Here is a 56259-nt window from a genome sequence, read left to right as displayed (position 1 = left end):
GCTTCTGATGTGATTGACCCGCGCGGCGACATGATAAACCACATCCACCTCCGCACAGATTTCCTCATAATGCATGGCATTGATTCCGAGTCGTGGCTGGCAGATATCACCACCAACCATGCGTAATTTCTCTGAAGAAAATGTACGATCAAGCGCAAATTTACGCATTGCGTCACGTAAAGGGGCATACTCATCATCCCCGGAAGGCGCACGTATCAGTACATAGATTGCTGTCACCTCCGGTGTTTCAATCAAGTCAGTAAGAAGATGAATTCCGACGAATCCGGTGGCGCCTGTAATTAATACTTTTTTCTGCGATTGTGAAAGTGCCATTTCTAGAGTTCCTTTTTTTCTGTGGTGTTGTGCTCTTCCATGAATCGCTTTTTTTATTCTTGAAATGGCGACCTCCTTTTTATCGTGGAAGTGAGGGGAAATTTAATATGTAACTAAATATTTAGGAATCCAGTGGCCACGCCAAAGCGTTTTGCATAAAATGCAAAGATGAATAGCATCCAATACTCAGAGCACTTGGCAATTTTCGTCGAGGTGGTCCGCGCCGAAAGCTTTTCGGCGGTCGCGAGGCAGCGAGGTGTCGTGCCTTCTTCGGTCGTACGGCAGATCGATGCCCTTGAACAGAACCTCGACGTCCGACTTTTCGTACGCTCTACACGGGGGCTCAGGCTTACCGATGCCGGAGAGATGTTTTATGAGCGGTCGTTGGCCATCCTCAATGCACTGATCGATGCCCGGGCAGAATTAGCGAACCTGGTACAGACACCTCGTGGCCTGTTGCGTGTTAGTTGTCTTCCTACATTCGGCCGACTGTATATCTTGCCGTTGCTGCCGGCTTTCATGCGCGACTATCCTGATGTGCAGGTTGAATTGGACTTGACCGAGCGGGCAACCGATCCAACTGTCGAGCGGCTAGACGCCACGATACGAATGGGCGAGTTGAAGGACAGCTCCCTGATCGCAACACGTCTAGGCACTCAGCGCTGGCTGGTTTGCGCCAGCCCCAGCTATCTTGATGGTCGTGACCGACCCGGCTCGATCGTCGACCTGGAAGGACATCTTTTGCTCGATAAACGACACGATCCAAATGGGATAGGCTGGCGGAAGATTCTCCCGCCGCAATCAACCTGTTTCGAGAAGACTGTTTTTCGTTGTGACGACTATGAGGCGCTACGGGAAGCTGCAGTAGGTGGTATGGGCATTGCTTTTCTACCCAACTGGGTCGTAGCCAACGATATTGTGAGGGGACGTCTAGAAATTCTTTTCGAAGATCCATCCGAGCAGAAAATGGACATCCATTTATTGCGCGCTTTTCCAAAAATGCCTGCAAAGCTTCGGGTTTTCGTCGAAGCGCTAAAAGGAATGATCGAAGTCCGCAACTTTTGATCCCCCCCAGCGCAAGCGTAGGGCAATCTGGCACTCACAGAGCCGGCTCCGAATGAACTGCGGATGCAGCTCAAGGTCCTTGAGCTGTTTGGCCCGGATCTGGGGCGCCCCTAGGGAAACTCCGATCAACTCGCGGATCGCGATATTTGAAGCAATCCGTCTATTCTCGCCCGACACGACGATTATTTCTCAGCACCTAAACAAGTCAGCGGTAAAGCAGGCTTTCGACCCAGACTCTCGCCAAAGCCACGGATCATCTGCAACAACGACTTCACCCGCAGCGGCAGATTTCCGGCCGGGTACACCGCGTGCATCTGCGGGCTTTCGCCGCTGCTGGAGGTGAGCATGTATTCGGGGCAGACCCGGAGCAGGCGCCCCGCTTCCACTTCGGGCTCTGCGATCCAGTCCGCCAGACGGGCGATGCCGACGCCCGCCAGGGCCGCCTGGAACACCGCCGAACCGGAGTTGAAGCGAAACTTGGGATCGGCCCGAAAGCTGATGGCCTGCGTCTCACTGCGAAAATTCCAGTCTTTTAGAATCCGCGGCGCCGTGTGCAGGATCAGCGAATGCGTCTCCAGCGCTTCGATGGAGTCGGGCGTCCCGCGCCGCTCCAGGTACCCGGGGCTGGCGTACAGGTAACGTGAATAACTCCAGAGCGCAAAGCCGATCAGGTCACTGGATTGCGGATACCCGCCACGAATCGAGAAGTCCAGTTTGCTCTTGGCCGGGTCGATGGTGTCATCGGTGAAAATCCCATCGACGTTCACGTCTGGATAACGCTCACCGTACTGCGCGATCAGCCGGGGCAATACCCCGTGGCCGAGAAACTCGGGGGCGGAAAAGCGGACCCAGCCGTAGGCCTGGCCGCTGATTCCGGCCAGGTCTTCATCCGCCTCACGTTGCAGATCCAGCATTTTGTAGGCGTGGGGCAACAAGCGCTCACCCGCCTCGGTCAAGCTCACGGCATTGGAGGAGCGATTGAACAACTTGACCCCGACACTTTCCTCCAGGGCTTGAACGGCGCGGGTCAGCGAACTGGGGGAGCGCCCCAGAGAACGTGCCGCCGCGACAAAACTGCGCTTGCGAGCCACCGTCGCAAAAGCTTCGAGCTCCCCCAACATATCCAGTGCCATTCACCACCTCGTTGCACTTTTCACAATGTGGCATTGCAACACAAAAAAAGCCGTTCCGTTAACCTTCCCGCTCAATCCACACCGCTGGACCTTCGCCACTCCTTCATCCTCAGGGCCTGATTTCATGATCGATATTGTCATCCTTTGCATGTTCGCCTTTGCTGCCGGCCTGATTGATGCGGCGGTCGGCGGCGGCGGACTGATCCAGATACCTGCGCTGTTCAACGTACTGCCCACGGCGCAACCCGCGGCACTGCTGGGTACCAACAAGGTCGCGGCAGCCTGCGGCACCGCATTCGCGGCCCGGTCTTTCGTGCGCAAGGTGGTGATCGACTGGGGGCTGGTGATCCCCGCGGCCTGTGCGGCCTTTGTCATGTCCTTCTTCGGCGCGGCCACGGTGTCGTCCGTCCCGCAGTCGGTGATCCGGCCAGCGGTGCTGGTGTTGATCGTGCTGATGGCGATCTACACCTTCTGGAAAAAGGACTTCGGCGCCCTGCACAAACCCATGCACATCGGCACCCGGGAGAAATTGCTGGCGATCGTCATCGGCGGTGCCATCGGCTTCTACGACGGACTGTTTGGTCCCGGCACCGGCAGCTTCCTGATCTTCCTGTTTATCCGCTGCTTCGCCTTCGACTTCCTGCATGCCTCGGCGTCGGCCAAACTGGTGAACATCGCGACCAACGTCGCGGCGCTGATATTCTTCATTCCCACGGGTAACGTGCTCTACCTGATCGCCCTCCCCATGGCCGCATTCAACATCCTCGGCGCGCTGACCGGCACCTGGCTGGCGGTGCGTAAAGGCGTGCCCTTTGTCCGGGGCCTGTTCCTGGTGTTGCTGGTGATCCTGATCAGCAAACTGTCTTACGACCTGTTCGTGTGAACCTGAGCCGTGGTTCTGACGGTCCCCGTAGCATTCTATTCATGCGAAATCCGACAACAGTGTTTGTCCAATAGGCCGCTGTCTGGGAAAGGGATAACCATCTAGCATCGTTTCTACCCGGTGAGCGAATTGAATAAACATCAACTAGCTCACGAGGTAAAAACGACGCAGGTCAACCCCTTGAGCGATACGGTGAATATGATGAATATGATGAACATGATGAATATTTCAAAAGTTGCGATCTTCCTTGCGCTTGGCAGTTTAGGTGCACAAGCATTTGCAGACGAGAGCCATTCAACAGTCGCCACCCGTCAGACACCGGTAGAAAGTTACACTTACGCAACCAAGCTCGACATTAAAAAAGTCATTGCAATGACAGACGTTGCGGACCAGTGCGGACCGGTTCCTGTTCAAATGACCTATGAAGACTCTCACGGTCAACAGCACGTCCTTCAGTATCAAATCATGGGAACAGGCTGTTCAAACGGTTGAGCACTGTGCGGACGATGGAGGGTCGACACTCCATACCTGCCGCGCTAGCGAGCTCGAACGCTGTTATCTTTTCTGGCTGAGCCGACGATTTCTTCATCGGATGCCAACAAACCCGGAATGTAATCTTTAAGAAACTCCACCCATGTCTTTATTTTTGCATCCACGAACTTTCGTGATGGATAAATGGCAAACAAGTTGAACTCTTCAAAATGATACTCCGGCAGTACGCGCACTAGCGTGCCGGCCCTGAGTCCGTCGACTGCCGACGCAATCGGCTGAATACCAATCCCCATCCCATTCGTTATGGCAACCGTCATGGCGTCAGCCGTGTTGACGTGAAACGGCGACAATGGAACGTTGACGGTCTCCACGCCTTCGGGCCCCTCAAATACCCAGTTTTCAACCGGCATTACCGTATTCACAATTCTCAAACAATCATGTTCGCCAAGCGATCTCGTGGAATCGGGAATCCCGCGTTTCTTCAGGTACGCGGGTGAGGCGCAGAGAATGCTGTAAGTGATGCCGAGCCGTTGAGCGACAAACCCTGAATCGGGTAGATCCCGCGCTAAAACAATCGAGATGTCATAGCCCTCCTCCAGCAAGTCAGGTAGTCGATTGGTCAGTGTCAAATCAAACATTACCAAGGGATAAGTCTCTCTATACCTGGCAATGGCTTTGATCACGTAATGATTACCGACGGCTCCCATCGCGTGAATTTTGAGCCTGCCAACAGGCATGACCTGCGCGGTACCCGCTTCCTCTTCAGCCTCACGTACCTCCTCAAGAATTTTCTCGCAGCGCTGCAAATAGCGTGCACCTGCTTCGGTCAACGCCAGGCGTCGGGTCGTGCGGTTAATCAGGCGTGTTTGAAGCCTGGCCTCCAGACTGGAAACCGCTTTGGAAACGTTAGTTGTGGTGGTGTCCAACAGCTCAGCCGCCGCCGTAAAGCTGCCGCTCTGAGCGACAGCCACGAAAAAGCGCATGGTCTGGAAAACGTCCATCGTCACCACCTCCGCAGATAAGTAAAAAACCAGCATGCTCTACAGGCATGTCTCGCGTGAAGAACTATTCAAAGAGGCGGCCTTGCAGAAGACCGCCCCCTTGTCGTGTATTACTTCTTGCCCGGAATAAATCCAGGCACACCGGTTTCCACCACCGAGTTGAATCGTACCCGGGTCGTAATATCGTCCTTGATTTCAAACATGGCCCTGTGAGGCAGGGTAGAAATCGCAAAGTTTTCCTGGATATGGCTCAACGTTGCAGACGTGGTCAGGAACGCGACGCCACGTTGCACAGACCAGGCCAATGCAACTTGAGCCGGGGTCTGTTGCAAGCGCCGGGCGACGCCTGTGATCACCGCATCTTCCAGTACGTTCGGCTGCATGCCATGCCCCAGTGGAGCAAACGCAAGGACGATAATTCCATGCTGCCGACAAAACTCGAGCAGTTCCCATTCAGGCAGATAAGGATGCGATTCAACCTGCACGACGGCAGGTTTTATCCGAGCCGCTGCCACAATTTCTTTTAATGCCTGCAGTGTAATGTCGGATAACCCGATGGACTTGCACCGGCCTTCATCCACCAGACGCTCAAGTGCTCGCCAAGTCTCGATTAATGTCACGCCCGAGTCGTAAATGATTCCCCCCTGCTCGTCTCTTGGTTCCTGGTCTTCGCCCGGCTGAAAGGCAAAGGGCGTGTGGATGAGGTAGCAATCGATGTAATCCACTTGAAGTCGCCGGCAGCTGGCTTCAAAAGCCGGCAGAACCCGCTCGGGGCGATGGTTGGTGTTCCAGAGCTTTGTGGTAATAAACAAGTCTTCGCGCCGGACCTTACCAGTCTCCAGGAATTCCTTTATGGCCACTCCGACCTTGTCTTCGTTTCGATAGCGCTCTGCACAATCGAAATGGCGAAAGCCTGTTTCCAGCGCGTGCTTGATGGCTTGTGTTGTCACGCTCAGATCCCGGAACAGCGTGCCAAATCCAACGGCTGGCATCRCACCCGATCCGTGGACAAGAGGGAATTTTGTATCGCGAAGTTCATCGTGAAACGCTTCGTATGACATGTCTTTACTCCGATGTCTGGGGCTACAGCCGCAATGGCGATAGTGGTCTCTGGTAAAACGCAGCTGCTATTGATAAACAGTTTTCGGCGCTTCGCGGCTGGCAACGCGTTGCTCGGACACACCCACCGAATTACCGCCGAGTGCCACATACAAGCGCACCGTGTCGAGATACTGCGCCGTCTTCACTCTGATTTGACCCAGTAACGCCTGCTCATAGGCACGTTCCGCCTCCAGCACCTGGAGAATGCTGTTCTCGCCTTGCGCATAGGCTTGCTGGTTCAAGCGAAAACTCGTCTCGGCCGCGCGTAATGCGTCCTCCTGCGCCAGGTTTTCCTCCGAGTCATGGTTGATTGCCTGCAGCGTGTCTGCGACCTGGCCAAATGACTGAATGACTGTTTGCTGGTAGCCAGCGAGTGTCGCCTTGTAGCCGTCGACGGCTGCCTGACGTTCAGCCTTGAGCGTGCCGCCATCGAAGATCGGCCCCGCCAGTCCCGCAGCAAGACTCCAGAGCGCGGCGCCGCCATTACCCGAAGCGGCCTGCGCAAGAGACGCGGACAGCGTTACGTGGGGATAGAGATTGGCTGTCGCGACCCCGACGGCGGCGCTCGCCATGTGCAGTTCAGCTTCTGCTTGCAGTACATCCGGCCGGTCGTGGGCCATTTCCGAGGGCAAGCTGACTGGCACGCTTGACGGCAAGGCAAACTCGGCGAGGTTGAAGTCGGGAGCGGTCCAGTCCCCTGGGCCTTTTCCCGTCAGGACCGACAGCGCATGCCGTGCCGAATCACGCTGTTGAGCGAGGGGCGGCAACAGCGTGCGGTCCTGAGCGAGCCGCGTCTCGGCCAGCGAAACGTCGATCTGCGTGGTGGTGCCATTGGTGTGCGCCATGCGCACGAGCTCGAGGTTCTTCGCGTCATTGGCAAGCAGTTTATCGACGGCTTCCATCTGCGCGTTTGCCGAAGCAACCAACAACGCCTGGCTCGCAACATCGCCCGTCAGGGTCAGGTACGCCGCTTCGTAGCGATGTTTCTGCAGACTCGTAAACGCTTCCTTCTGCTCGACCAGCCGTTTGGTACCGCCAAAAGCATCAAGGTCGAAGCCAACCCGTGGCCCAATCGAATAGAAATTGGAGACGGTTGGCTCGGGGCCGTTGTGGGTCCGTTGGCGGCCGGCCTGAGCGCCAAAATCGACCTGCGGATACAGTGCCCCCTCCGCCGCGGCAACAGAAGATGCCGCTTGCCGGATCGTCGCATCTGCCGCCACGAGTTCAAGATTGCCGTCGATTGCCCGACGTACAACCTTGTCGAGCTTCGGCGAATGGAAAGCAGACCACCAGTCACCGTTGACCTTCTTGCCAAGCTCAATGTGCTGCTCAGCCACCTTGTTGCCGCCCTCGCCGAGACGCTGCTCGGCCTGTTGATCATAGTGCTGCGACAGGCTCTGCGCGGGCTCTTTATAGTCAGGGCCGACAGTACAGGCGGACAGGAACATCAACGCCGACACCGCACCGACCGTTGTTTGGAACTGCTGTCTGTTGAGTACGAACGTATTGGATTTCATTGGGCAGACTCCACGAAAACTAGTTGGTCGGAACGGGTTTGCGAAGAAAGACAACCAGTGGGCTCACCACCAGCATCGCCAGCATCAAAATCTTGAACTGGCCGATAACCGCGATAAAAGCCGCCTGGCCGGTCATCATTTCGTTAAGCCCCCCGAGTGCTTGCAAGGACGTCGACGCCGTCATGGAATGTGCAGCGGCGCGATAAGGCGTCAGATGGCTTGCCAGCGCCACGTGCATCGTTTGCGTGTTGTTGAAGAAAAATACTTGCACGATGGCAACGCCGAGGGTGCTTCCGTAGACACGGGCCAGATTGAAAAAGCCGGTACCTTCCGGGCGGAACCTGGGATCGAGTGTGCTGAAAGCCACCTTACTGATCGCCGGCATCAAGACACCGAGGCCGATGCCCTGGAGTGCACCGGCGACCGCCACGGGCCACCAGTCCATCAACGGCGAATAGCCAAGCATCAGCCAGTTGGCATAGGCCACCAGCGCCACGCCTGCAGCAACGAAGAGTCGCGAGTCGATCCGAGCAGGAACCCGGCCCATCAGCAGAAATGCACCTACCAGCCCGACACCTCGCGGTATCGTCAGGTAGCCGGTCGTGTCAGGCGGGTATCCGAGAATTTCATCCAGCATCGGCGATGTCAGGGCCATCGTCGGCAACAGCACAAAACCCAGTGCGAAAAAGATGATCGTCGACAGCACGAAATTGCGGTCTTTGAACAAACTCTTATTGAGGAAATGCACCTTCGCGGTCAGCACATGAACAACGAACAGATAGAGCCCCAGTGCACCTGCCAGTGCCTCCAGCCAGATCTCGGGCGAAGCAAACCAGTCCAGACGCTCACCGCGGTCCAGTAGCATTTGCAATCCGATCATTCCCAGCGTGAAGGTGCCGACGCCGAAGAAGTCGAAAGGCGGACTTTTCTCGGCCTTTTTTTCGGCCAGCAACAACGTCACCACCACGAAGATAAACGCCGTTAGCGGAAGGCTGATGGAGAAAATCGAGCGCCAATCGTAATGTTCGCAAACCCAACCACCGATACTCGGGCCGCTGACGATGCCCAAGAGCACAATGGCCGTGAACATCGAACCGAATTTCGCGCGCCGCGCAGGTGGCAGTGTCTCCATTGCAATGGCCATCGAAAGCGGCGCCAGCAAGCCACTCGCGGCGCCTTGAATAATGCGCGCACCGACGAACTCCAACGGGGTCGTTGCCTGCATGGCGAGCAACAAGCCAAGGACGAACAAGGCTATCGCGGCTTGATACACAACCTTCAGGCCGTAGCGTCCGGCGAGCCACTGCGCAATCGGCAGCGTTATGGCGCTCGCCGCGAGGTATGAAGTGAATACCCAGCCAGCCTCGTCATCGGTCATCGATATGGCGCCCTGAATAAACCTCAGTGCCGCATTCGGCAAAGGCAGGTTCGCAGACTGCATATAGGTCGCGAGCAATGCTGCGAACCTGAGCGTGCGCGAACCCTCTCCCGCCGGGTTTCCAGCAAGACTGGCGTTCATCGGTCGGTACCTGCGGTCAACAGAGCCTTGAGTGGGTGCCACCAGGGCGTGCGATAGCCGGTGTCGACTTTGACCGTGGCGCTGGTACCCGAGAAAAGCGGCAGAGCAGGATCCACTTCATCGAGTTCGAGTCGAACCGGTACCCGCTGGACAACCTTGACCCAGTTGCCGGTCGCATTTTCCGGTGGCAGCAGCGCGAAGTCCGACCCGGCACCCGGACTCATACTGGTCACGTGGGCTTTGAATACGTGATCAGGGTACGTATCGACACTGATGGTTGCTTCCTGGCCCTGACGCATATGGGTCACTTCCGTTTCGCGGAAGTTGGCCTCAACCCAGATCTGGCGATCGGACAGCAAAGCAAAGGCCGGCGCACCGCTGTTGACGTAGTTGCCCACCTGCAAATCGTCGACCTTGGCCACGATGCCATCCTGCGGCGCATACACCGTCGCGTACGAGAGATAAAGCTGCGTTTCGTCGAGCTGAGCCTTGGCCTCGCGAACCATCGGGTGTTTATCGGCTTCGATGTCCGGATTGCCGTTCAAGGCAACGACCGTGCTGGCGATCTGCTGTTCGATCGACGCTATTCGTTGCCGGGCAACTTTAAGGTCGGTGTCTGCACGTTCGTAAATGGCGCGCGAGACGAACTCGGTGGCGACCAGCGCTTTTTTGCGGACAAATTCCCGCTGGTCGAAATCCGCCGACTCTTTGGCCGATTGCAGTTCCGCCTGCTGCTGGCGGTAGCTTGCCTTGAGCCCATCGATGCGAAGCCGAGCGACGCTCAGCTGCGCTTCTGCACGGTTAATGGCGATCTGGAACGGCTCCGGGTTGATCCGAAACAGCACCTGGCCCTTGCGAACAGGTTGATTGTCCTCGACCGCGATTTCGACGACTTGTCCGGAAACGCGAGCGTTGATCGATGCCTTCGCTACTCGGGCGTAGGCGTTATCGGTCGAAACGTAGGGCTCGCCCGTCACATAGTGTGAGTACCCAACCGCAGCGACGAGAGCAGGAACGCCCACCATAAGGAGTGGCCGCAACTTCTCTTTAAACGGTTTCTTGATGGGCCTGTCGGCCTGGTTCGGCCCTGGGTGCTCAAAGGTTTGCGAAGCTGGAATGTCGAACTGTCTGGTCATGATCGAATACACCTTTAACCGGGAAATCGGGCTAACACGGGCAACGATCGCCTGCGGCCCTGAAGTCAATAATTGCTGTGAGAAAGCAAGCTCATGCACGGTCAGGAGGATCGCTCTGCCGCACCTGTTTCATCGCCGCAATACCCAGTTCGAGCTCCGCTGCAACAAACCTGAAATTCAGGAACTTCTGGTTCCTTAATTTTGTGCGATGGTGTAAGAATATGCCGTGACTCACCCTCATTCAAGGATTTTGTACAGCATGGAACAAAATAAAATTGCAGAGGGCAAAGGCCGCGGCCGCCCTCGCGCGTATGACCCGCAGACAGCGCTGCAGCAGGCGCTTGGGGTTTTCTGGAGCACCGGATATTCCGGTGCGTCTCTGGATAGCATCGCAACGGCGGCCGGCATGAATCGCCCAAGCCTCTATGCGGCATTCGGTGACAAGCACGCGCTCTATATCAAAGCGCTTGAGCAATATTGGGAGTTTGCTGCGGCGGCCATGCATGAGGCGCTGACAGACAACGCGCTGACGCTGGAGCAGGCGTTGATGCGTTTCTATGAGGGGCAGTTGTCGATCTACTTCTCGGGCGAAGGCCAACCGCGTGGCTGTTTCGCGATTGGTACGGCGACTACCGAAGCCGTCGAGGATGCTGAAATACGCGACGTGCTTTCGGATCGGCTGAGCAGGCTCGATGCCGAACTCGAAACGCGTCTGCGGGCAGCGATCGATTCCGGCGAGCTGAAAAGCGATGCCGACCCTGCAGCCCTTGCCGTACTCGCGTCATCCTTGCTGCACAGCATTTCGATACGTGCCCGGGCGGGCAAATCCCGCGAAGAGTTGACGGAACTTGCACGCAATGCGGTCAGCGTGATCTGCGGTGAGAGGCTTTAGGGTGGGTGAAAGACTCGAAGATATTCTTGCCGAGCAGCTTGCCGTGATTTTCTGTGGCATCAATCCGGGCATGACGGCCGCCGCCCAGGGCCATCATTTTGCGGGTGGGGGCAACCGCTTCTGGCGCACCCTTCATCTCGCCGGTTTTACGCCGGAGGAAGTACGCCCGGAACACGATCGGACGATCTTGCAATACCAGTGTGGATTAACCGCCGTGGTCGAACGGCCAACGGCGCGGGCGGATCAGCTGTCTGCACATGAGTTCATCGCTGCCGCTGCCGATTTTGAACAAAAGATCGCGCGCTATGCACCCCGCTTTGTGGCGTTTCTCGGCAAAGCCGCGTACAGCGCATTATCCGGTCAACGAGAAATTGCATGGGGGCTTCAGTCAAAGACCTTTGGTAATGCCTCGGTCTGGGTCCTGCCCAATCCCAGTGGACGAAATCGCGCGTTCACGCAGGATCAACTGGTCGGTGCGTACCGCCAACTCTGCCTGGCAGCAGGTTCGGATCGATTTTCCAGTTGATCAGGGGATCACTTTACTTTTTCGTCAGACCGGGATAGATAGCGTGTTACACCCCCTACTTGATACCTGATGTAATTAATCGAGAGATGCGATGCCCCGGCATTTTGACGATGTGCAACTCGGCAGCATTGAGCTGTTCTGTCTGGCAGTCGAGTTTGAGAGTTTCACTGCCGCTGCGCAGGCCGCCGGTGTGACGCCTGCTGCCGTGAGCCGGTCGGTGTCACGCCTGGAAGAGCGTCTGGCGGTGCGCTTGTTTGTACGCACCACCCGGCAGATCCGCCTGACCGAGGCAGGTCGGGTCTATTACGAACAATGCCGGCAAGCGTTGACTCAACTGGTTGACGCGGAACGTGAAGTGACGGGCCAGCAGCAGGCGCCCTCAGGGGAATTGCGCATCAGCGCACCGACACCCTATGCGCATTTTCGACTGTTACCGCGCCTTGCCGAGTTTCGTCGACGCTATCCACTGGTCAAGGTAGTCGTACACGTCAGCACCCGGAACATAGATTTCGCCGAGGAAGGTTACGATCTGGCCATCCGTGGTCGAGCGCCCGATGACTCGGCGCTGATTGCGCGCACACTCGAGAATGCGGAGCTGGTGGTCGTAGCCTCTCCCGAGTACCTTCGCCAGCATGGCGCTCCGCAGGCACTGTCGGACCTGGAATCACACGATTGCATTCAGTTTGAATTGCCCAGCAGCGGAAGGAATGTGCCGTGGACCTTCATCGTCGATCAACGGTCGGTGAGCGTGAACACCTCTGGAAATACCACCTGCCTTGAGGATTATCTGGCAACGATCACGATGGCCAGACACGGCGCCGGGATCGTGCAGGCGTACCGGTTTACCGTTCAGGCGCAAATTGAAAGCGGTGAATTGGTCGAGGTACTCGGGGAGTTTGGTGGTGCTACCCGCCCCTTCATGCTGCTGTATCCCCATGCCCGCTACCTGCCGATGAAAGTCAGAGCGCTGATTGATTTCTTGACGGTCCCAGAGTCAGTTCATTGATTGCCAGGTCAGGCGCTCTTTCTCTGGGGGCTGAACACAAACCGATTCGGAAGGCTGCCGCTTACCCCAATGCCTGTCAGTTAAGGCGCAAACCTGTGGGAGCGAGCCGGCTCCGGGCGGCGTTCCGACGATGACGGCATAACATTCAACATCAATGTTGACTGACCCACCGCTATCGCGAGCAGGCTCGCTCCCACATGGATTGCGCTTAACTGACTGGCATTAGCCGCTTACCCCTTCTAGTTCGGGTCCAACAATCCGCCGCTCCAGTTGCGCGACACCCGGGTTCCGGTGAACTTCGCCACCACCATGCCCTGTTGCACAAGGCGATCCCGATAACGTGTCACCATCCGCCCCGCTTGCTCGGCAACTAGCACCACTTCGGAAGATGGATCACCCGGGCGCCCCAGAATCCGCGCAAACCGCTGCCCTTCTTCGACGAAATCGCCCAGCTCCTTTTCAAAGATCAGTACCCCGGGCTGCGGTGCGAGAATGGTCTCCATGTGGCTCATTTCTATCGCCTCGACAGGCCAATCGCCTGGCGACAGCGGCTCATCGATCACCCCACACGCGCAAAGCCAGGCGTACAACCCCGCAGCATCCTGCTCGGCAAACCGGTCGCTGACATCGCCCTGCCCGCGCAATTCCAGGGTCGCCGCCAGGTGCTGGTCCGTGACGCCATCGCGCAGCCAGGGCGCAATGATGGTTTCCTCGAAGGAGCCATCGCCACCGTCATCCCAGATGATCGCCACCTCCATCTTCATCGCCGCCGCCAGTTCACGGCCACGTGGCCAGAAACTGCGATGAACGTAGAGGTATGGCATTGCCTCGTCATCGGTGTGCAGATCGAGCATTACATCCGCCGTAGCCGCCAGTTGTACCAGGCTTTTTTGCCAGGCCTGGACAGGAGTCGAAGGTCGGGTCATTGCTGTCGACTGGTCGAATGAACGGTTGAAATTATGGCCCGTGGCGTCGTGAAACCGACCGAGTATTCGCCCTTGGCGAAACTGCCCGATGCCTAGGGGATTGGCCTGTGGCACCACGGTCACACTGCCCTTGAGGCGGCCCTCGACCTCGGCGACCTGGAGTCGCTGCATCAACAGATGCAGGACCAGCATCCCGGCGATTTCATCGGCATGCACCCCCGCCTGCAGGTGCACCTTCGGCCCGCTACCATCGCCGTCGAAACGCCACACGCCGACCCGCACCGCGTCGCCGTTATTGTTCCGGACAGCGAACGAAATGTCCTGCGCCATATGCCTGTCCTCTCGTCATGACTGTTAACCCCGATGCTCGACGGACTCTGGATCGAAGGGGGCCTGAACCCCGAAAGCTTCAGTCCCGCCAACGCCCTCCCTGTCTGTTGTTGCGGGATAAAGCGGTTGCGTCACGGAGCATTCGGCGCCGACGATGTCCTGTGACGGGTGACGGCCAACGATCATGGCCAGGGTGCCGCTGACCGCGATCAGCCCGGCGCCGATCATCAGCGACTCATCCATCAGCGTGCCCCAGACCAGGTTCGACAGCAGGAACGCCCAGACCAACCCGGTGTACTCGAACGGCGCCAGCAAAATCGCCGTGGCCCGCTGGAAACTGGCGAACAGCAGAAACTGCCCGATACCGCCCACCAGCCCGGCACCCAGCATCCCCAGCCAGGCCGGGGTCGGCGACGGGGTGTGGGTCCAGGGCAACGCCAGCATCATGCAAATGACAAACACCCCATTGGTGATCAGCATCTGCTCCAGCACTGACGTCTGGTCATCCACCTGCCGCAACTGGATGTAGGTGAAGGCCCAGCACATTGCTGCCAACAGCGTCAGCACGATCGGCAAGGGCTCGGCCATGTTGCTGGGGCGACAGGCAATGATTACGCCGACAAAGCCGATGATCAGGGTGAACCACTGCCAGCCGCTGGCACGTTCCTTGAGGATGACGACCGCCAGCACCGTGACCATGATCGGCGCCGAAAAATACAGCGTGGTCATCTCTGCCAGGGTCAGGTCCCGGGCTGCCGTGTAATACAGCAGCCAGGCAACAAGCGACAGCAACCCGCGCACCACCAGCAAGCGCCGGCTCGGTGAGCGCCAGGCCCGTTGAACCAGCCGCAGGCGTCCGGCCAGCAGACAGGCGAGCACCACCACAAGGCTGCGCCAGAACAGGATACTGACCACCGAATAGTCGGCCACCAGCCACTTGATGCTCGCATCCTGCAAGGCCAGGAACGCGTAACCCAAGGTGCACAGGCCGATGCCCTGCAACGACCGGTCAACCCGTGGCGCGCTCATTACACCGCCCTGCGCAGTGGCGTCCCGCGCCGCTCGGCAAAGGCGAACAGCGCCTCGATCAGGAACGTCAGGCAGACATACACCCCGGCCACCAGCAGCAACGGTTGATAGACTTGCAGGGTCTGGGCACGGACCACGTTGGCGGCGCCCAGCAGATCGATTACCGCGATGGTCGAGGCCAGTGCCGTGGACTTCAGCAACATCACGGTCTCCCCGGCCAATGTCGGCAACAGCAACCGCATGGCCCGCGGCAAGCGCACCCGCAACAGGGACTGGTGCGGGGTCATGCCAAATGCCGAGGCAGCTTCCATTTCACCCTTTGGCACCGCCAGCAGGCCGCCGCGAATCACTTCGCCCACATAGGCCCCCACCGACAGCACCAGGGCGAACACGATGTACCAGTAGCCGTCACGCAGATAAGGCCAGAGAAAACTGCCCCGAATCAGCGGAAACTGCGCAAACAGACTGCCAAGCCCGTAATAGAAGATGTAGATCTGGATCAGCAACGGTGTCCCGCGAAACACGCTGGTGTAGAACAGGCTGGCCTTGGCGATGACTTTATTCTTCGAGATCCGGGCCAGCGCCACCAGCACCGCGAGCACAAAACCGAACGCACTGGCAAACAACAGAAGGGTGATGCTCGTTTGCAGCCCTCGGCCCAACAGCGCCGCGTATTCAACTATCCACGCTGGAATCATTTCATTCACTCAGCCAAAGGCATCCAGCGACGAGTACGTCGCTCAAGCCGTCCCGACAGGTAGTTGGACACCAACGTCACCACGTAGTACATCGCGGCGGCCGTGAGGTAGAACAACAGGTAATGACGCGTCGAACCCGCCCCTTGCTTGGCGGTGTACAACAGCTCGTTGGTGCCGACCACGCTGATCAATGCGCTGTCCTTGATCAGGTTGATCCACAGGTTGGCCATCCCGGCCATCGCATAAGGCGCCATGATCGGCAGCGTTACGCGCCGGAACAGTCCGAACCCGCTCTGGCCGAACGCCCTCGCCGCCTCGATCTGACCAAAGGGAATCGCCTGGATCGCTGCCCGAAAAATCTCCGAGGCATAGGCGCCTTGCACCAGGCCCAGCACCAGGATTGCCGCCAGAGGGCCACTGACATCCATCGCGCCATACCCCATCCGGGCCATCAGCGAATTGAGGAGCATGGAGCCGACGTAGTACAGCAACAGGATCAGCAACAATTCCGGAACTGCCCGGAACAATGTGGTGTAGCCACGCATCAGTGCCGCAATCGGTTTGGGCGCATTCAACTTGAGACAGGCCACCACCAGGCCAATGAACAGCCCGACCACAAAGGCCCCGGCCGATATTTGCAGGGTCATCCAGAGCCCCTTCAACAGCGCACTGCCCCATCCTTGTTCGCTGAAATCGATCAACTCGAACATTGCTGGCATTTCACTCTCCGGTTAGCAGGCGTAAKGACACCGCTGGACCTTGTGGGAGCGGGCCCGCTCGCGATGGCGGTGGTTCAGTCACCGTAGATGTTGACTGTTGTGCCCTCATCGCGAGCAGGCTCGCACCCACAGGATCTGTATTCAGGTCAGAACGCGGGCTTCACGCTGGTCCCGAAGTAGCTTTGGGAGAGGTCGTCATAGTCCTTGCTCGCCAGCAGGGTCTTGATCGCCTTGTCGAGATTGGCCTTGAGCTCGGTGTCATCCTTGCGCAGACCGGCGCCCACGCCTTTGCCGAAGATCGGGTCATAAGGCACCGTGCCCAGGTAGGCCAGGTCCTTGGCGTCGGGCGTCTTGACGAATGCCGCCATGGCCGTGCCGTCCGCCATCATCAGGTCGACGCGCCCGGCAATCAGGTCGGCGTTGGCCGAGTCCTGGGTGTCGTAATACTTCACGTCGGCAATTTTCTCGTAGTAAGCCTTCAGGTAACTGGCGCTCACCGTCGAGTTCTGTACCGCGATGATCTTGCCCTTGAGGTCATCCGGGTACTTGTTCACCGCAGTGCCCTTGGGTCCGACAAGCGCAATCGCCGAGTCGTAGTAAGCCTTGCTGAATGCGATCTGTTTTTCGCGCTCTTCGGTCACCGACATCGAGGAGAAAATCACGTCGATTTTCTTCGCCAGCAGCGACGGAATGATCCCGTCCCACGCCACTTCCTTGATCTCACACTCAGCCTTCATTTCGCTGCACAGCTTGTGGATCAGGTCGACTTCAAAGCCTTTCCATTCACCGTTGGCCTGCTTCTCGGTGTACGGCGGATACGGTTCGGCGGCGACCGCGAACCTGATCGGCTGCGCCTGTGCCGCGCTCATGCCGGCCAGCATTACGCAGGCCACGCCGGTCAACCAGTTTGCCAAACGTCGATTTCCCATGATTGTTCCCCGTTTTTTTATGTTATTAGCGAGTCTGATGAGCGTTGACGAATTGTCGGCAACGTTCGCTGCGTGGGTGTACGAACACTTCGTCCGGCGAACCGGCTTCCTCGATCAACCCTTGATGCAAGTAGGCGACTTTGGAAGAAACATCGCGTGCAAAGGCCATCTCATGGGTCACCAGGATCATGGTCCGGCCTTCTTCGGCGAGAGAGCGGATCACCCGCAGCACTTCGCCGACCAGTTCCGGGTCGAGTGCCGAGGTGGGTTCATCGAATAGCATGACCTTGGGCCGCATGGCCAGGGCCCGGGCGATGGCCACCCGTTGTTGCTGTCCCCCGGAGAGAAACGCCGGGTACTCGTTGCGCTTGGCCGCAAGCCCGACGCGTTCAAGCAAGGCTTCGGCCCGTTCAGTGGCCTCCGCACGGCTTTCACGCAGGACCTGAGTCGGCGCTTCGATGAGGTTTTCCAGCACCGTGCGATGGGGCCAGAGGTTGAAGTTCTGGAACACCATGCCCAGGCTCGAACGGATCCGTACCAGCTGTTTGGCGTCGGACACCAGCGGCGCGCCGGGACGGTCGAAGTTCAACTGAATGCTTTCGCCGTCCACCAGAATGCGACCCTGGTCCGGCACTTCGAGCATATTGATGCAGCGCAGCAAAGTACTTTTGCCCGAGCCGCTCGCGCCGATCAGCGAGATCACATCACCTTCGCGGGCCGTCAGGGAGACGCCTTTGAGGACTTCGATATTGCCGAAGCGTTTATGCAGGCCATCGACCTCGATCATGGTCTTGGCCGCGACCGGCTCGGCAGTCGCTTCGCTCGTCACACGGGTGATCGCCGGTCGCGGCACTTCGCCTTTCAACACCCGGACAAAATCGCGAATACGCTGGCAGGCCTGGGCCAGTCGTTCTTCACCGAGCGTGAACGAGAGCCGCACAAAGCCTTGTGCCGGTTCGCCGAAAGCCGCCGCATCGAGGACCGATACCCGAGCCTCGCGCAACAGACGCCAGGCGAACTCCAGAGAGCTCAGGCCAGTGCCCCGCACGTCCACCAGCACGAACATGCCGGCATCGGGCGTAAGCACTGAAATCCCCGGGCAATCGGACAAGCCTTTCACCACCAGATCACGACGACGGCGATAGATTTCGCGCATGCCGTGGGTCACCTCCTCGTGGGCCTGCACAGCCTTGAGCGCGGCCTCCATGACAAACCCCGGCAAGCCGTAGAGCATGCTCAGCATCAGGGTTTCGGCATGCGCCACCAGGGTTTCATCGGCGACGATCCAGCCGATCCGCCAGCCGGTCATGGCATGGGATTTCGACAGGCTGCCGATGCCCACGCAACGCTCGGCCATGCCCGGCAAGGCCGCCAGACTGAAGTGCTCGCGTTCGAACGCCAGGCTCTCATAGACCTCATCCACCACGACCCACAGGTCATGGGTGATGGCGAGGTCGGCGATGGCTTGCAGCTCTTCGCGGTTGAGCACCACGCCAGTGGGATTGTTCGGATTGGAGAGGAAAATCGCCCGGGTGCGCGGTGTGATGGCCTTGGCCAGCACCGCGGCATCGAGCCGGAAACCCGAATCCGCCGCGCAAGGCACCCGCACCAGCGTCGCGCCGGAGGCCTTGAGCGTCGCCTCGTAGGTCACGTACATCGGGTCCAGGGCAAGCACTTCGTCGCCGGCAGTCAGCAAGCACAGCGAGGTGATGAACAGTGCGTTCTGCGCTCCCGCCACGTTGATGACGTTTGACGCTTGCAGCTCACGGCCAAACAGTTGGCTGTACCGCGCGGCGATGGCTTCGCGCAGGGCCAGGCGGCCGGCGATTTCGGTGTAGTGCGTGTCACCCTCACGCAGCGCATCAACCGCGGCATCGGTGATGAAGTCTGGCGTGGGGAAATCCGGGTCCCCGACGCTGAGGATGATGACATCCTCGCCACGGCGCTGGGCGTCGAACGCCGCATGGTGAATATCCCAGGCGGCAACGCCCTGGCCCGAGATCCGCTCAACAAAGGGTGAAAACCGCATGCCAGTGCCTCGTTCGGGAAGAAGAAACGCAAGCCCGCAACCAGCCGGGGAGAAGGTGGGACGAACATAGTCCAAGCTGAACAGTCGTTCAACAGAAAAGTCACGAGGGTTCGCGTTCAGCGTCAACAGGTCGTTTTTACGACAGTCGAGGCACTTTCCAGTACTCGAATGACAGGCAGAAGTGAGGTTTGCGATGGCGCTGCTGGTGCGTTGGGCAATGCTGCGATAGCTTGGCCCCTTTCCCAAGGAACGGCGTCAGGCATCCTGGAGTTGCTCACGCAGGAACTCGATAAACCGTTGGGTATTCGCTGACAACAGCCGTGTTTCGATCAGGCGACCGCTGAGGCCTTCGCCGCGAAGGTCACGGCTGCGCAGCCACCGGCATTCGACACGCCGGAAAAGCCAAGGGAGAGAGTGTGGATGTCGGTAAAGACGCTCATCCTGAACTCGCGCAAAACCTGACGGTTGAGGGAATACCTGGATGAACTTGGGAAAATGGCAGGGGCGGCTGGATTTGAACCAACGCATGGCAGGATCAAAACCTGCTGCCTTACCGCTTGGCGACGCCCCTGTAGCTGTTGCTGAAAACCCCGTAAGGGCCTCTGCAAGAACGCGCGGAAATTTATCAACTTTCGCTTCGTCTGGGAAGCCCCCAAGCCACATAAATTGTTTTTAAAACAGCCACTTGCTATTGATCGAATTAAGCAACCCTCCCCTGCCGAGCCTGAGGCAATCGATGCAAGGGAGGGACCCGAGTGAATTACTTCGGTTGCGCCACAGTGCGCAAATAGGGTTTCAACGTCTTGAAGCCCTGCGGGTACTTCTTCCTGGCCTCTTCGTCGGACACCGATGTGGGAATAATGACGTCCTCGCCCGGACGCCAGTTCACCGGGGTGGCGACCGTGTGCTTGGCGTTTAATTGCAGCGAGTCGAGCAGGCGCAACACTTCATCGAAATTGCGTCCGGCACTCATTGGGTAGATCAGCATCGCCTTGACTTTCTTGTCCGGGCCGACAATGAACACGGAGCGTACCGTGGCGTTGTCCGCGGCAGTGCGTGAGCCGCCGCTGGCATTCGGGTGAATCATGTCGTAGAGCTTCGCCACGACCAGATTCTCGTCGCCGATCATCGGATAGTTGACCGCATGCCCCTGGGTTTCTGCGATGTCACCGAGCCAGGCCCGGTGGTCACTGACCGGGTCGACGCTGAGCCCGACTATCTTGGTGTTGCGCTTGTCGAACTCGGGCTTGAGTCTGGCCATATAACCGAGTTCAGTGGTACAGACAGGCGTGAAGTCCTTCGGATGCGAGAACAGGATCGCCCACTTGTCGCCAATCCACTGGTGGAAGTGGATCGGGCCTTCAGTACTTTCGGCAGTGAAGTCCGGTGCTTCATCGCCAATGCGAATTGCCATGTTCTATCTCCTTACAGTGACTGATAGGGAAGCTGTCAGAACCCTGACGGCGGGCCCGACGGCGTTGGGTGCCAGCGCTGAGCCTGGCAACGCGAATCAGTATAGGAGACGTATCAAGACAGCCGTGACAATCGCTTGGCCCGGCGTTGCGGTGGTGTCGTTTTCATTTGACCAGTCGCGTTTCCTTGGAGGGTCTGTATCCAAAGTACGAGCTATAGCATTTGCTGAAATGACTGGGTGAAACAAAACCGCAGGCCACCAGCACATCAACCTGGGACAGCTCGGTGTGCTGCAGCAGTCGCCGCGCCTCGGTAATCCGCAGCTCCATGTAATACCGTTGCGGTGTCGTGCCCAGTTGCTCCTTGAACAAGCGTTCGAGCTGTCGACGAGAACGGCCGGCATAAACCGCCAGTTGCTCCAGCTCCAGGGGCTCTTCGAGGTTGGCATCCATCAGCTTGACCACCTCGCGCAATGGCGCGCTCACACAGATATTTTCAGCCGGTTTGATGCGCCGATAACGAGACTCCTCGAACGCCAGAATGTCCTCGATACCCTCGACCAGCGCTTTATCGTGCAGTTCCTTGATCCAGTCCAGCGCCATATGGAATGCCCCCGCGGGACTGGAGGCGGTGAGCCGGTCTCGATCGATGACAAAAGCTTCGCTGGTGACATGCGTCGCCTTGGAGATTTCCGCGAGTGCGGGGCGATGTTCCGGGTGAATGGCGCAACGATATCCATCCAGCAAGCCAGCACTGCCGAGGAACCAGGCGCCATTCCACAACCCGGCCAGACTCACGCCACGGTCTGCCGCTGCTCGCAACAGGCTGATCAACTCATCCGTCGCCTTCAGCTCTGTCCTGTAGCCGCCACAAATGACCAACAGGTCCAGGTCTTGAATGGCTGAAGAATCAAAACGTGCATCCGGACGAATCACCAGGCCGAGATCACTGATGACCTCCCCGTCATTCAAGCCGAACGTTCGGGAAGCGAACAACCCGGGGCGTAGCAGATTCGCCGTAACAATCGTATCCAGCGCCTGGGTAAACGCGGGCAGCGAGAAATGCTCGAGCAGCAGAAATCCTGCCCGAGTCATTTGAGCCGTCTCGCTGGGATTCTCATTCAGATAGCGAAGGTTTTTCCCCTTCATGCCTCCGCTAAATTGGCGTCGTTCGATCAATGTTCGACCTACTCGGTTGCGTTAACCCACCTGTCATTTGGTGCGTCGGTAAAGCGCAATGCTAACCGCATAAGTTTCAACACCACCAGCACCATTATGCAACTGCTCAGGCCAGCTCAAAGCCGTGCAAAAACGGCTGACATGATCCACTTTCAGCGCCACGACCGCCCGTAACCCTGAACAGGCGTCAGCTCATGCTTCGCTATGCTTAACCACACACCGCTGGAGCGGTCGAATACGAGCTTCGTTGCGTGAGCGCGAGGAGCAAAGGCAGGGAGATGAGGCAGCTAGCTGACAAGAGAATCGAATAATGAAAATGCTAATGATGGTCGAGTGCCCGAATGAACCCTTCAACGCGCTCGTCAGGGCCGGGAAGGTCGGCGAAGTCATCGGGCGAATCCTGGAAAGCATCAAACCGGAGGCTGCCTACTTTACCGAGCAGGATGGAATGCGCGGCGGGATTTTCCTGGTCGACGTACAAGACTCCTCCCAGATCCCCAGCTTTGCAGAACCGTTCTTTCTCAACTTCAATGCCACCTGCAAGTTCCGTCTGGTCATGAGCCCACAGGACCTGCAAAGAGCCGGTCTGGAAGCGCTCGGCAACACATGGGGTTGAGGGCGATCAGTGCGGGGTGGTTTTGTCCGCCCCTCACCCTCATCGGGTCGCGACGAACCCGCTGGGCAATAGCGGTTGCCGATAGCTATGATTGGAGACCATGACAGCCTCTCTCCAGATTCGACAACCCTGTCCGCCCGGCGCCTGCGATTGCAGGCGCGAACAGTTGCTGGACATACCCAGCGCGGATTTGCGCATCCTGCACCTGACCCGCCAGGAGGAAAATCGCCTGCTCGACCGGCTGGAGAATCTGCAGAGCCTGGCCGACCTCGAGCACATGCAGCGGCGGATGTATGAGCAGCTAGGCATTCGCGTGCACATCACCCCCAGCGTGCACGAAGTGCGAAGCATGCGCGGCATCGGTATTCAGCTTCTGGAGCTGCCAGGGCTGTGCCGCAAAACCCGCCAGTCGATTCCGGCCGCCATTCGTCGCGGTCTGGAAAAACACCCCGAGATTGCCTACGAGCTGCTTAACACTCACGACCTGTTGCGCGATGCCTGAGGCGCCGCCCGGCGTGTGTCTCTTGCAAAGACACGGCGGGCGACAAGCGGTTATCGAGAACGTCTCAATGGCGCAGCAATTTGCGCAGCGGCACGCCGTCCTTGAGCACGGGCGACTTGATGACGATGTAACTGAAGTACTTGGAAATCCCGATGTTCTTGTCCAGCAGGCTTTCGATCACTTCCTGATAGTGCTGGATGCTGCGGGTCATGAAGCGCACCAGATAATCGTAGCCACCGCTGATCAGATGGCATTCGAGCACCTCATCCACCAGGCGGATATTGGACTCGAACTTGGCGAAGTCTTCGCGTTTGTGATCGCTCAGGGTGATCTCGGTGAACACCGTGACCGAGTCAGTGATCTTGGCCAGGTTCAAATGCGCCTTGTAACTCGAGATGTACCCGGCCGACTCCAGTCGCTTGACCCGTTGCAGGCACGGGCTGGCTGACAGCCCCACGGCATCGGCCAGGCTGACGTTGGTCATGCGCCCGTCTTTTTGCAACTCAACCAAGATGCTGATGTCGATCCGGTCCAGTTTCACTAAACCTTCCATTGCGTACCTCTTGATTGCCGTTTGTAGGACAATCTTCTAGCAAAATCAGCGCCGTAAAGACAGCTGATGCTGAGCCACCAGGTCAGCCATGCTGTTGATGCAGTAATCCGCCGCACACGACGTTGCCGGTTTTGCCCGCCCGCGACAAATCAGGCACACATCGCTGGTCGCCTGCCGACCGGCAGAAGGTCGGGTCACTTGCAGGATCTCCCGGGCCTCAAGCCCATTGGCCTGTAACCAGTCCCGATCCAGCAAGGGATCACTGGCCAGTGAAATGAAGTCGTCGGGCATGACTCCCAAACGCTCACAGAGCAGCCCTCGATCTTCGGCATCCCGATCGCCCTGCACCAGCAAGCGATAGAACTTGCGCAGGTACAACATCGCGCCGGGCGCATCCTCGAACAGCGACCAACTGGCCACCGAACGGGCAAAACTCATGCCCTCCTCCCAACTGGCTTTCAGCCCCCAGCGCTCGGCCAACTGGCGATGGGCGAAACACAGCAAGCCACTAAAGCCCAGCTCACCGAAACGCGGGTAGAGCGCACGCACCACCTCGCCGTACTCGGCCAATACCTGTTCCTTGTCCGGACGACCGCCAAGGCTGTCGAGCAGCGGTTGCAGCGCCGTCCAGACTCCCGAATCGCGATCGACCAGGACTTCATCGCAATCGATGAGCAACGCTCGATAATCAGTCAGCCCCATGGTACGCCAAGCCTCCAATAATGCACTCCGTCACCCCATGCTCCATAAATGCTCACGGGCGATACCTTGCAGTATCGCCCGGAGCAGGCATGAACTCAGTTCAAGACGCGTGCCAATGCTGCTTCAAGAATCTGCAGCGCTTCGTCGATCTGATCTTCTGTTGTCACCAGCGGCGCAAGGAAGCGCAGCACGTTGCGGTACACGCCGCATTTGATCACCAGCAGCCCCCCCGCTCGGGCTTCGTCGATCAGCCGCTGATTCAGGTCCGCATCCGGGGTACGTGCGTCGTCATCCTTGATCAGTTCGATCGCCAGCATGAACCCGCTACCGCGCACGTCGCCGATTTGTGGGTGACGGGCCTGCAAGCGCAGCAACCCCTGACGCAAACGATCGCCCAGCGCGTCGCCACGCGCCAGCAGCTGTTCTTGCTCGTAGGCTTCAATCACCGCCAGCGCTGCGGCGCATGACAGCGCGTTACCGCCGTAAGTACCACCCAGGCCACCAGGCAATGGCGCGTCCATGATCCCGGCCTTGCCGACCACACCGGACAACGGTAGACCACCGGCAAGACTCTTGGCGACGGTCACCAGGTCCGGCTGGATGCCGGCGTGCTGGAAGCCGAACCACTTGCCGGTACGGCCAAAACCGGTCTGGATTTCATCAAGAATCAGCACAATCCCGTGTTTTTCAGTGAGGGCACGCAGCGCCTGAAGGAACTCCACCGGTGCCGAGAGGAAACCACCGTCGCCCTGGACCGGTTCAATGATGATTGCCGCGACCCGCTCAGGGGCGACCTGGGTGGCCAGCAACTCGTCCAGTGCCTTGAGGGCCATCTCACTGCTGACGCCGCGATAAGCGTTCGGATACGGCGTGTGAAACACCTCCGGCGCGAACGGCCCGAAGTTCTGCTTGTACGGCTGGCTCATGCCGGTCAGCGTGGTGCCGAGCAGGGTGCGACCGTGAAACCCGCCACGAAACGCAATCACCGCCGAGCGATTGGTATGAGCGCGGGCAATCTTCACCGCGTTTTCCACGGCCTCGGCGCCAGAAGTAAAGAACGCCGCTTTATACGCTTCATTGCCGCCGATCATTTCGCACAGGCGCTGGGCCAGATCGAGATAAGGCTTATAGGCCACCACCTGAAAACACGCGTGGGAGACCTTTTGCAACTGGGCCTGCACCGCGGCGACCACCTTGGGGTGGTTATGGCCGATGTTCAGCACACCAATGCCGCCGACAAAATCCAGGTAGCGCTTGCCGTCCACATCCCACAATTCGGCACCTTGGGCGCGATCGATCACCAACGGGTGAGCGGTAACCAGGCCACGTGGCACGAATTGATCGCGCTGACGGAGCAAATGAGGGGTTTCGTCGACTTTGCTGTTCATGGCATTTCCCATCGTGAGTCCGGCAACCGGGAAGTGGTTGCGATGGTGTTCAGATTAAGGCTTGCGCAAAACGAACTACGCCGAACTTGCGCCCTGAGAAATTCGGATCGACTGTTTTCACCCCGCCAAACGGCAGATTCCTTCAGCCCGCCGAATCTGCCGGGGCATGCCTGATAGAAACAGGTGCAACGCGTTTAACCCGGCCCTTTCGACAGATCCTGCGCTGGCGTTGCGCGATGATGGACAGCCTCTTCACCCTTCAGGAAATGCCCATGGCCCTGCTTTATAAAGCTGACCCGGTACGCGGCGAACAGTGGAAAGCGCTGTTCGCCGAGCATGCCCCGGATATCGAATGGCGCGCCTGGCCGGACATCGGCGACCCCAAGGACATTCAGTACCTCGCCGCCTGGCAGGCACCGGATGATCTCGAGGCTCTGCTGCCCAACCTGCGCGTGTTGTTTGCGTTGTCCGCCGGGGTCGATCAACTGGACTTGAGCCGCTTGCCGACAAGCTTGCCAGTGGTGCGCCTGTTGGACCCGGGCATCACTCGCGGCATGTGCGAATACGCCTGTTTTGCGGTGCTCAGCCTGCACCGGGACATGCTGCGCTATCGCCAGCAACAAATGGCCCGCTGCTGGCAGGCTCACTTGCTGCAACCGGCGGCCAAGCGCCGGGTTGGCGTCATGGGCCTCGGCACCCAGGCCCGGCAGATTCTGGCGACCTTGCAGCCCCTGGGTTTTACGTTGTCCGGCTGGGCGCGCAGCGCCCATCAAGTCCCGGGCGTCGATTGCCATGCCGGCAACGAGCAGCTGCCAGCGTTCCTGGGCCAGTGCGACATTCTGCTGTGCGTACTGCCGCTGACCGAACAGACCCACGGCATCCTCGACCGCACACTGTTCCAGCAACTGCCCCGTGGCGCAGCGCTGATCAACATGGGCCGTGGCGGGCATCTGGTGGAACGTGATTTGCTGGAGGCGCTGGACAGCGGGCAACTGAGTGGTGCGGTACTCGATGTGCTACAGGAAGAACCGGCGCCGGTGGATCATCCGTTTTGGGACCATCCGCAGATTCTGCTGACCCCGCACATCGCGGCGATGACACAGCCGGAAAGTGCGTTCGGAGTGTTGCTGGAAAATATTCGGCGTCATCAAAGTGGCAAGCCGATGGTGGGCCAGATCGATCGCACCCAAGGCTACTGACTAAAACACAGACCAAATGTGCGGGCTTGCTCGCGAAAGCGGTGTGTCAGTCGATATTGATGTCGCCTGACACACCGCTTTCGCGAGCAAGCCCGCTCCCACACTGGTCGGTGGTGGGTTCAGAGTCTGTCGGCAATCGCCTTTCCAACATCCTGAGTCGAGCCCTTCCCACCCAGATCCGGCGTGATCGGCCCCTCGGCAATCACCCGCTCGATTGCCTGCAAAATCCCGTCATGGGCCGCGCGATAACGCTCATCACCGTTACCGAGGAAATCGAGCATTAATGCCCCGGACCAGATCATCGCAATCGGGTTGGCGATGTTTTGCCCGTAGATATCCGGCGCCGAGCCATGCACCGGTTCGAACAGCGATGGAAAACGCCGCTCCGGGTCGAGATTCGCTGACGGCGCAATGCCGATGGTGCCAGCACACGCCGGCCCGAGGTCGGAGAGAATGTCGCCGAACAGGTTCGACGCCACCACCACATCGAAGCGGTCCGGTTGCAACACGAAACGCGCACACAGAATGTCGATGTGCTGTTTGTCCCAGGTGATCTCCGGGTACTGCGCGGCCATCAATGCGGTGCGCTCGTCCCAGTACGGCATGCTGATGGAAATCCCGTTGGACTTGGTCGCCGCCGTCAGGCGTTTGCGCGGCCGGGTCTGGGCCAGCTCGAAGGCGAACTTGAGAATCCGGTCGACCCCGCGTCGGGTGAACACCGACTCTTGCAGCACGAACTCATGCTCGGTGCCTTCGAACATCTTGCCGCCAACCGAGGAATATTCACCTTCGGTGTTTTCGCGAATCACCACGAAATCGATGTCCCCCGGCTTGCGTCCGGCCAATGGGCACGGCACGCCGGGGAATAACCGCACCGGGCGGATGTTCACGTACTGGTCGAAATCCCGACGGAATTTCAGCAGCGACCCCCACAGGGAAATGTGATCCGGCACCTTGTCTGGCCAGCCCACGGCGCCGAAGTAGATCGCGTCAAAGCCCTTGAGCTGTTCGAACCAGTCGTCAGGCATCATCTGCCCGTGCTCCAGGTAATAATCGCAGTGCGCCCAGTCGAGCACCTCGATGCTCAACTCCAGCTGCCATTTCTTCGCGGCCTGCTCCAGGACTCGCAGCCCTTCGGGCAGGACTTCCTTGCCGATGCCGTCGCCGGCAATCGCGGCGATTCTGAATGTCTTGCTCATCAATCGTGGCTCCCCGTGTCTGTGAGTTACAGCCCGCCAATGTGGAAGGCTTTGACTTCAAGGTATTCGTCCAGGCCGTACTTGCTGCCTTCACGGCCCAGGCCCGACTGCTTGATGCCGCCGAACGGCGCGACTTCCATGGAAATGATCCCGGTGTTGAGGCCGACCATGCCGAACTCCAGCGCTTCGCCGAAACGCCACGAGCGGCGCAGGTCCTGAGTGAAATAGTAGGCGCCCAGTCCATAAGGCGTGGCATTGGCCAGCGCGAGTGCTTCGGCCTCCTCGGTAAAACGCATCAGCGGCGCCACCGGGCCGAAGGTTTCTTCGTTGGCCAGCAGCATGCCGGCGTGGGCATCGCCGAGTACCGTTGGCTGGACAAATTGACTGTCGCCCTCGGGAATACCGCCGCAGAGCAAGCGCGCGCCCTGGCTCAGGGCATCGTCGATATGCCGGGCGACTTTGCTCACCGCCGCCGGATTGATCAGCGGGCCGATGGTGACGTCGGCGTCGAGGCCGTTACCAACCTTGAGCTTGCCCACCTCCTCCACCAGCCGCTGGGCGAAGCGCTCGTAGATGCCGTCCTGCACCAGGATGCGGTTGGCACAGACGCAGGTCTGCCCGGCGTTGCGAAACTTGCTGAGCATGATGCCCGCCACTGCCTGCTCCAGGTCAGCATCGTCGAACACAATGAACGGCGCATTGCCGCCCAGCTCCAGGCTCAAGCGCTTGATGTGTTCGGCACTCTGGCGCATCAGCAAGCGGCCCACCGCCGTCGAGCCAGTAAAGGAAATCTTCCGTACAGTCGGGTTGCCGGTCAGCTCTTCGCCGATGCCGGCGGGCATCCCGGTCAGCACGTTGAACACCCCGGCCGGAATGCCGACGCGCTCGGCCAGCACCGCCAGGGCCAGCGCCGACAACGGCGTCAGGTCCGAGGGTTTGACGATGATCGGACAACCCGCCGCCAAGGCCGGTGCGCACTTGCGGGTGATCATCGCGTTGGGGAAGTTCCACGGGGTGATGGCCGCACAGACACCCACCGGTTGCTTGAGGGTCAGCAGTCGGCGGTCGCCGCTGGGGGCCGGTATGGTTTCGCCGTAAACCCGGCGGGCCTCTTCGGCAAACCATTTGACGAAACCGGCGCCGTAGCGAATTTCGCCTTTGGCTTCGTTCAGCGGTTTGCCCTGCTCGCAAGTCATGATCAACGCGAGGTCATCGAGGTTGTCGATCATCGCCTGATACCAGCGCTCCAGCAGCGCCGCACGCTCGGCCGCCGGGCGGGCGCGCCAGGCCGGCCAGGCTTTTTCGGCGGCGTCGATGGCGCGGCGGGTTTCCGTGCTTTGCATCGCCGGTACGCGGGCGAGGAACTGGCCGTTGGCCGGGTTGACGACGTCCAGGGTCGCGGCGTTGTCGGCGCCGATCCACTGCCCGTCGATGTAGGCGAGTTCTGCCAAAAGGCTTGGGTCTTTCAAACGATTCTTGAGCATGATGAAGGTCCTGATCCGAGACACTTGCCAGTCTAGGGAGGTGCCTCGCAAGAGGATGCTGAAAGCGCCTTGAGGGCAGTGTCGGATGCTGAAATTTGCGGTGGGACGGCAGGCTCTACCGAAGGAGATATGGTCTATCAGACAAACACAAAACCCTGTGGGAGCGAGCCTGCTCGCGATAGCGGCTTATCAATCAACACCAATATTGCCTGACACACCGCTATCGCGAGCAGGCTCGCTCCCACATTTAATTCTTTTACAACTTCAAAGAACCGGTCAGGCCTTCAAGAAACCGCTCCCCGGCCTCCATCTGGCTGATCTCGATAAACTCGTCCGGCTTGTGCGCCTGTTCGATCGAGCCCGGTCCGCAGACCACCACCGGTACATCCAGGCGCTGCTTGAACAACCCGCCTTCGGTACCGAACGACACTTTGGACATGCCGGTATCCGGCGCGGCGAAGTTCTTCAGAAAGCGCACTGCTTCGACACTCGGATGGGTATCGAGACCTGGATAGACATTGAGGGTTTCGATCTCGATGTCCGCCACGCTGGAGAGCTTTTTGGCCTCGCGCACGATCACCTCGGCACGCTCTTGCATTTGCGCCAGGAACTGATCCAGATCGTCTGCCGGCAGGTTGCGCACTTCGAAGTCGAGGGTGCAGAGGTTCGGCACGATGTTCAGCGCCTTGCCGCCGACAATCTGCCCGACATGCACCGTGCTGTAAGGCACGTCATAGTCCGCATCCTGAGCGCCCTGCTCTTGCAATTGCTGTTGGCTTTGACGCAGTGCCGCGATGAAATCGCAGGCCACGTGGATCGCATTGACCGAGCGCGGTGCCAGCGATGAGTGCGCCTCCAGGCCTCGACAGTACGTGCGGTAAGAACCCTTGCCCTTGTGCCCGAGCACAAACTGCATGTTGGTCGGCTCGCCAATCAGGCACAGGAATGGCCGCACTGGCGCCAGGTGCAACACATCGAGCAAACGCCGCACGCCAACGCAGCCGGTCTCTTCGTCATGGGACAGCGCCAGTTGCAGTGGACGGCTCAACGAATGGTCGGCGGCGTCGAGCATGGCGTCGATGGCCAACGCGATAAACCCCTTCATGTCGCAGCTGCCGCGCCCGTAAATCCGCCCCTCCTGCACCGTCGCCTGAAACGCCGGAACGGTCCAGGCCTGGCCGGCTGCCGGGACCACGTCGGTGTGCCCGGACAGCAGAATCCCCGGCAACTCCTTGGGGCCTGTGCTGGCGAACAGGTTGGCCTTTTTGCCGGTGGAGTCCTTGACGATCAGCGACTCGATGCCCTTGCTCAGCAACAAGTCGCGTACGTACTCGATCAAGGCCATATTCGACTCCGAAGACACGGTATCGAAGGCCATCAGGCGTTTGAGAATATCCAGTACACGGGGTTTCATGAGGCCTTGCTCCGTTGCTCGGCTGAAAGGGCGAACCGGCGAATGGAGAACGGCTCAATCGAAGTGCAGGTGCTGCCGGTGCTGATCAGTTCGGCCATGACGTCGCCGACACCCGGGCCAAGCTGGAAACCGTGACCACAGAAGCCAAACGCATAGAACAACCCGTCAACCGTACCGCTGGGGCCCATCACCGGCAGGGAATCGGGCATGTAACCTTCGATGCCGCTCCAGACGCGGATGATGTTCAGGTTGCCGACACCCGGCAGCAGGCGCCGCATCTGCTGGATCTGGTTGAGGATGCTGCGCGGCTCGACCTGGGCCCGACGGTTCAGCATGTCCGGCTTGCTGCGGTAGCCACCGCCGATGACGATGTTGCCGCGCGGGATCTGCCGGAAATAAATCACTTCCTCAGGAATTTTCGTGTACACGCCGATCACTGTCGGCAAGGCGTACGGCACCGGCTCGGTCACGGCCATTTGCGGGCCGTGAGTGTCCAGCGGCACCGGTTCGCCGAACTGCGCCGACAGCTTCTGGCCCCAGGCACCGGCGGTAATCAGCAACTGTTCGGCGCTGAACTGCCGACCATCGGTGGTGGTGACGGTGAACTCACCGCCAACCTTTTGCACTTCGGCGACTTCGGTCTGTTCTTCGATCCGTGCGCCAAGGCGCCGCGCGGCCCGGGCAAACGCCGGGGCGGCCAGACGCGGGTTGGCATGGCCGTCGTGGGGCGCGTAGGAGCCGCCCTTCACGTCAGGCCCAAGAAACGGAAAACGCTGGTGCAACTCGGCGCCGCGATAGATTTTCAGGTCCAGTTGCGCAGCCTCGGGGGCGGCGGCGTAGGCCTCCAGTTCAGCGATTTCGTCTTCGCGGTAGCACACCCGCATGTGCCCGCTGGCGATGAATTCGAGATCGTCGTCGATCAGCTCCGGCAGGCGTTTCCACAACGCCCAGGAGCGGTTGGCCAATTCCAGCTGCCCGAGGAATCGCCCCTGGCGCCGGACGTTGCCGAAGTTCACGCCGCTGGCGTACTGACCGATCTGGTCGCGCTCCAGCAAGATCACCGACTGCCCGCGCTGGCGCAGGAAAAACGCCGCCGCCGAGCCCATCAGACCGCCCCCGACAATCACCACATCGGCTTTCTGTAGCGTCATGGCAACACCTCCTCGGTGAGCATCGAAAGCGGTTTGACCGGCGCCTGACCACGCTGGCGGCCGACCTGTTGCACGTTGACGCCGGCCGCAGCGGCAATCACCTCGGCCCCGGCCTGGGAGCAATAACGGCCCTGACACCGGCCCATGCCGACCCGGCTGAACGCCTTGGCCCGGTTGACCTCACAAGCCCCTTTCTCCCGGACCACGGCCCGCAACTCGCCGGCGCTGATCATCTCGCAGCGGCAGACAATGGCGGCGTCCGGCAAGGCTTTGGCTTGCGCCGACGGCCAGGGAAATGCCTCGGCCAAACCGAGACGAAACCGGTCCATTCCCGCCAGGGCGTGCCGCTGTTCGTCGCGCAACCCGGCGTCCACCGGTTGGTGCAGATCCTCCAGCAGAGCCATGGCCACCAGGCGCCCGGCGTGCTCGGCGGCATCCGCGCCACGAATTTTCGAGCCATCGCCGGCGGCATACACGCCATTTACCGAGGTCCGGCCTTCTTCATCGACGGCCAGCCACCATTGACTGGACGCTTCATCGAAGCGCAGACAGCAACCGGCCAGATCCGCCAGTTGGGTTTCCGGGCGCAGGTGATAACCCAGCGCCACGGCATCGCACTCCACCGTCAACGTCTTGCCTTCGGCGGTCCGCACCCGCACACCACTGACACCGCGCTGGGCATCGCCCAGCACTTGCAACGGAGAAATCCCCAGGTGCACCGGGATCTTCGCCCGGTACAGCTGCGCCAACAGTTTCATCCCGCTGAACAGCACTCCGGGGCGCGCCAGCAGTTTCGGCAAGGCGCCGATGCGCTTGCTCAGCGGCGAAGTGTCGAGCACCGCCGCCACGTTGGCACCAGCCTTGAGGTATTGACTGGCGACCAGATACAGCAACGGCCCGCTGCCCATGAACACCACGCGATGACCAATCGACACCGCCTGGGACTTGAGCGCGATCTGCGCGCCGCCGAGGCTGTAGGTGCCAGCCAGTTGCCAGCCTTCGATCGGCATCAAGCGGTCGGTGGCGCCGGTGCAGAGGATCAGCGCGTCGTAATCCACGGTCGAGTGTTTGCCCTGGCTGACGCAGCACAGTTGCCCCGGCGTGAGGTTCCACACCAGCGTGTCCGGGCGGTAGTCGATCAACCCGCGCAAGCGGTCGAAGCTTTGATGCAAGTCTTTGGCCTTGCCCGCTTCGGTGCCGTAGAGTGTGGTGTAATCGCGGGTAAAACCTTCTGGTTGGCGGCGGTAGATCTGCCCGCCATCGCGACGATTTTCATCGATCAGGATCGGTTTGCAGCCCGCCGCCAGCAAGGTTTCGGCGCAGCGAATGCCGGCCGGCCCGGCGCCGACGATCACCACTCGATGAGTGCTCAGCCGTGCAGTGGCCATATCGCCTCCGGTTGTGTAGTGACGATATCCAGCCCTTCACGGACTTCGTTGGAACAGGCACGCAGCCGTTCGCCGCTGCGGGTCCAGACCCAGCAATCCTGACAGGCGCCCATCAGGCAAAAACCGGCCCGCCGGCCCGAGTCGAACTCCGACTGACGCAGCGCCGAACCCTGGGTCAGCAACGCGACCATCAGCGTGTCGCCCTGCAACGCCTCGATGGGTGTGCCGTCCACCGTCAGTTTGACAGTCGGCCGGCCCTGCTCGGCCAGCCTCACAAAACGCCCCTTCATGCATAGGCTCCCTGAATCATGCTGTTCAAATCCTGCTGGGTTTTCAGCAGCTCGGCACTGTCGTGGTGACAAAGGATTTCACTGCCGCCGACAAGCGTCCGGCGGTTCGGCGCGGTGCGATTGCACAGGCCATCGACCCGCACCGGGCAACGATTGAGAAACGTGCACAACTCCGGCACGTTAGCCTTGGCACCGATCGGCGGCAGCGTGCCGCAGGTGGTGCCGCAGTTTTCCAGCCAGCCCTGACGCAGCTCCGGCACTGAATGAATCAACAGGTCGGTGTAAGGATGGAAAGGCGCCTGGGCAAACGACTGCCGACTGCCCTCCTGAACTTTGTAGCCGCTGTACATCACCACGATGTCGTCGCACAGCGCACGCACGGTGGAGATGTCGTGGCTGATGAACAGATACGACACCCCCAGCTCCTGACGCAGGTCGCGCAGCAGTTCAAGAATCGCCGCGCCGACCACCGTATCCAGCGCCGAGGTCACTTCGTCGCACAGAATCAGGTCCGGCTTGGCCGCCAGTGCCCGGGCCAGGTTGACCCGTTGCTTTTGCCCGCCGGAGAGTTCATTCGGCCGACGCTCGGCCAGGCTCCGCGGCAAGCGCACCAGGTCCAGCAGCTCGCCGATACGCTCGTGCAATGCGGCGCCCTTGAGGCCGAAATACATCTTCAGCGGCCGGCTCAGAATGGTGCTGATGCTGTGCATCGGATTGAGCGCGGTGTCGGCGTTCTGGAAGACCATTTGAATGCGCCGGAACTGTTCGTCGGTACGCTCGGACAGGCTGCCGCCCAGTGGCTGACCATCAAAGGTCAGGCCACCCAACGCCGGTGTCAGCAACCCGGCCACCACCCGCGCCAGAGTCGACTTGCCGGAACCCGATTCACCGATCACGCCGATGGCCTGGCCCCTGCGCACCGTGAGGTCGATGTCTTCCAGCACGCGGATCGACGGCATGCCTTGGGTATTCTTGTTGCCGTAGCCAGCGGTCAAACCTTTGATGGTCAGCAGTGGCTGATCTTCGGCCACACCGCACGGCGGGCGGATCGTCGTATCCGGGCGCGCCGCCGCCAGCAGGCTACGGGTGTATTCATGGGCCGGGCCTTTGAGCAGCGGCGCGGTGGCGCTCTGCTCGAAGATTTGGCCACCATTCAACACGACGATCTGATCCGCCATTTGCGCCACCACGGCCAGGTCGTGGGACACGTAGACTGCCGTCGCTCCACATTCACGCACCACCCGTTTGAAGGCGCGCAGCACGTCGATTTGAGTAGTCACGTCGAGCGCAGTGGTCGGTTCGTCGAGCACCACCAGCAGCGGATCGCTGATCAGCGCCATCGCCGCCATCACCCGTTGCAATTGCCCGCCGGACACTTGATGCGGGTAGCGCTGGCCGATGTGTTCAGGGTCCGGCAGGGCCAGGTCGCGGAACAGTTCGATGGCTTTGGCTTCGAGCACGGTCCGGTTGCCCAGGCCATGAATCAGCGCGCCCTCCACCACTTGGTCGATGAGTTTTTTCGCCGGGTTGAACGCCGCCGCAGCGCTTTGCGCGATATACGACACACGGTTCCCGCGCAGGCCTTGCAGTTCGCGTTCGCTCAACGCCAGCATGTCGTGTTCACCGACCTGCACCACGCCGCCGGCCAACCGGCAACCACGCCGGGCGTAACCGAGCAGCGCCAGGGCGATGGTGGTCTTGCCGGAGCCCGACTCACCGATCAGCGCCAGCACTTCGCCTTTTTCCAGGGAGAAGCTCACCCCCTTGACGATTTCTACTTCGCCGCGCTCGCCACAGGCGACCACGCGCAGGTCCTGGACCCGAATCAATTCACTCATCTCAATGCCCCCCCGTACGTCGACTACGTCGGGACGACAGCCTGTCGATGAACAGATTCACGCCAATGGTCAGAGTGCCGATGGCCAGCGCCGGAATCACGATGGCCGGCGCGCCCTGATTGAGGCCGCCAATGTTCTCGCGCACCAGCGACCCGAGGTCGGCATCGGGCGGTTGCACACCCAGGCCAAGGAAGCTCATGCCGCTGAGCAACAACACAATGAAACCGAAACGCAGCCCCAGGTCAGTCAGCACCGGGTTGAGCATGTTGGGCAGGATTTCCACACAGGCGATATACAGCCGGCGTTCGCCACGGGTTCGGGCCACTTGCACGTACTCCAGCGCTTCGATGTTCACCGCCATACTGCGGGCAATGCGGAACGCGCCGGGGGTGAAACTCAGCACCGCGGTGCAGATCAGCAACGTCACCGAAGAGCCGAAGGCCGAGACCATGATCAGCGCCAGCATCTTGCTCGGGATCGAAATGAACGCGTCCATCAAGCGGCTGATGATTTCATCCAGCCATTTCGGCGAAACCACCGACAACAGTGCGCAGCTGGTGCCCAGACCGCTGGCCAGCACGGCGGCAACCAGCGCCAGGCCGACCGTGAAACGGGCGCCGACGAGGATTCGGCTGAGCATGTCGCGGCCCAGGTAATCGGTGCCAAAGGGGTACGCTGCACTCAGGCTATCGAAGACATTGTCGGAGACCACTTCACCGACCGGGTGCGGCGCCAGCCACGGGCCGAAGACCGCCACCAGCAACCAGATAAAACACATCGCTGCCCCGACCAGACCCAGCCAGGATGGCCCGTTTGACACCTTGCCAACCGACAGGTCGGGGGTCACAGGCATCGATTTCACAATGAGCTTGTTCATTGGTTTCTCAGCCTTGGATTGGAAAGAATCGCGCACAGGTCGGCAATCAGCACCAACCCCAGGTACGCCGTACAAAACAGCATGGTGCAGGCCTGGACCAGCGCCATGTCACGGTTGGTCACCGCATCGACCATCAGGCTGGCGATGCCGGGATAGTTGAAGATCGTCTCGACGATCACCACCCCGCCCAGCAGGTAGGACAGGCTCAAGGCGATGGCATTGGCAATCGGCCCGATGGCATTGGGCAAGGCATGGCGCAGGACGATCCGCACCGGGCTCACGCCTTTGAGCCGGGCCATTTCCACATAAGGGCTGTCGAGTTGATCGATCACCGCCGCCCGGGTCATGCGCGCCATTTGCGCAACGATCACGCAGCAGAGCGTCATCACCGGCAAGGCGTAGGTGCGCAGAAATTGCAGCGGTGAAGTGATGTCGCTGGCATAGGACAGCGCCGACAACCAGCCCAGGTTCACCGCAAAAATCAGCACTGCCAGGGTTGCCACCAAAAACTCCGGTACGGCGACCATCGCCAGGGTGACAAAGCTGAGAAAGCTGTCGATGCGCCCGCCCCGGCCCATGGCCGAACCGATGCCCAGAATCAGCGCCACCGGCACTGACACCAGCGCCGTGGCGGCCGCCAGCATCAAGGTGTTGGGCACCCGACCGGCCATCAAGTCGCTGACCGGCATGGCGTTGGAGACCGACAGGCCCATGTCGCCGCTGAGCAGGCTCATCAACCAGTGCAGGTAACGCAACACACCGGGCTGATCGAGCCCCAGTTTCAGCCGCAGTGCCGCCACCTGTTCCGGCGTGGCGAACTGCCCGAGGGCCTGTTGTGCCGCGTCCCCCGGCAGTACCGCCGTGATGGCGAAAACCACCATGGAGACGATCAACAAGGTCACGATCGCGGCGCCCATACGCCGGCCGATCAACCACAGTGTGTTGCTATTCATCGCCCTGTTCTCCTGCAATGTTGCTACGGCACAAACCTCATCGGCGCATCAAGCATCCAGCCAGACCTGCTCGGCGAACATGTAGCCCATGAAGCCGCCCAACGGGTTGCTGCCATAGCCTTTGACGCGCTGGTCGACGCCGTCGATGTTGCTGATGAACACCGGGATGCCGATACCGCAGTGGTCATGCGCCAGGGTCTGCATGTCCGCGTACATCTTGCCGCGCTTGGCGTCGTCGGTTTCCGCCCGGGCGAGCATCAGCAACTGGTCGAACTGGTCGTTCTTCCAGCCGGATTCGTTCCACGGCGCGCTCGACTGGAAGAACTGCGAAAACATCACGTCGGCGTTCGGCCGCGGGTTGATGTTGCCGAAGCTCAACGGGTGCTTCATCCAGTGGTTGGACCAGTAGCCGTCGCTGGGCAGGCGGTTGACGTCGAGCTTGAGCCCGGCCTGTTTCGCCGATTGCTGCAACAGCACGGCGATGTCCACCGAACCGGTCGCGGCAGGTGATGCCACCAGCGGCATGTTGATGCTGTCCATGCCGGCTTTCTTCAGCAGGAACTTGGCTTTCTCCGGGTCGTAGACGGTCTGCGGCAGGTCAGCGTTGTAGTAGCGCGAACCGGGGGCAATCGGATGGTCGTTACCGACCACCGCAAAACCACGGAACACCGCGGATTTGATTTGTTCGCGGTCCATCAGGTACTTCATGGCCTGGGTGAATTCCGCGCTTTTGCCGGGCATCTGATCCTGACGGATGATCAAGTCAGTGTAGTTGCCCGAGGGTGCATCGACGACGCGGTGACCGGCGCTGGCCTTGATTCGCGTGGTGGAGCGCGGGTTGACCTCGTTGATCATGTGCACGTCGCCCGACAGCAGCGCGTTGACCCGCGATGGCTCGTCGGCAATGGCGATGAACTCGATCTCGTCCAGGTAAGGCAGGCCCGGTTTCCAGTAGCCGGTATTGCGCGCAGCAATCGAACGCACGCCCGGTTTGAACTCCTTGACCTTGAACGGCCCGGTACCGATGCCCTGGTTGAAGTCGGTGGTGCCTTCGGGAACGATCAGCAGGTGCGACACGGCCAGGATCGACGGCAGTTCGGCGTTCGGCGCGCTCAGGCGGATCTGTACTTCATTGGGGCCAGTGGCCTTGATCTCGGCGAACTGCTCCATTAGCGGCATGACCTTGGAACCGGTCAGCGGGTCCTTGTGTCGCGACAGCGAGAACACCACGTCGGCGGCGCTCAGGGTTTTGCCATTGTGGAAGGTCACGTCCTTGCGCAGGGTGATGGTCCACAGCGTGGCATCAGTGTTGTCGATGCGCTCGGCCAGCTCCAGTTGCGGCACCAGATGGCTGTCGAAACGGGTCAGGCCGTTGTAGAACATATAGTGGCGCACATAGTCGGTGGACAGCGCACCTTTGGCCGGGTCCAGGGTATCGGCGGTGGAGCTGGACATGCCGGCGACGCGAATCCGCCCGCCCGGCTTGCCTTTGCCAGGGCTCGCGGCTTCGTCGGCGAACAGTTTGCCGGCGGCGCCGAACAGGCTGCCGGCGCCCGCTGCAGCCACCCCGGCGACACCGAGCAATTGCAACGCGTTGCGGCGCGACATGCCGCGATTGAGGCCTTCGAAGACTCTCAGGCTTTCCTGGCCGGAGATCAGTTTGGAGTCGATCTTGTTATCAGTCATATCAGTTGCACCTGTCGATAATGAGAAGGTTCACTCGCGGTTGTCCGGAGCGTTTTGAGACGCAAACGACGGTAAAGCCACAACATCAACTCAATGCAAATAGTCCTGGAACCGGTAATAAGCGCCCACCAGCGGCAGGAACCACGGCTTGCCGAAATGCCCGGGAATCGCCGGCCAGTCGAGTTCGCGCCAGGGATTGGCCTCGACCTTGCCAGCCATCACGTCGGCCATCACCTGGCCCATGTGCACCGACATCTGCACCCCATGGCCGCTGTAGCCCATGGAGTGATAAACCCCGCCGTGCTGGCCGGCACGGGGCAACCGGTCGGAGGTCATGTCCACCAGCCCGCCCCAGCAGTAATCGATCTTCACCTTGGCCAACGCCGGGAACATCTTCACCATCGCCGCCCGCAGCACCTTGCCGCTCTTGGCGTCGGAGACGCTGTCGGACATGGCAAACCGCGCACGGCCGCCAAACAGCAGACGGTTGTCCGGGGTCAGGCGAAAGTAGTTACCGATCATCCGGCTGGTGACATAGGCTCGCCGACCAGGCAGCAACTGGTCGATCAGGCTCTGCGGAAGGACCTCGGTGGCGATCACGAAACTGCCCACCGGCACGATCCGCCGCCGATACCAGCCCAACCCGCCGTGCTGACAGGCGCCAGTCGCCAGCAGCACTTGCCCGGCGTGCAGCGACCCCTTGGCGGTATTGACCTGATAGCCGCCCGCCTGGGCTTTCCAGTCCGTCACCGGCGTGTCTTGATAGATCAACGCACCGTGCCGTGCCGCTGCTTCGGCCATTCCGACGCCGAAGCGCCCGACATGCATCTGCACGCCGTTGCGCTGCAGCAATCCTCCGTGGAACTGGGCCGAGTCGACTTCAGCGCGGATCTGTTCGGCAGTCAGTAACTCGACATCGGCATCGACCTCTCGGCGAATCAACTCGCAAGTCCGTGCCAGGCCCTCGTAGTGCATCGGCTTGGCGGCCAGCTTGAGCTTGCCGTTACGCTTGAGGTCGCAGGCGATCTGCTCCTGCTCCACCAGCGAAACCACGCTGTGCACGGCACTCTCGTAAGCCTTGTAATAGGCCCGCGCCTTGTCCGCGCCGAGGCTGGCGCTCAGGCCGGCGTAATCCTGGGCCACGCCGGTATTGCACTGCCCGCCGTTGCGACCCGAGGCTTCGCCGATCACCCTGCCGGCCTCCAGCACCACCACACTGGCGCCCTTCAAGGCCAGCGCCCGAGCCGCCGCCAGGCCGGTGAAACCACCCCCGACAATGGCCACGTCGACCTGCCCAGGTAACGCGCCGGTCTGAGCCCCGGTGAACGCCGGTGCAGTGTCGAGCCAGTAGGATTCACTGCCCATGTCTAACCCCTTATGCTGCCGTGAAGAGTGCCGTTACGAAGACGACTAGAGACCGACCAGCGCCGCCAGCCCGCCGATGTCGGTGATCTGCCGGTACTCGTAGAAAGCGTTGGCCGGGACTTCGTGACCACGGGCGACGAAGGCCTTGTTCTTGATCTTCATGTCGTGGGCCGGCATCAGGTCGTAACGGAAGCTCGACGACACATGCAAGATGTCTTCCGGGCCGCAATTGAGGTTGTCGAGCATGTACTCGAACGCAGCCAGGCGCGGTTTGTAGGCTTGTGCCTGCTCGGCGGTAAAAACCTTGTGAAACGGTGCGCCGAGCTTGTCGACGTTGGACATGATCTGGCTGTTGCTGGCGTTGGAGAAAATCACCAGCGGGATCTTGTCGGCGATTTTCGACAGGCCGGCCGGTACGTCCGGGTGCGGGCCCCAGGTCGGCACGGCGTCGTAATACAGCTGGCCTTCGTCACGGTATTCAATACCCCAACGCTTGCAGGTCCGCGCCAGCGCGGTCTTGAGGATTTCGTCATACGGCCTCCAGTCACCCATGACCTGGTCCAGCCGATAGGCCGAGAAGTCCCTGACGAACTGCTCCATCTGCTCGGGCACCACGCGATCGGCGAACAGCTCGCGAGTCATCGTACCCATGTGGAAATTGGTCAGCGTACCGTAGCAGTCGAACGTAATGAATTTGGGGCGAAGAAAGCTCATTGAGTGCGGTCCTGAAGTTCGTTGATGTCATGGCGTGACAAGCATTCGCTCCGTTCCGGGAGCCGTGATGCAACGCTGCAGCACACCGTCATTACACCACCGTGAAATCAGCAGATGGCGTTAAAAGCGACCTCTGCTCGATACAAACCACCGTTTTAGCGCCCCCCCTCAGCAGACTTTGCGGGTCGCTCCAGCCTTGGGCAAACCCCGTATTCATGCGCTCTTATGGGCCTTTATAACGCCGCAAGGCTCAAGCGCAAACGGATTGACCGCAGAACCTGCGCCAAGCAGAACGAAAACGGGCGCTTCCCTGAGGAAGCGCCCGTTTGGATGCTGATTAAAGCGTGTTGAAGATCCGGAGGTTGTATAGGACCTGTGGGAGCGAGCCTGCTCGCGATAGCGGTCTGACAGGCGACATTGATGTTGAGCGGACTGGACTCATCAGGAGCAGGGGCTCGCTCCCACAGGGGTTCGTGTGTTACTGGACGATATCGATCAGCACACTCTTGAAGCGCAAATTGGCTTCGAACGCTTCACGCCCCAGGTCCTTGCCAATGCCGGAGCGTTTGTAGCCACCGGTCGGCAGGATGTAGTCGTTACTGCGTCCGTAACGATTGACCCACACCGTCCCCGCTTCCAGGCGCCGAACCAGACGCAAGGCACGGTTGATGTCGGCCGTGTGCACACCCGCCGCCAGACCGTAAGTCGCATGTGCCGCCAGGCTCAGCGCCTGCTCTTCATCGTCGAACGCCTGCACTGTCAGAACCGGGCCGAAGATTTCTTCGCAGATCGCCGGGTTCTGGTGGTCCAGGCCGGTGAGCAAGGTTGGCTGGTAATAGGCGCCACCGAGCCCCTCGAACAACCCGCCACCGGTCAGCACTTCGGCACCGGCCTGACGCGAGCGCTGGACGATGCCATCGATGCGGCTGGCCTGCAGCCGGGAAATGATCGGCGATAGCGTGCTCTCGGACGACCAGGTCGGGCCGGGGCGCAGTTCCTCGAAATACGCCTGCAAGTGGGCGATAAACGGTTCCATGATTGAACGCTGGATCAACAGCCGAGACCCGGACACGCACACCTGCCCGGCATTACCGGTTATGGCCATGGCCACTGTGCGAGCGGTTTTGGCGATATCCGGCACATCGGCAAAGACCAGCTGCGGGCTCTTGCCGCCGAGTTCCAGGGTGACTGGTTTCGGACCGACCAGCGCACAGGTGGACATGATGCTCGAGCCGGTCGCGGTGGAACCGGTAAAGGTCACCTTGCCCACTCGCGGGTGACGGCACAAGGCATCGCCCGTAACGCGACCATCGCCCTGAATCACGTTGAAGATCCCCGCCGGCATGCCCGCCTGCAACGCCAGCTCGGCAAAGCGCAGACTCGAGAACGGCGTCAGCTCCGAAGGCTTGAGCACCACGGCATTGCCTGCAGCCAGCGCCGGCGCGACTTTCCACGAAGCCATGCTCAACGGGAAATTCCACGGCGCGATGGCGGCAATCACACCGTAAGGTTCGGCGATCTGCATGCCCAGTCGATCGGTCTGGGTGGCGGCCACATGACCGCCATGCTTGTCCGCCAGCTCGGCAAAGAACCGAATGCCCTCGGCGACGTAGGGAATATCCCAGGCGATCACATCTTTATGGGGACGGGTCGAACCCACCGCTTCCAACGGCGCCAGGACAGCGGCGTCCGCTTCGATCAGATCGGCCCAACGGCGCATGACCCGCGCCCGCTCCCGGGGTGGGCGGCTGGCCCAGTCGCTGTGATTGAACGCCTGCCAGGCATCGTTGACCGCTTCATCCACCAGGTCGGCATCGGCAATCGGCAACTGGGCATAGACCTGGCCATCCGACGGCCGCACCACCTCAAGCCCCGGTTGAGCATCGCGGTATTTACCGGCAATGAAGTGAGCGCTGCGCACAGCGATAAGGCGAGGATCGAAGCTATCCATGGAGCTCTCCAGAAAAGGGACGGCGAGTCGTGAACTCAGGCCTCCATCGTAGAAAAAAAGCCCAAGCATTTGCTGCCGACCTTGCCGGGCAATTAAGTAGTAAGTGTGGTCTTGCGGCCTCGGGCGTGCGGAATCTGCCGAATGTTCCAGCCCCTCTTGTCAGGCCTTCGCGCAGATGGGATACAGGCACCATCGCGCCGCACAGCCGGTTGATTGCGCACACTGTCCAACGGAGACTCGCCATGTCCGCCTCGCACCCTTCTGCTTATGTCTATCGCCCGATGACGACCGCCGACCTGCCCTCGGCCCATGCCTTGTCCGTGCAATTGAAGTGGCCCCATCGCCTGGACGATTGGGCCATGGTGTTGCGCCTCAGCGACGGCGTTGTGGCACTCGATGGCGAGCGTCTGATCGGCACGGCGCTCACCTGCCCCCAAGGCGACTTCGCCACCATCGGCCTGGTGATCGTCAGCGACGACTATCAAGGCAAGGGCATCGGCCGCAAGCTGATGGAGCAGGCACTTGATGCGTGCCAGTCACGCACCCCGATACTCAACGCGACCCTTGCCGGCGCGCCGCTTTACGCGAGTCAGGGCTTTGTCGAGTTCGGGCGGATTCAGCAACACCAGGGCCCGGCGCAAGCCGTTGCACCTGTGCCGCTGGCCGACGGTGAAAGCTGTCGCCCGCTGCGTGAGGCCGATAAGGCCCGCGTGCTGGAACTGGCCAATGCGGGCACCGGGCTGGACCGGCAAACGGTGCTCAACGAGCTGTTCGATGTGGTCGAGCATTCGGCTGTCATCGAGCGCGATGGCCAAGTGCGCGCCTTCGCCCTGCTGCGCCCTTATGGCCGTGGTCGCGGCCTTGGCCCGGTGGTCGCCGAGAACATCGAACAGGCCAAACACCTGATCGCCGTATTGCTGGCCCACGTACCAGAGGCCTTCGTGCGCATCGACGTTCCGGCGGACAGTGGCTTGAGCGAATGGCTGGACTCGGTAGGCCTCAAGCAAGTCGACACCGTGGCGCAAATGGCACGGGGCACACCGCCGCAAGCGGTCAATGGCGTCCGACAGTTCGCACTCGTTACCCAGGCCATTGGCTGACAGCTGCGCGCAAAACAGCCGCTGCTCTCCAACACCCTCCACACCCCATTTGCATGGAGCGTCACCCGCATGTCTCAACCTACCGTCCTGCTGTTGGCTCGCGCTGACGGAAGCCGTGTCGCCACGTCTTTCAATGCAGCATCCTTGAGCGCTGCCGACCCCTTCAAGGAACACCGTCAGGTCGCCTACACCGGCCCCGATGGCATCTGCGCCGGGACCGTGAACACCAGCGAATCACTCGATATCAATGACTTCCCGCACACCGAAGTGATCGTGGTCCACGCCGGCCACGTCGTGTTGAAATCCAAAGGCCAGACGCTGGAACTGGGGATCGGTGCCAGCGCGGTCATCGGTCGTGGGACCACGCTGCGAATCGAGGCACAAGCCGAGACGTGCTGGGCATTCTGTGCCGTGATCAACCCCAGCGCTGAACCGACACCCGGGCTGACAGCGCTGGACCCGCTAGCGATGCTCTCCCCTTCGGCCGCGCCGGAACCACAAATACTGATCGGGCCTACCCCGCAGTGCCGCTCACGCAATGCCTTTGAAGACAGCATCACCGACCTGCGCGTCGGCGTCTGGGATTCGACCCCCTACGAACGCCATGGCCGGCCGCATAAACTCAACGAGCTGATGCACCTGATCGAAGGCAGCGTCACCCTGCGAGCAGCCGACGGTACAAGCCTGACGGTCAACACCGGCGACACCGTGTTCGTACCGCAAGGCGCACCGTGCGCCTGGCAAAGCACCCGGTATGTCCGCAAGTTTTACGCCGTAAAATAAGCACCACGGCACAACGCCGGCAACCGCGCCGGCACCGAACCCACCGACCGGTCGCGAGCCAACGCAGACCGGCCGACGGGGCAAGCCGCCTCGCTACAACGCGGTACTACGGCGCCTCTGGCTGATCGTAATTATCCAGCGCCCGATTCACCAACAACTCCCCCAACGAAATCATCTGCTGAATCGCCAACGCCACATGCCGGCGCGTGCCCTCCAGCTCGAACGCCAGATCGCTGGCCAGCACATTCAGCGATGCCAGGGTTTCCGAGGCGTGAGCCAGCAGGGTTTCGTTATCCAGATCGGGGATGACCGCGAAGATGTTGGAGGGACGTTTATCGGGCAGGTTGCCCTTGTCGAACGGCGGCTTGAGGTAATGATCCAGCGCGCGCTCTGCGGCGTCGTGGAGTTTTTTGGAGTCGGTGGAAGCGTAAGGGGAAGTGCTTGGGGTTTCTGGTGGATTGGGGGTGACTTTGTGCATGGTTAAATTCCTTTTGCGGGTTGGAGCTGCCACTTTCGTTTCCAGGCGAAAGGGTGGCAGCTGTGCGCAGGCTGGAAAACCGAGGCAAAAGGAACCCGGTAGACTCGAAGGTCTCCCGCACACAGCCGCCATAACGTAGAACTGCTGGCGTAAAAAAGCGCTGCAGTATGTCATGAGGGGGGGCTGTTGTGCCCTATTGCTCCTCAGGTTTCCAGGCCCGGTCGCTGAATTGGCAGCGACATCCGGAGGTTATCCATTCACCTTCCCACCCGGCAACCTTGAAAAGTTGTCGGAAAATTCTCTTGAACACCTGATGTTTGTAGTCGTTTCCTAGGACTGAATCGATTGCTCTTGGATCGGACATCCACGCAAGCGGGTCATAGGTTCAACCGATACGTGGACTGCACCAACCCCGAAGGAAAGCAGCGGCTGGACACCAGTTTCAAATCAATGTCCTGCTCAAGGGCCCCGAATAATGACCTTCCCGACCCGATCAGCACAGGAACAGTGGTAATCACCATATCGGCGACTAACCCTTCGCGCAGGAATGATTGCACCAACTGCCCGCCATCGACATAGACCCGACGCACGCCTTGCCTCGCCATTTCTTCCATCAAGTCCCTGGGTTTGAGGTTGGAGAAACGCAACTTGCCCGTCAGTGCCTCGGGCACCGCCGAATCGGCCAGCTGTTCAGACAGCACCACGACGGGCCGGTCGTAGAACCATGTGTCGAAGGTCAGCGCCTTCTCATAGCTTCCCCGCCCCATCACAATCACATCCTTATCGGCGATGAAGGCTGAGTAGCCATGATCCTCAGTCGGATCATCGCGCTGCAACAGCCAGTCGATGTCGCCATCAGGTCGGGCGATGAAGCCATCCAGACTGGTGGCAATGAAAACATGTGCCGTGGCCATCAAAATCTCCTTTGGCCGATTTTTGAAAAATCAGCGCTTTGAACAATACTTGGGGTTTGCCTGTTGATTTGCCAACGTTCAGCCCGGCTGACTACGCGGCTGGAATGAACGTATCAGACCTGATTCTGGAGAAGCAAAATGGTCAGCAAAAACACGATTTGCCTCTGGTACGACGGCACTGCGCAGGAGGCTGCAGAGTTCTACGCCCAGACATTCCCGGACAGCGCGGTCGCCGCCGTCCATCACGCGCCTGGCGACTATCCGGCGGGCAAGCAAGGCGATGTGATAACGGTCGAGTTCACGGTGATGGGCATCCCTTGCCTCGGGTTGAACGGGGGGCCGGGGATCAAGCACAACGAGGCTTTTTCATTCCAGGTGGCGACCGACGACCAGGCCGAAACTGACCGCTTGTGGAACGCGATTGTCGCAAACGGTGGCCAGGAAAGCGTATGTGGCTGGTGCAAGGACAAATGGGGCCTGTCGTGGCAGATCACGCCCCGTGCACTGAGCGCCGCGATATCCAACCCCGATCGAGCGGCGGCCAAGCGCGCTTTCGACGCCATGATGACAATGACCAAGATAGACATCGCGGCAATCGAAGCGGCGCTCGCGGGTTAGCCAGTCGACATTCCGGCTGCTTGATTTCAGACGAGACGCTGCAAGGAACGATTCATCGGCGGTTGCCTGTGCGGCAACGTGCGATTTATGGCAGCAGGCCTACCCTACCGGGTCGGCCTTGAACAGAATGATGACCGTCCCCGGCCACAACACTCGCAAGGAATGCACATGATCGATGGTCCCGCCGTTTTAACAGTCTTTTTGGTTTACCTGGCCGGCGTCCTTATTCCAGGACCAAATTTCGTTGCAGTCGTCCACAAAGCGGTGGCGGCTACGCGGTCGGAAGCTTTGGCCCTGGTAGCAGGCATCGCATTGGTCAATTTATTCTGGGCCACCTGTGCAATCGCAGGTATCGGTGTTGTATTTGCTGCGTTCCCTTGGGCGGCGCTGATCGTAAAAGTTCTGGGGGCGGCCTATCTGATGTGGTTTGGATTCCGACTGCTGATCAAGGCCGGGAAGAGCGCGCATGCCCCTTCTAACAATCTTGTCGTCGGAAACTTTCGGCAGTCATTCATTCAGGGGGTCGTTACGAACATTGGCAACCCTAAATCCATGGCCTTCTATGCCGCTATTTTTTCAGCAGCAGCCCCCGCCCACGTTTCACTCGGCACGTTTTTGTCGATGCTGGCAGTCGTCGTGGTGGTTTCGATGACTTGGTATGGAGTGGTCGCAATCGCCCTTTCGCAACCCAAGATCGCTTCAGCGTATCGAAGGAGGAAAAAAGCTATTGATCGGTTATGCGGCGGTTTGATTTTGTCTCTAGGGATCCGGCAACTGGTTCAATAAGTCCATGATTGAGTATCTATCCGGCCCAAAAAACCTTGCTGGGTCGATTTGGGTCTGTCGTGACAGGCAGCAATCCGACAAATGAAGACATTCACCGAGCCACATGCAAGCATCAGGCAAGAGCGCCCCTCCCCCTGTTGCCCCCAAAATAACAAAGCCCAACACTGGACCGGGATTCAAGATGAGCGTGGATCGCTTATCAAGTATTCATTGAAAGGATAAGCACGATGAACCGAACCCGTCATATCTGCCTGATGGCGACCTATAACGAGTGGATGAACGCAAAGATTTATGAGGCCGCCAGAAGCCTGTCAGATGAAGAGCTCTCCGTGGACAGGAAAGCATTCTTTGGTTCAATTCTCGGGACGTTGAACCACCTGGTGGCCGGCGACACTGTCTGACTAAAGCGATTCGCCAAGCACCCAGCGAACTACTCGGCCCTGGAACCGATTCAGCAGCTACCTGCCCTCAAAAGCCTCGACCAGTTGCTGTTCTCGAATATCCGAGAACTTTCGGCACATCGAGTGTGGCTCGATCAGAAAATCGTCGAGTGGTCTCGCTCCATTGCAGAGCCGGATCTGGATCACACCCTCCATTACACAAGCATGAAGGGAATACCCGCTGACAGGAACTTTTATGGTTTGGTCATGCATTTCTTCAACCATCAGACGCATCACCGCGGACAAGTGACTACCTTGCTTTCACAAGCGGGTGTCGACATAGGTGATACGGATCTGGTCGCCCTCATTCCATCCGGGCCCTGCACACAGTAGAAAAGCCTGGCGCTAGAGCAGGTATTTTCACATCTGATCGGGTCGACGAAACAGCGCAGCCATCCGGGCTGGTTGTCGATCCCGAGTGACGGTAAACGGCCAGGAGCGGTCGCGGGGATAAAGCTGAAACAACCAAAATCTACTTCCCTTCAAGCTTTCGTTTCAGTCGCCTGAGATCACTATTGACGATCAGCTTATGGGCTAGACCTACCGGCAACATGTAGATACGCCCAAAGACGTTATGCGTTACGACAGATGAGGTGATCGTGAACACACGATCAGTTATCGAAAGGCAAATCATGACATCCAGATGCCGGTCACGTTCGGTCAGAACCAGGATGTCGGGGGCACTATGCTCCACCAGAAAGAAATCCAGCTGTTCGCCAGCGTGTACTGTCTCTCGCCCGGTGCCGGAGAACCCGCCAATCCGCTTCACGCCGAATAACGAGGAAATCGCGTCCCTCGTTCGTAAAGCCAGCCGCATGAGCAGTCCCGGTTCGGCCGTCATGATATTCCAGGCGTCAAGAGTGGTGATTTCAACAGGGAGCGGAACCGACCTGCGGTCATAGTAATCAAGATCGGACAGTGCACGCAGAGTGTGGGCAGGTGATGTGGTAGCCAAACATTATTCCTTTCAGTGGCCCGACTGCCATTCCCGATAAAATCGGAAGCTGATTATCATGTAGCCATGCTACGTCATAATGCCCCCCAAACAGGCCGGTACCGGTTGTGGATTCAACCGGTGGATGCAACAGATTGAATCCACAACCAATAGCGGACGGTGGTGAACCGGGTTTGGGCCAGGCTTCCAACTCGTCCCTATGCCGACCAAGCGCCTGAATCAATCATTGTCGACCTGAAGCTCCTGCAGAAGAAACCCAAGTGAATCCGGGGTTGAGCAATGACTTATTCCCGAGCGTTGTTCATCCCATGGCATAGCGTCATCGGTGCAGAAATCTCCAACACACTCCATGCTCAGTTCGTCATCGAGAAGTCCAAGCGGAATCCAGAAGTAAGGCGCCTCGCGAAGAGCATTAGGCACGGTCGAGCCACATCGTGAGCAAAAGTCATTTCTGTACCCGCTGGATTTGCGCCAACTGGTGATCGCACCTAACCCTTCTTCCCATCGAAAGTCGCGAGCTTTGACCACAGTGGCGAGATTATGGCCGACCCCGGTTTGCTTGCGGCACAGGGTGCAATGGCATCGATAAAAAAATCGTGGTTCAACCTCGAGGGAAAAACGTACAGCCCCGCACAGACATTGCCCTGATGTCATGGATATCTCCTTGAAGAACGATTCATCGGTATTCTGCCGGTTCGAGCGTTGGTACCGTAAAAGGGGTGGCCGATATGGTACTGGCCTTGAACTGGAACATACACAACAAGGAGGCTCGCCCATTTCGAGCCTCCTCAGAAGCAATGGGTCAGTTGACGACCGTAGCGATTTGCTTCGCACGAGCGTTCTGTTTGCCAATCATAAACACCAATAGCGAACCGATAGCGGTCACTATGCAGAGCGGCATCAGCGCAATTGGAAAGCTCCCGGTCTGATCACGCAGTACACCGATTACCGAACTCATGGCGCCCGTACCCAAGTGGGCAAAAGTATTGATCGCTGCAATCCCGGTGGCCAACGTCGCCGGCGGCAGGGATTCGGAGCAAAGTGCCCAGAACGGCCCCTTGATCGCATAGTTGCCCATCAATACGAGCGTCAGCAGTACCAGGGTAATGGTCAGGGAGTCCGTGAACAGTGTGGCAGCGAAGCTCACCGCAGTGATGGCCAGCGGAATAGCAGTGCTCTTGATCCGCTCCCCGCTCTTGTCTGCACGCAGTCCCCAGAAAATCATGAACGCGGCGGCCATGCCGAACGGAATCATGTTCATCAGACCCGTTTGCATGTTGGTCAGATGGAAGGATTTGAGGATCTGCGGCATCCACAACGACAGCGTGTTGCTGGTTGCCGAACTGCCCATGTAGATAATCGAAAGCACCCATACATATTTGTTGGTAAACACGGCCTTGAGGGTGCCACTTATGCTGTGAGCGTGCTGAGGAATGCCACTTTCGCGTGCGGCCTTATCGTTAGTCAGTTGCTCGCCTAGCCAATCCTGTTCCTGCTGAGTCAACCATTTCGCTTCGCTTGGCCGATTGGGCAACACTTTCAGCGCGAGCAATCCCAGGGTGATGGCGGGAATGGCTTCAAGCATCAGCAACCACTGCCATCCCTTGAATCCGGCCAGACCGTCCAATTGCAACAGCAGAGCCGATACCGGTGAGCCGAGAAAGTTGGAGAGTGGTATCGCCACCATGAATAGCGCAACGATTCGAGCCATGTACGCTTTGGGGATGCATTGCGTGAGGTAAAGAATGACGCCGGGAAAGAAGCCGGCTTCGGCTGCACCCAAGAGGAATCGGGAAATCGAATAGGAAATCGGCCCGACCGCAAATGCCGAACAGAAACCGACGATGCCCCAGGTAATCATGATGCGCGCAATCCACCGGCGGGCACCGAAACGCTCCATGGCCATGTTGCTGGGCATTTCGCAAAGGACATAAGCGACGAAAAACAGCGTGGCGCCGAATCCGAAGGCACTGGCGGTCAGGCCGATGTCCTGGTTCATGGTCAGTGCAGCGAAGCCGATATTGACTCGGTCAACGTGGGCGATGAAATAGCAGAGTACGAGAAAAGGGATCAGGCGAATCCCCAACTTGCGCATGGTCGATTTTTCAATGTCAGTACTGGATGGCTTGCTCATGGAAACCGCTCTCTTGTAGTTGTAATAGGCTGCTCTTGGGTGAGCTTCAGCCTTCGCGTTTTACAAAACCGAATAACCGTCGAGGTGCTTGCACGAGCAGCGAATGACTCAGCTGCATCGAACACTCCAGGGCTTGTCGCTGGTCGACTACGGTGTCGAAACCGATGCTTTTCTCATGCTGCGTGTGTGGCCAGTCGCTGCCCCATACAAGCTGGTGGAGGCCGAAACTTTGCTCCAGCAGCGGTAATGCCGATCGGGCGAAATTGAGGTTTTGTTGCGGCGTACCACCCAAACGATAAATTCCCGAGACCTTCATCCAGATCGACCCTCTCGATCCCAATTCCAGCAACTCGGAAAACCCTGGCTGATCGACGCCCGAATGGGCATCCGGCCGACCAAAGTGATCAATCACCAGCTTCAAACCGAACGGCGTCAATTGCCGGATCAGTGCCGGCAGATCCTTTACCTCCCGATGCAATTCGACATGCCAGTCAAGGTCAGCGATGAGGCTGAAAAACTCTCTCCAGGCGCGATTGCGAAAATCAGGTAACGCCTTGCCCATCAGGTTCAAGCGAACGCCGACCACGCCGATGCGGGCCATGTCATTCAACAGGGCACGACTAACGCCCGGCTCCAGCACGACCACTCCTCGCAACCGCTCCGGCACTTGTCTCAGCGCCGCCAGCAGGTAGCTATTGTCGGTGCCCAGAAAGCTCGGCTGCACCAATACGCCATGACTCAAACCATGGGCGCCCAGGTGATTCAGATACTCCGCAAGCGTGGCATCGTAGTCAGGGGCGTAGCGCCGTGTAGCGGCCAGCTTCAGCCCCCGGCTAAAGACATGAGCATGGGAGTCGATGCCAGTGATCGATGTTGAACAGGTATCAGGCATGGGTTTCATCTATCGCAAGTAATGATCATCACGCTCGGGCGCTTTCGCTGCCTTGCACCGAGACGGAGGGGATCGCAGCGTCGAGACTGCGACCACGGGTTTCCGGCAGGCAAAGGGCCGCGATAACGGCCACGCCGTAAGCGACTCCGGCGTCGATGCCAATGGCCGAGCCCAGTGACATGGAGTCACTCATATGACCGACCAGAAACGGGAATACCGCCGAGAGCACTCGGCCAAAGTTGTAGCAAAACCCCACGCCAGCACCGCGCACGTCCGCCGGGTACAGCTCGTTGAACAGTGCGCCGAGGCTGGCCGGAATGCCTGCTGCGAAGAAGCCGAGCGGAAAACCGAGGAAGAGCATTTGGGTATTGGTCAGGGGCAGGAACACGTAGCACTGCACGGTCACGACGCAGCACAGGGCAAACAGCACGATGTTTTTGCGGCGGCCAATACGGTCGATCAAGAATCCGCTGACGACGCAGCCACACCAGAAGGCAAGGATGATCACCGCAAGGTAGCCGCCAGAGTTCAGCACCGACAGGTTGCGTTCGGTCTTGAGGAAGGTCGGCAGCCACGTCATCACAGCGTGATACCCGCCGTGTGCGCCCAGGCCCAACAGCCCGCCGAACAGTGTCACGCGGATCAGTTCAGGGCGGAAAATACCGGCCAGGGATTTGAAAAAACTTTGTGGAATAACGTGTTCTTTTTGCAGACGCTGGAAGCTGTCGGGCTCCTCGACATTGCGCCGTACCCAGATGATCAGGAGTGCCGGCAGCAAGCCAACGATGAACATCACACGCCAGGCCATGTCTTGCGGTACGAATGAATAAATCAACGCAAAAACCCCGACCGCCACGCCCCAACCTACAGCCCAGGCACTTTGCACGGTGCCCATCACTTTGCCGCGGTATTTCGGGTTGATGGTTTCGGCCATCAGTACCGCGCCGGCAGCCCACTCACCGCCAATGCCGAAGCCTTGCAGCGCCTTGACCATCAGCAACTGCTGGAACCCGGTAACGAAGGCGGACAGAAAAGTGAAGAAGGAGAACCACAAAATCATCCACTGCAACGTACGCACCCGGCCGTAGCGGTCGGACAACGTCCCCCCTACCCAACCGCCGATGGCCGAAGTGACCAGCGTGACGCCGCTGATGAGCCCGGCATCGCCCTTGGTCAGGGCGAAGGCGGCAATTAATGCCGGAATCGCCAGGCCGAACATTTGGACTTCCAGTGCGTCCAGCGACCATCCACCGAAGCAGGCCCAAAACGTTTTGCGCTCCCGAGGAGTGACTTGGCGATACCAGCTGAACATGATTTCTTATCCTTATAGGTGGAACATGAGGCAGCCGAGAGCGAACCGCGCCGCTGCGAGGCCAGTCATGGCAAACAAAACGATGAATCCGCCAGCGATCGATTCGCCGGTGAGCGATCCGCTATTCAGGCAATGCGCTAGCGAATGTCCACGCTGTAACGGAAATGCTCGGCATGCCCACGGGAGCGCCGCCACTCCAGAGGCGTACCGGCGTAGTCACGCGCCAGACGCTCGATCACCACCACGGGACTGTTGACCGGTATTTTCAATAACCGCGCATGCACGTCATTCACCGACTCGGCGGTGAGTGCTTCTTCGGCAGAGGCGACGACCTGACCGCAGACCTCTTCGTAAATCGGGTAAAGCAATGGCCCTTTTCGATTCAGGTCGATCTCCAGTAGCGGCTGAAACCGGCTGCGCGGCAGCCAGATTTCTTCGGCCAGTACCGGCTGAACATCCAGAAGACGAACGCGGACAATGCGAATAACCGGCGCGTCGATTGGCAGCCCTAGCGCCTGGGCCACCGCCGAGGGTGCGGCCACCGGTTCAATAGACAGGATGCGACTCTCCGGGACCTGGCGTTCACCTGCAGCGGTCTGGAAGCGGAAGAAGCGGAAAAGCGAAGATTGAAACTGAGGCCGGCGAACGAAGGTGCCTCGGCCTTGCTGACGCTCCAGAACGCCCTCACTGACCAGCGCATCGACCGCCTTGCGCACGGTGCCCGTGGACAGTTTGTACTCCGCTGAAAGCGCAGCTTCAGTGGGAATGGCCTCCCCCGGACGCCAGCGATTGTTGGCAATCTGTTCAGCCAACTGATCACGCAGGCGTTGATAAAGCGGTAGGCGGACATCACTGGACAGGGAATTCATCGACTTTATTCACCTTGTTATCTAGTCATATATATGAATATTGGCCGAGTATTCTCCTGATGCATTTTCCTGTCAATAAGGGTTACCGAACCTGGCGGACGAACGGTGGGTGAATGGGGCCTACCGGAGAAGATCTCCGGGCTGGACTCACCCATCCTGTAGCCCTGCCATACTGTTGAGCATGACCCGTGCAACTTTCCGCTTCTACGAGGAGCTCAACGATTTCCTGCCGGCTGAACGGCGGCGGCAGTCCTTTACTTGCGAATGCGCGCAAGGGGCGACGGTCAAGCATATGATCGAGGCGCTCGGGATACCGCACACCGAGGTCGAGCTGGTGCTGCTCAACGGCGAGTCGGCGGGTCTCGAACGGGTGATCTTCGACGGTGACCGGCTGGCGGTGTATCCCAAGTTCGAAGCACTGGACATCAGCCCGCTGCTAAAGATACGTGCGCAACCTTTACGGGTACTGCGCTTCGTTGCTGATGCGCACCTTGGCGGGCTGGCCAACCTGCTGCGCATGAGCGGCTTCGACACCCTCTACGACAATCGCTTCGAAGATAGCGAGATCGCCGAGATCGCGGCGCAGCAAGGACGCATCGTGCTAACCCGCGACCGCGAACTGCTCAAGCGGCGGATCATCAGCCACGGCTGTTACGTGCATGCCCTGAAACCGTCGCTGCAGCTGCGCGAAATGTACGAACGCCTCGACCTGGCGCGTAGCGCGCGCCCCTTCAGCCTGTGCCTGCATTGCAACCTGCCGCTGCACGAGATCAGCCCGGAACTGGCCCGGCCACTGGTGCCGCCACGCGTTGGTGCGCTCTATTCGCACTTCCTGCGCTGCGACGCCTGCCAACGGATTTACTGGGAGGGTTCGCACTGGCGCGGCATGTGTGCCCTGCTGGCACCTCTGCTGGACCGATAGCCGAGCGCATCGGGCAGATAACGGACAAAAGCGCTCAAGTGTGCACCACAAGGCTCTGACCCGATATTTAAGCTGATATCATTCGAAAACGTACAAGCCGAGTAGAAAAGATGAATCGTCGTAAAAAAATAAATCAGTTATTAAAGGCTAACGCCAAAAAGGCCAGCGCCAAATTGGCACCGAAAAGCAAGTCTAAATACATTTGCAAAGCCGACCGATTGAAGCTGGCGGCTGAATCCACTCTCGACTCAATCACTTCTTCCGAGAGCTGATCTGTGTCGCTTAAGCACCACCTGGATTTACAAATCAGCAGGCAGTGCTTTCGGCGGACTTATCCCGTGGCTACGTATTAGCGACGATAGTAGCGGTGATCGTCATCGTAGCGGTGCTCATGATGGCGCTCCCAATCACGACGACGTTCGGCTTCCCGGCGCTCCTGTTCTCTACGCCACTCGTTTCTACGCCATTCGTCTCGGCGCCAATCTTCTCTACGATCGTGCCAACGGCCGTCACGCCAGTATCGGTCGTCATGGGCAAGCAACGGCCCTGGCTGCTTGCCGGCCATACTGGCCAAGCTCGGCCAAGGGTTTTCGGCAGCCTGGACCGGAGCCTGGACGGCTGCGACTTCAGTTGCGAAAACAGGGTTTGAGGTCTTCATCTGTGATGCTGATGCCGAGCCCACTGCCGCAAACGCGAACAGGCTGAGAAGCACCATCCGTGGGACATAAGATTTCATGGGCGAAGACAACCTCTGATTGACAATTGGACGTGGCGCCATTTGGCTGCGGGAAACCTTCGGGTCGCGCTTACCGAGCTTTATGTGCGTATCCACATAGACCGGTAAATAGGGAAAAGTTCTAGGAGGTCGCTGCATAAATAGCTGACGGCCCCTCAAACAATAGAGGGATGCGACGCACGTCCTGATCCGAAG

Annotated in this window: 55 protein-coding genes, 1 tRNA gene and 1 pseudogene (1 of these 57 only partly in view); 17 read left to right on the top strand and 40 right to left on the bottom strand. The window is 59.5% G+C overall.

Annotated elements, in window-relative coordinates; translation table 11 throughout:
* Positions 1-333: the 5' portion of an SDR family oxidoreductase gene (locus tag AC1DIH_RS22060; RefSeq protein WP_477773286.1), read on the bottom strand. 246 nt of this gene lie to the left of the window's left edge; the window shows 333 of its 579 coding nt (coding positions 1-333); it begins with the start codon at positions 331-333; its stop codon lies beyond the left edge, outside the window.
* A 168-nt stretch (positions 334-501) separates the two neighbouring features.
* On the opposite strand from AC1DIH_RS22060, the gene AC1DIH_RS22055 reads away from it, so the two are divergent.
* Positions 502-1398, top strand: a complete 897-nt coding sequence (locus AC1DIH_RS22055; protein ID WP_477773285.1) for a LysR family transcriptional regulator — start codon at positions 502-504, stop codon at positions 1396-1398.
* A 182-nt stretch (positions 1399-1580) separates the two neighbouring features.
* Here AC1DIH_RS22055 and AC1DIH_RS22050 read toward each other — a convergent pair whose 3' ends face one another.
* Positions 1581-2531: a LysR family transcriptional regulator gene (locus AC1DIH_RS22050; RefSeq protein WP_477773284.1), complete on the bottom strand. Its 951-nt coding sequence runs from the start codon at positions 2529-2531 to the stop codon at positions 1581-1583.
* A gap of 124 nt (positions 2532-2655) precedes the next feature.
* Between AC1DIH_RS22050 and AC1DIH_RS22045 the strand changes: the two genes are divergently transcribed.
* Both AC1DIH_RS22045 and AC1DIH_RS22040 read left to right on the top strand, forming a co-directional pair.
* Positions 2656-3414 (top strand): sulfite exporter TauE/SafE family protein, encoded by a 759-nt coding sequence (locus AC1DIH_RS22045; protein WP_477773283.1) that lies wholly within the window; start codon positions 2656-2658, stop codon positions 3412-3414.
* Between the two features lie 219 nt (positions 3415-3633).
* Entirely contained in the window at positions 3634-3906 is a 273-nt protein-coding gene (locus AC1DIH_RS22040) for a DUF2790 domain-containing protein (RefSeq protein ID WP_477773289.1), read from the top strand.
* 44 nt (positions 3907-3950) lie between these two features.
* Here the strand turns inward: AC1DIH_RS22040 and AC1DIH_RS22035 are convergent, their stop codons facing one another.
* The 5 genes from AC1DIH_RS22035 to AC1DIH_RS22015 all read right to left on the bottom strand — a co-directional run bounded on the left by AC1DIH_RS22035 (position 3951) and on the right by AC1DIH_RS22015 (position 10180).
* Positions 3951-4907, bottom strand: coding sequence for a LysR family transcriptional regulator (locus AC1DIH_RS22035; RefSeq protein WP_477773282.1), 957 nt, complete (start codon positions 4905-4907; stop codon positions 3951-3953).
* Positions 4908-5017: 110 nt separating this feature from the next.
* The gene (locus tag AC1DIH_RS22030) at positions 5018-5968 is read right to left on the bottom strand and encodes an aldo/keto reductase (protein WP_477773281.1); all 951 of its coding nucleotides are present in this window, start codon (positions 5966-5968) and stop codon (positions 5018-5020) included.
* Positions 5969-6034: 66 nt separating this feature from the next.
* Positions 6035-7525: an efflux transporter outer membrane subunit gene (locus tag AC1DIH_RS22025; protein ID WP_477773280.1), complete on the bottom strand. Its 1491-nt coding sequence runs from the start codon at positions 7523-7525 to the stop codon at positions 6035-6037.
* Positions 7526-7544: 19 nt separating this feature from the next.
* The gene (locus AC1DIH_RS22020) at positions 7545-9044 is read right to left on the bottom strand and encodes a DHA2 family efflux MFS transporter permease subunit (RefSeq protein WP_477773279.1); all 1500 of its coding nucleotides are present in this window, start codon (positions 9042-9044) and stop codon (positions 7545-7547) included.
* Positions 9041-10180 (bottom strand): HlyD family secretion protein, encoded by a 1140-nt coding sequence (locus AC1DIH_RS22015; RefSeq protein ID WP_477773278.1) that lies wholly within the window; start codon positions 10178-10180, stop codon positions 9041-9043. Before AC1DIH_RS22015 ends, AC1DIH_RS22020 begins: the two co-directional genes overlap by 4 nt.
* Between AC1DIH_RS22015 and AC1DIH_RS22010 the strand changes: the two genes are divergently transcribed.
* The 4 genes from AC1DIH_RS22010 to AC1DIH_RS21995 all read left to right on the top strand — a co-directional run bounded on the left by AC1DIH_RS22010 (position 10179) and on the right by AC1DIH_RS21995 (position 12604).
* Positions 10179-10379: a hypothetical protein gene (locus AC1DIH_RS22010; RefSeq protein WP_477773277.1), complete on the top strand. Its 201-nt coding sequence runs from the start codon at positions 10179-10181 to the stop codon at positions 10377-10379. The two genes, AC1DIH_RS22015 and AC1DIH_RS22010, sit on opposite strands and share 2 nt — an antisense overlap.
* A gap of 60 nt (positions 10380-10439) precedes the next feature.
* Complete coding sequence (locus tag AC1DIH_RS22005; RefSeq protein ID WP_477773276.1) at positions 10440-11072, top strand: TetR/AcrR family transcriptional regulator; 633 nt, start codon at positions 10440-10442, stop codon at positions 11070-11072.
* A 1-nt stretch (position 11073) separates the two neighbouring features.
* Entirely contained in the window at positions 11074-11598 is a 525-nt protein-coding gene (gene mug, locus AC1DIH_RS22000; RefSeq protein ID WP_477773275.1) for a G/U mismatch-specific DNA glycosylase, read from the top strand.
* A 91-nt stretch (positions 11599-11689) separates the two neighbouring features.
* The gene (locus tag AC1DIH_RS21995) at positions 11690-12604 is read left to right on the top strand and encodes a LysR family transcriptional regulator (protein WP_477773274.1); all 915 of its coding nucleotides are present in this window, start codon (positions 11690-11692) and stop codon (positions 12602-12604) included.
* Positions 12605-12843: 239 nt separating this feature from the next.
* Here AC1DIH_RS21995 and AC1DIH_RS21990 read toward each other — a convergent pair whose 3' ends face one another.
* The 9 genes from AC1DIH_RS21990 to AC1DIH_RS21950 form a co-directional block, all read right to left on the bottom strand.
* On the bottom strand, positions 12844-13860 hold the full coding sequence (locus tag AC1DIH_RS21990; protein WP_477773273.1) for a M14 family metallopeptidase: 1017 nt from the start codon (positions 13858-13860) through the stop codon (positions 12844-12846).
* A gap of 24 nt (positions 13861-13884) precedes the next feature.
* Complete coding sequence (locus AC1DIH_RS21985; RefSeq protein WP_477773272.1) at positions 13885-14889, bottom strand: DMT family transporter; 1005 nt, start codon at positions 14887-14889, stop codon at positions 13885-13887.
* Positions 14889-15587, bottom strand: coding sequence for an ABC transporter permease (locus tag AC1DIH_RS21980; protein WP_477773271.1), 699 nt, complete (start codon positions 15585-15587; stop codon positions 14889-14891). The genes AC1DIH_RS21985 and AC1DIH_RS21980 overlap by 1 nt, the downstream gene beginning before the upstream one ends.
* 5 nt (positions 15588-15592) lie before the next feature.
* Complete coding sequence (locus AC1DIH_RS21975) at positions 15593-16306, bottom strand: ABC transporter permease (RefSeq protein ID WP_054597921.1); 714 nt, start codon at positions 16304-16306, stop codon at positions 15593-15595.
* 146 nt (positions 16307-16452) lie between these two features.
* Entirely contained in the window at positions 16453-17235 is a 783-nt protein-coding gene (locus AC1DIH_RS21970; RefSeq protein WP_103317292.1) for a transporter substrate-binding domain-containing protein, read from the bottom strand.
* 25 nt (positions 17236-17260) lie between these two features.
* Positions 17261-19264: an aminotransferase class I/II-fold pyridoxal phosphate-dependent enzyme gene (locus AC1DIH_RS21965; protein ID WP_477773270.1), complete on the bottom strand. Its 2004-nt coding sequence runs from the start codon at positions 19262-19264 to the stop codon at positions 17261-17263.
* Positions 19265-19760: 496 nt separating this feature from the next.
* Positions 19761-19835 (bottom strand) — tRNA-Gln (locus AC1DIH_RS21960).
* A 189-nt stretch (positions 19836-20024) separates the two neighbouring features.
* Complete coding sequence (locus AC1DIH_RS21955) at positions 20025-20678, bottom strand: peroxiredoxin (protein WP_477773269.1); 654 nt, start codon at positions 20676-20678, stop codon at positions 20025-20027.
* Positions 20679-20841: 163 nt separating this feature from the next.
* Complete coding sequence (locus AC1DIH_RS21950) at positions 20842-21855, bottom strand: GlxA family transcriptional regulator (protein ID WP_216741568.1); 1014 nt, start codon at positions 21853-21855, stop codon at positions 20842-20844.
* A 310-nt stretch (positions 21856-22165) separates the two neighbouring features.
* Between AC1DIH_RS21950 and AC1DIH_RS21945 the strand changes: the two genes are divergently transcribed.
* Positions 22166-22471 carry a panthothenate synthetase gene (locus AC1DIH_RS21945; RefSeq protein ID WP_427527462.1) on the top strand — a complete coding sequence of 102 codons (306 nt, stop codon included), beginning with the start codon at positions 22166-22168 and terminating at the stop codon, positions 22469-22471.
* A gap of 100 nt (positions 22472-22571) precedes the next feature.
* Positions 22572-22973: a hypothetical protein gene (locus AC1DIH_RS21940; protein WP_477773268.1), complete on the top strand. Its 402-nt coding sequence runs from the start codon at positions 22572-22574 to the stop codon at positions 22971-22973.
* Between the two features lie 64 nt (positions 22974-23037).
* Here the strand turns inward: AC1DIH_RS21940 and AC1DIH_RS21935 are convergent, their stop codons facing one another.
* The 3 genes from AC1DIH_RS21935 to gabT all read right to left on the bottom strand — a co-directional run bounded on the left by AC1DIH_RS21935 (position 23038) and on the right by gabT (position 25616).
* A complete protein-coding gene (locus tag AC1DIH_RS21935) occupies positions 23038-23526 on the bottom strand; it encodes an Lrp/AsnC family transcriptional regulator (RefSeq protein ID WP_008055821.1) in 489 nt (162 codons plus the stop codon).
* A gap of 45 nt (positions 23527-23571) precedes the next feature.
* Entirely contained in the window at positions 23572-24228 is a 657-nt protein-coding gene (locus AC1DIH_RS21930; protein WP_477773267.1) for an HAD family hydrolase, read from the bottom strand.
* Between the two features lie 95 nt (positions 24229-24323).
* Positions 24324-25616: a 4-aminobutyrate--2-oxoglutarate transaminase gene (gene gabT, locus AC1DIH_RS21925; RefSeq protein WP_477773266.1), complete on the bottom strand. Its 1293-nt coding sequence runs from the start codon at positions 25614-25616 to the stop codon at positions 24324-24326.
* Positions 25617-25888: 272 nt separating this feature from the next.
* On the opposite strand from gabT, the gene AC1DIH_RS21920 reads away from it, so the two are divergent.
* Positions 25889-26815, top strand: coding sequence for a 2-hydroxyacid dehydrogenase (locus AC1DIH_RS21920; RefSeq protein ID WP_477773265.1), 927 nt, complete (start codon positions 25889-25891; stop codon positions 26813-26815).
* Positions 26816-26934: 119 nt separating this feature from the next.
* Here the strand turns inward: AC1DIH_RS21920 and AC1DIH_RS21915 are convergent, their stop codons facing one another.
* The 13 genes from AC1DIH_RS21915 to AC1DIH_RS21855 all read right to left on the bottom strand — a co-directional run bounded on the left by AC1DIH_RS21915 (position 26935) and on the right by AC1DIH_RS21855 (position 43125).
* On the bottom strand, positions 26935-28014 hold the full coding sequence (locus AC1DIH_RS21915; RefSeq protein WP_019689743.1) for a tartrate dehydrogenase: 1080 nt from the start codon (positions 28012-28014) through the stop codon (positions 26935-26937).
* 26 nt (positions 28015-28040) lie between these two features.
* Positions 28041-29498, bottom strand: coding sequence for an NAD-dependent succinate-semialdehyde dehydrogenase (locus AC1DIH_RS21910; protein ID WP_477773264.1), 1458 nt, complete (start codon positions 29496-29498; stop codon positions 28041-28043).
* A gap of 256 nt (positions 29499-29754) precedes the next feature.
* Positions 29755-30912, bottom strand: a complete 1158-nt coding sequence (argE, locus tag AC1DIH_RS21905; RefSeq protein ID WP_477773263.1) for an acetylornithine deacetylase — start codon at positions 30910-30912, stop codon at positions 29755-29757.
* The gene (locus tag AC1DIH_RS21900; RefSeq protein WP_477773262.1) at positions 30909-32063 is read right to left on the bottom strand and encodes an NAD(P)/FAD-dependent oxidoreductase; all 1155 of its coding nucleotides are present in this window, start codon (positions 32061-32063) and stop codon (positions 30909-30911) included. The genes argE and AC1DIH_RS21900 overlap by 4 nt, the downstream gene beginning before the upstream one ends.
* Positions 32060-33451 carry an FAD/NAD(P)-dependent oxidoreductase gene (locus tag AC1DIH_RS21895; RefSeq protein WP_477773261.1) on the bottom strand — a complete coding sequence of 464 codons (1392 nt, stop codon included), beginning with the start codon at positions 33449-33451 and terminating at the stop codon, positions 32060-32062. The genes AC1DIH_RS21900 and AC1DIH_RS21895 overlap by 4 nt, the downstream gene beginning before the upstream one ends.
* Positions 33433-33741 carry a (2Fe-2S)-binding protein gene (locus AC1DIH_RS21890; RefSeq protein WP_347927131.1) on the bottom strand — a complete coding sequence of 103 codons (309 nt, stop codon included), beginning with the start codon at positions 33739-33741 and terminating at the stop codon, positions 33433-33435. Before AC1DIH_RS21890 ends, AC1DIH_RS21895 begins: the two co-directional genes overlap by 19 nt.
* Complete coding sequence (locus tag AC1DIH_RS21885; protein WP_477773260.1) at positions 33738-35579, bottom strand: ABC transporter ATP-binding protein; 1842 nt, start codon at positions 35577-35579, stop codon at positions 33738-33740. The genes AC1DIH_RS21890 and AC1DIH_RS21885 overlap by 4 nt, the downstream gene beginning before the upstream one ends.
* Position 35580: 1 nt before the next feature.
* Positions 35581-36456, bottom strand: coding sequence for an ABC transporter permease (locus AC1DIH_RS21880; protein WP_054597942.1), 876 nt, complete (start codon positions 36454-36456; stop codon positions 35581-35583).
* Positions 36453-37409: an ABC transporter permease gene (locus AC1DIH_RS21875; RefSeq protein WP_054597943.1), complete on the bottom strand. Its 957-nt coding sequence runs from the start codon at positions 37407-37409 to the stop codon at positions 36453-36455. Before AC1DIH_RS21875 ends, AC1DIH_RS21880 begins: the two co-directional genes overlap by 4 nt.
* 48 nt (positions 37410-37457) lie before the next feature.
* Positions 37458-39095, bottom strand: coding sequence for an ABC transporter substrate-binding protein (locus tag AC1DIH_RS21870; RefSeq protein WP_427527485.1), 1638 nt, complete (start codon positions 39093-39095; stop codon positions 37458-37460).
* A 90-nt stretch (positions 39096-39185) separates the two neighbouring features.
* On the bottom strand, positions 39186-40460 hold the full coding sequence (locus tag AC1DIH_RS21865; RefSeq protein WP_477773259.1) for an NAD(P)/FAD-dependent oxidoreductase: 1275 nt from the start codon (positions 40458-40460) through the stop codon (positions 39186-39188).
* Between the two features lie 45 nt (positions 40461-40505).
* Positions 40506-41174: a haloacid dehalogenase type II gene (locus AC1DIH_RS21860; protein ID WP_427527489.1), complete on the bottom strand. Its 669-nt coding sequence runs from the start codon at positions 41172-41174 to the stop codon at positions 40506-40508.
* 478 nt (positions 41175-41652) lie between these two features.
* Positions 41653-43125, bottom strand: coding sequence for an aldehyde dehydrogenase family protein (locus AC1DIH_RS21855; protein ID WP_477773258.1), 1473 nt, complete (start codon positions 43123-43125; stop codon positions 41653-41655).
* Positions 43126-43367: 242 nt separating this feature from the next.
* Here AC1DIH_RS21855 and AC1DIH_RS21850 point away from each other — a divergent pair, with 242 nt between their 5' ends.
* A complete protein-coding gene (locus AC1DIH_RS21850) occupies positions 43368-44225 on the top strand; it encodes a GNAT family N-acetyltransferase (protein ID WP_477773257.1) in 858 nt (285 codons plus the stop codon).
* A gap of 69 nt (positions 44226-44294) precedes the next feature.
* A complete protein-coding gene (locus AC1DIH_RS21845) occupies positions 44295-45008 on the top strand; it encodes a cupin domain-containing protein (RefSeq protein ID WP_477773256.1) in 714 nt (237 codons plus the stop codon).
* A 106-nt stretch (positions 45009-45114) separates the two neighbouring features.
* On the opposite strand, the gene AC1DIH_RS21840 is transcribed toward AC1DIH_RS21845, so the two are convergent.
* Positions 45115-45486, bottom strand: a complete 372-nt coding sequence (locus tag AC1DIH_RS21840; protein WP_429538530.1) for a DUF6124 family protein — start codon at positions 45484-45486, stop codon at positions 45115-45117.
* 377 nt (positions 45487-45863) lie between these two features.
* Positions 45864-46400 (bottom strand): dihydrofolate reductase family protein, encoded by a 537-nt coding sequence (locus tag AC1DIH_RS21835; protein WP_477773255.1) that lies wholly within the window; start codon positions 46398-46400, stop codon positions 45864-45866.
* Between the two features lie 138 nt (positions 46401-46538).
* On the opposite strand from AC1DIH_RS21835, the gene AC1DIH_RS21830 reads away from it, so the two are divergent.
* From AC1DIH_RS21830 to AC1DIH_RS21820, 3 genes and pseudogenes are all read left to right on the top strand, one after another.
* Positions 46539-47018, top strand: coding sequence for a VOC family protein (locus AC1DIH_RS21830; RefSeq protein WP_477773254.1), 480 nt, complete (start codon positions 46539-46541; stop codon positions 47016-47018).
* Positions 47019-47186: 168 nt separating this feature from the next.
* Positions 47187-47804: a LysE family translocator gene (locus tag AC1DIH_RS21825; RefSeq protein ID WP_477773253.1), complete on the top strand. Its 618-nt coding sequence runs from the start codon at positions 47187-47189 to the stop codon at positions 47802-47804.
* Positions 47805-48031: 227 nt separating this feature from the next.
* Positions 48032-48577: pseudogene (locus AC1DIH_RS21820) on the top strand (DinB family protein).
* 139 nt (positions 48578-48716) lie between these two features.
* Here AC1DIH_RS21820 and AC1DIH_RS21815 read toward each other — a convergent pair.
* From AC1DIH_RS21815 to AC1DIH_RS21790, 6 genes are all read right to left on the bottom strand, one after another.
* Entirely contained in the window at positions 48717-49199 is a 483-nt protein-coding gene (locus AC1DIH_RS21815; RefSeq protein ID WP_477773252.1) for a DUF2867 domain-containing protein, read from the bottom strand.
* Positions 49200-49418: 219 nt separating this feature from the next.
* The gene (locus AC1DIH_RS21810; RefSeq protein ID WP_477773251.1) at positions 49419-49853 is read right to left on the bottom strand and encodes a GFA family protein; all 435 of its coding nucleotides are present in this window, start codon (positions 49851-49853) and stop codon (positions 49419-49421) included.
* Positions 49854-50001: 148 nt separating this feature from the next.
* The gene (locus AC1DIH_RS21805; RefSeq protein WP_477773250.1) at positions 50002-51333 is read right to left on the bottom strand and encodes an MFS transporter; all 1332 of its coding nucleotides are present in this window, start codon (positions 51331-51333) and stop codon (positions 50002-50004) included.
* Between the two features lie 46 nt (positions 51334-51379).
* Positions 51380-52225 carry an amidohydrolase family protein gene (locus AC1DIH_RS21800; RefSeq protein WP_477773249.1) on the bottom strand — a complete coding sequence of 282 codons (846 nt, stop codon included), beginning with the start codon at positions 52223-52225 and terminating at the stop codon, positions 51380-51382.
* 28 nt (positions 52226-52253) lie between these two features.
* A complete protein-coding gene (locus AC1DIH_RS21795; RefSeq protein WP_477773248.1) occupies positions 52254-53537 on the bottom strand; it encodes an MFS transporter in 1284 nt (427 codons plus the stop codon).
* Positions 53538-53674: 137 nt separating this feature from the next.
* A complete protein-coding gene (locus tag AC1DIH_RS21790) occupies positions 53675-54406 on the bottom strand; it encodes a GntR family transcriptional regulator (protein ID WP_123583722.1) in 732 nt (243 codons plus the stop codon).
* 181 nt (positions 54407-54587) lie between these two features.
* Between AC1DIH_RS21790 and AC1DIH_RS21785 the strand changes: the two genes are divergently transcribed.
* Together AC1DIH_RS21785 and AC1DIH_RS21780 are read left to right on the top strand one after the other, a co-directional pair.
* Positions 54588-55328: a Mut7-C RNAse domain-containing protein gene (locus AC1DIH_RS21785; RefSeq protein ID WP_477773247.1), complete on the top strand. Its 741-nt coding sequence runs from the start codon at positions 54588-54590 to the stop codon at positions 55326-55328.
* A 110-nt stretch (positions 55329-55438) separates the two neighbouring features.
* Positions 55439-55600: a DUF2986 domain-containing protein gene (locus AC1DIH_RS21780; RefSeq protein ID WP_081013843.1), complete on the top strand. Its 162-nt coding sequence runs from the start codon at positions 55439-55441 to the stop codon at positions 55598-55600.
* Positions 55601-56259: the final 659 nt, after the last annotated feature.

It is taken from the genome of Pseudomonas sp. 05N36, assembly GCF_056397385.1.
The sequence above is the reverse complement of the archived record's forward strand: the minus strand, read 5'-3'. Positions and strand labels throughout refer to the sequence as shown.

Bases quoted from the DNA above. Each gene is read 5' to 3' on its own strand.
- AC1DIH_RS21865 (WP_477773259.1), bottom strand. From the start codon at position 40,460: ATGGGCAGTGAATCCTACTGGCTCGACACTGCACCGGCGTTCACCGGG.
- AC1DIH_RS21805 (WP_477773250.1), bottom strand. From the start codon at position 51,333: ATGAGCAAGCCATCCAGTACTGACATTGAAAAATCGACCATGCGCAAG.
- AC1DIH_RS21945 (WP_427527462.1), top strand. From the start codon at position 22,166: ATGAAAATGCTAATGATGGTCGAGTGCCCGAATGAACCCTTCAACGCG.
- AC1DIH_RS21845 (WP_477773256.1), top strand. From the start codon at position 44,295: ATGTCTCAACCTACCGTCCTGCTGTTGGCTCGCGCTGACGGAAGCCGT.
- AC1DIH_RS21870 (WP_427527485.1), bottom strand. From the start codon at position 39,095: ATGACTGATAACAAGATCGACTCCAAACTGATCTCCGGCCAGGAAAGC.
- AC1DIH_RS21965 (WP_477773270.1), bottom strand. From the start codon at position 19,264: ATGCGGTTTTCACCCTTTGTTGAGCGGATCTCGGGCCAGGGCGTTGCC.
- AC1DIH_RS22050 (WP_477773284.1), bottom strand. From the start codon at position 2,531: ATGGCACTGGATATGTTGGGGGAGCTCGAAGCTTTTGCGACGGTGGCT.
- AC1DIH_RS21890 (WP_347927131.1), bottom strand. From the start codon at position 33,741: ATGAAGGGGCGTTTTGTGAGGCTGGCCGAGCAGGGCCGGCCGACTGTC.
- AC1DIH_RS21855 (WP_477773258.1), bottom strand. From the start codon at position 43,125: ATGGATAGCTTCGATCCTCGCCTTATCGCTGTGCGCAGCGCTCACTTC.
- AC1DIH_RS21880 (WP_054597942.1), bottom strand. From the start codon at position 36,456: ATGAACAAGCTCATTGTGAAATCGATGCCTGTGACCCCCGACCTGTCG.
- AC1DIH_RS22035 (WP_477773282.1), bottom strand. From the start codon at position 4,907: ATGGACGTTTTCCAGACCATGCGCTTTTTCGTGGCTGTCGCTCAGAGC.
- AC1DIH_RS22045 (WP_477773283.1), top strand. From the start codon at position 2,656: ATGATCGATATTGTCATCCTTTGCATGTTCGCCTTTGCTGCCGGCCTG.
- AC1DIH_RS21830 (WP_477773254.1), top strand. From the start codon at position 46,539: ATGGTCAGCAAAAACACGATTTGCCTCTGGTACGACGGCACTGCGCAG.
- AC1DIH_RS21930 (WP_477773267.1), bottom strand. From the start codon at position 24,228: ATGGGGCTGACTGATTATCGAGCGTTGCTCATCGATTGCGATGAAGTC.
- AC1DIH_RS21935 (WP_008055821.1), bottom strand. From the start codon at position 23,526: ATGGAAGGTTTAGTGAAACTGGACCGGATCGACATCAGCATCTTGGTT.
- AC1DIH_RS22020 (WP_477773279.1), bottom strand. From the start codon at position 9,044: ATGAACGCCAGTCTTGCTGGAAACCCGGCGGGAGAGGGTTCGCGCACG.
- AC1DIH_RS21860 (WP_427527489.1), bottom strand. From the start codon at position 41,174: ATGAGCTTTCTTCGCCCCAAATTCATTACGTTCGACTGCTACGGTACG.
- AC1DIH_RS21840 (WP_429538530.1), bottom strand. From the start codon at position 45,486: ATGCACAAAGTCACCCCCAATCCACCAGAAACCCCAAGCACTTCCCCT.
- argE (WP_477773263.1), bottom strand. From the start codon at position 30,912: ATGAAACCCCGTGTACTGGATATTCTCAAACGCCTGATGGCCTTCGAT.
- AC1DIH_RS22010 (WP_477773277.1), top strand. From the start codon at position 10,179: ATGATCGAATACACCTTTAACCGGGAAATCGGGCTAACACGGGCAACG.
- AC1DIH_RS21915 (WP_019689743.1), bottom strand. From the start codon at position 28,014: ATGAGCAAGACATTCAGAATCGCCGCGATTGCCGGCGACGGCATCGGC.
- AC1DIH_RS22015 (WP_477773278.1), bottom strand. From the start codon at position 10,180: ATGACCAGACAGTTCGACATTCCAGCTTCGCAAACCTTTGAGCACCCA.
- AC1DIH_RS21790 (WP_123583722.1), bottom strand. From the start codon at position 54,406: ATGAATTCCCTGTCCAGTGATGTCCGCCTACCGCTTTATCAACGCCTG.
- AC1DIH_RS21780 (WP_081013843.1), top strand. From the start codon at position 55,439: ATGAATCGTCGTAAAAAAATAAATCAGTTATTAAAGGCTAACGCCAAA.
- AC1DIH_RS21980 (WP_477773271.1), bottom strand. From the start codon at position 15,587: ATGATTCCAGCGTGGATAGTTGAATACGCGGCGCTGTTGGGCCGAGGG.
- AC1DIH_RS21920 (WP_477773265.1), top strand. From the start codon at position 25,889: ATGGCCCTGCTTTATAAAGCTGACCCGGTACGCGGCGAACAGTGGAAA.
- AC1DIH_RS21940 (WP_477773268.1), top strand. From the start codon at position 22,572: ATGACAGCCTCTCTCCAGATTCGACAACCCTGTCCGCCCGGCGCCTGC.
- AC1DIH_RS21850 (WP_477773257.1), top strand. From the start codon at position 43,368: ATGTCCGCCTCGCACCCTTCTGCTTATGTCTATCGCCCGATGACGACC.
- AC1DIH_RS21900 (WP_477773262.1), bottom strand. From the start codon at position 32,063: ATGACGCTACAGAAAGCCGATGTGGTGATTGTCGGGGGCGGTCTGATG.
- AC1DIH_RS21885 (WP_477773260.1), bottom strand. From the start codon at position 35,579: ATGAGTGAATTGATTCGGGTCCAGGACCTGCGCGTGGTCGCCTGTGGC.
- AC1DIH_RS21875 (WP_054597943.1), bottom strand. From the start codon at position 37,409: ATGAATAGCAACACACTGTGGTTGATCGGCCGGCGTATGGGCGCCGCG.
- gabT (WP_477773266.1), bottom strand. From the start codon at position 25,616: ATGAACAGCAAAGTCGACGAAACCCCTCATTTGCTCCGTCAGCGCGAT.
- AC1DIH_RS22005 (WP_477773276.1), top strand. From the start codon at position 10,440: ATGGAACAAAATAAAATTGCAGAGGGCAAAGGCCGCGGCCGCCCTCGC.
- AC1DIH_RS22055 (WP_477773285.1), top strand. From the start codon at position 502: ATGAATAGCATCCAATACTCAGAGCACTTGGCAATTTTCGTCGAGGTG.
- AC1DIH_RS21800 (WP_477773249.1), bottom strand. From the start codon at position 52,225: ATGCCTGATACCTGTTCAACATCGATCACTGGCATCGACTCCCATGCT.
- AC1DIH_RS22040 (WP_477773289.1), top strand. From the start codon at position 3,634: ATGAATATTTCAAAAGTTGCGATCTTCCTTGCGCTTGGCAGTTTAGGT.
- AC1DIH_RS21955 (WP_477773269.1), bottom strand. From the start codon at position 20,678: ATGGCAATTCGCATTGGCGATGAAGCACCGGACTTCACTGCCGAAAGT.
- AC1DIH_RS21995 (WP_477773274.1), top strand. From the start codon at position 11,690: ATGCCCCGGCATTTTGACGATGTGCAACTCGGCAGCATTGAGCTGTTC.
- AC1DIH_RS21990 (WP_477773273.1), bottom strand. From the start codon at position 13,860: ATGGCGCAGGACATTTCGTTCGCTGTCCGGAACAATAACGGCGACGCG.
- AC1DIH_RS21835 (WP_477773255.1), bottom strand. From the start codon at position 46,400: ATGGCCACGGCACATGTTTTCATTGCCACCAGTCTGGATGGCTTCATC.
- AC1DIH_RS21975 (WP_054597921.1), bottom strand. From the start codon at position 16,306: ATGCCAGCAATGTTCGAGTTGATCGATTTCAGCGAACAAGGATGGGGC.
- AC1DIH_RS21985 (WP_477773272.1), bottom strand. From the start codon at position 14,889: ATGAGCGCGCCACGGGTTGACCGGTCGTTGCAGGGCATCGGCCTGTGC.
- AC1DIH_RS21910 (WP_477773264.1), bottom strand. From the start codon at position 29,498: ATGCTCAAGAATCGTTTGAAAGACCCAAGCCTTTTGGCAGAACTCGCC.
- AC1DIH_RS21810 (WP_477773251.1), bottom strand. From the start codon at position 49,853: ATGACATCAGGGCAATGTCTGTGCGGGGCTGTACGTTTTTCCCTCGAG.
- AC1DIH_RS21895 (WP_477773261.1), bottom strand. From the start codon at position 33,451: ATGGCCACTGCACGGCTGAGCACTCATCGAGTGGTGATCGTCGGCGCC.
- AC1DIH_RS22025 (WP_477773280.1), bottom strand. From the start codon at position 7,525: ATGAAATCCAATACGTTCGTACTCAACAGACAGCAGTTCCAAACAACG.
- AC1DIH_RS21970 (WP_103317292.1), bottom strand. From the start codon at position 17,235: ATGGGAAATCGACGTTTGGCAAACTGGTTGACCGGCGTGGCCTGCGTA.
- AC1DIH_RS21795 (WP_477773248.1), bottom strand. From the start codon at position 53,537: ATGTTCAGCTGGTATCGCCAAGTCACTCCTCGGGAGCGCAAAACGTTT.
- AC1DIH_RS21825 (WP_477773253.1), top strand. From the start codon at position 47,187: ATGATCGATGGTCCCGCCGTTTTAACAGTCTTTTTGGTTTACCTGGCC.
- AC1DIH_RS21785 (WP_477773247.1), top strand. From the start codon at position 54,588: ATGACCCGTGCAACTTTCCGCTTCTACGAGGAGCTCAACGATTTCCTG.